We start from the raw sequence: 57,671 nt of genomic DNA, 5'->3' as shown, positions 1-57,671 counted from the left end.
CTGAAACATACCACACATTAAAGACAATGCTGAATGTCATAATAAAGTGCGAAAACCGGACAAACAATTCTGTTTTTACCATATTCAATAGGCTTATTTGTTTCTTCAAAAGTATAACGCAGCGGTCTTTTACACCTGTCCTATCTTGCTAAATTACAATCCTTTTTTTCATAAACATTTAACACCACATCCCGCTATTACAATAGCACTGAAATCTTTATCTTTGATATCCAATCTGATTCCCAAAACATGAACTCAAAAATAGCAGGCTTACTACTAACCGTAACAACTATTTGTTTCGGACAAAACAATCCTAACCAAACCGCTCATCAAATGATCGACTTTGTAAATCCAATGATCGGAACACACAAAATGGGACACACTTTTCCGGGTGCTACAACCCCATTCGGTATGGTACAGCTAAGTCCGGAAACCAACAATGTAAACATGTTTGCAGATGGCAAATACAATCCCGACACTTATAAATATTGTGCCGGCTACCAATATGACGACACCACAATCTTCGGATTCAGCCATACTCATTTCAGCGGAACCGGACATGCCGATCTGGGCGATTTCCTGATCATGCCCACAACCGGAAAACTACAGTTAAATCCCGGCAAAGCCAACGAACCCGGCAGCGGTTATTTTTCGACATTTTCCCACACTACCGAAGTAGCCAAACCGGCCTACTACAAAGTACAGCTGGACAGCTACAACATTAAAGCAGAATTAACCGCCAGCGACCGCGTAGGATATCACCAATACACCTTTCCAAAATCCGATTCGGCACACATCCTGCTGGACCTGATGTACAACATCTATAACTATGACGACAAAAACACCTGGGTCTTTGTTCGCGTAGAAAACGATTCCACCGTGACCGGCTACCGCCAGACCAATGGCTGGGGAAGAACACGCACAGTGTATTTTGCCATGCAGTTCTCCAAACCCTTTGCTTCCTACGGTCACAAGAAATATGACAAGACCCCGTATAAAGGTTTTTACGGACGCTTTAATGAAGAAGAAAATTTCCCTGAAATGGCCGGGAAAAATATCCGCGCTTACTTTAATTTCAAAACGGATGACAACGAAAAAATCGGTGTAAAATTCGCACTGTCCTCTGTGAGCACCGCCGGAGCTTTATTAAACCTGAAAACGGAAATTCCGGGCTGGAACTTTGAAAAAACAAAACAGGAAAGCCAGCAAAAATGGAATAAAGAGTTGGCCAAAGTTACCGTTGAAACCACTACTCCCGCAGAGAAAGAAACGTTCTACACTGCACTGTACCACACCATGCTGGGACCTATCCTATATGAAGACGCAGACGGAAACTACCGCGGACTGGATCAAAACATCCACCAATCGGAAGGATTTACCAATTACACCGTATTTTCCTTATGGGATACCTACAGGGCTTTACACCCGTTATTCAACATCATCCAGCCGAAACGCAACAACGACATGATCAAGTCCATGCTGGCTCATCACGACCAAAGCGTTCACAAAATGCTTCCGGTATGGAGCCATTATGCCAACGAAAACTGGTGCATGATCGGCTACCACTCCATTGCCGTTATTGCCGATGCCATTGCCAAAAACACTACCGACATCGACCTTAACCGCGCCCTGACCGCCGGAAAAAATACCGTGACCGTTCCGTATTTCGACGGCCTGGACAGCTATATGCAGCTTGGTTATGTTCCGGAAAACAAAAGCGGCAATTCCGTTTCCAAAACACTGGAATTCGCTTATGACGACTGGTGTATCGCGCAAATTGCCAAAAAAGCAAATGCAACCAAAGACTATGAAACATTTACCAAACGTTCCGAAAACTACAAGAATGTTTACGATCCTTTCATTGGCTATATGCGTCCGAAATTAAGTGACGGAAAATGGCGGGAAAATTTCGATCCGTTAGACACTCACGGACAGGGTTTCATTGAAGGCAACGCCTTGAATTACGGCTTGTATGTTCCGCATAAAATTGACGACATGATCGAAATGATGGGCGGGAAAAACAAATTCTCCAACCATCTGGACCAGATCTTTACAATCAAGCTTGCCGATAAGTATATCGAAAAAAATGAAGACATTACCCGCGACGGCATCATTGGCAGTTATGTACACGGAAACGAGCCCGGACACCACATTCCGTACCTGTACAACTGGACAAACAAACCGTGGAAAACCCAGGAACGCGTTCGTATGATTATGAATACCATGTATTCCAATTCTATTGACGGTTTGTGCGGCAACGACGATGCCGGCCAGATGAGTGCCTGGTATATTTTTAGCGCGCTCGGATTTTACCCGGTACTGCCCGGCTCCGACCAGTACGCGATAGGCAGTCCGATGGTTAAAGCAGCAACCTTACAGCTTGAAAACGGAAAAACCTTAAAAATAAAGACCGTTAACCAGGCTCCGGAAAATGTATATGTACAGAAAGTAACTTTAAACGGTAACGAAATTGACCGGAATTATTTACTGCACAGTGAAGTTTATAACAATAGTGAAATCACTTTTTACCTAAGCAGCAAACCAAAGCGATAAGTGACATCATAATTCCAAAAAACTAAAACATTACCCACTAAGCAGTTACGTTTTTTATTACATTTTTTCATAAAAAAGCATTGGAAAACAAAAAAACAATTCTATATTTGCACCCGCAATAAGGACGGTGCCTTAGCTCAGTTGGTAGAGCAATGGACTGAAAATCCATGTGTCCCTGGTTCGATTCCTGGAGGCACCACTTAAAAAAACGCTTTGACAAGTTGATTAAACAACACGTCAAAGCGTTTTGTCTTTTTAGCAATACCTGCACTCTTATATACTTCTCAAAAAACTACTGCTTTACATTAAAATCAAGATCAGCAATTCTGATTCCATTATATCCGGAGCTGTTTTTTTGCTTTATTTTTATTTATTTACTGCAACCCTTATTGATTTTTCACTCTTATAATAAATTTAAAGTATATTAACCTAATTTATTTTTATTATGAAAAAAATACTACTTGTTCTAATCCTGGCAACCGGTTTATTACAAACGTCCTGTAGTGAGGACCTGATTTTTAATTCGACAGCCACCAATGCTGCAGAGGTTTATGTTGCCGGTCAAAAAGACAGTCAGGCCTGTTATTGGAAAAACAACCAGCCTAATACATTAGATTCCGGAGGCTATTCGGGCACTATGGCAAACAAAGTGATCGTAGCAAACAGCAATGTTTATGTTTTGGGTATAGGCGTTGGAACAACGGTTCTCGAAACAGTTCCGATGTTTTGGAAAAACGGGGTTTTCACAAATCTGAAAACCAGCTTAAGCACAAATGAGGAACAGGTGGTGAGCATTACTGATATGGAAATAATCGGAAATGATGTTTATTTTGTTGGCTACACAAAAAAACCGATCATAACTTTTGATGACTATACGCTTGCCTATTGGAAAAACGGCGTTAAAACAAGCGTTCGCAATTATGGCAGCCACGTGCATAACCTGCCTAAAATAAAAGTGCTAAATAACAATGTTTATATAACAGCTTCAGGCAGCGGCAACGAAACAATTAATGGCTATTATGCAAACAGCGTTTTTAACGAGATTCCAAATGCCATAATAAACGGTCTGGCCGTAAGCAACAACGAAGCATTTGCCTACGGAGTATTGAATAATACCGGTTATTATAAAAACATAAACACCAGCTCCGAAACCTCGCTTCCGGCACCCATAAACGGAATTACAAAAATGTATTTTGCAAATGACATGTATCTTACAAACGGTTCTAACACCATTTACAAAAACAGCGTTGTATTCGACAACAGTCAGCCGGAGTTGGGAGGTATTGTCGATTTTAAAATGCAAAACAATGGTGCCTACAAGATAACACAGGCAGCATTAGGTGATGGTTATAGCAGCTATTTAATTGTAAACGGCGTGGAAACGATGCATATAAATGACTCCGATGGCACATTTATGTCGGTTTTTGTGGTTCAAAATTAGAATATGGCAACCTTCAACTGGAATGAAATTTACATCAGCACATCCCCAAAATTACTGGGGATTTGTCGCAGGTATATAAAAGATCTTGCCACTGCCGAAGATATTATCCAGGATTCTTTTATTGTGGCAATCCAAAAGGAAAACACGCTGAAAGACGCAAACGCTTTAAATGGCTGGTTAAGCAGAATTGTGATTAACATGGCTATCCATCATTTAAAAGAGACCAAAAAAATAAACTTCTCAACCGATCAGGACTATGAAATTGTTGATTCAACTACACTTATGAACACCTTAGAAACCGATATCAAAAGCATCCTTCTGACTTCTGATTTAGAAAAAAATGACATCTTAGAAGCAATCGATCAATTGCCGGAACATCATAAATCCGTTTTTAACCTATATGTCATCGACCAGTTTTCGCATAGTGAAATTGGCAAAATACTCCATATCTCAACCGGCACTTCAAAATCACATCTGTCCAGAGCCCGGAAAGCGATTCAGGCATTTTTACTCGAAAAAATACAGGGAAAACCGGTTGACAAGAAAAAGAAACGCCGCATTGCTTTTTTACTTTTCCTGGGATTCGGAAACCAGATGTTTGCCAATTATTGCCAAAAACAGTTCCGGGATTTTGAAATAAAACCACAGAAAAAATTAGAATTAAATCCGGAAAAATCACTCATTCCAAACGAGTTTATCGGTTTACCTAAAATAGCTTCCGCATCAAGGACCATAGCTGCAAGCATTGTTTTATCAGGGATAATCGGGGTTATTTTTTATGCTTATACCTACAACCATAAAACTATTTCACCAAAAAATGAACCGGAATCCAATATGAAACCGGTAAAAAACACCACTACAGATCAATTACTGGTAAACACAACAGATTCCGTACAAAACAAAACTACCAGCACTCCAAAACCAGATAGAACGAAAGCCGTTTCCACTCCGGAAAAAGCAACGGTTTTAAAAAATAATGCTCCGAATACTACGGCAAGCCCAATAGTTACAACACAAAAAGATTCGATAAAAGAAGAACCTCAAAAAGTAGTTGTCATTAAGAAACAAATTGTAAAAAAAGACACTATTTATGTTACGAGATAAAATCCTGATCTTTTTATTAGCCTTTACCGGTTTTGTTTTTTCTCAGGAAAAAAAAACAGACACTATTTTTGTTTATGAAGAGGTCGTTGTATACGACACTGTTTTTGTAGAAAAACCGTTTACCAAAATAGACAAAGCCGTTTTTACTTCGGAAACCAATAAAAAAGACAAACTGGAATTGGTTCAAAACGGAAAAAAATTCCAGGTCGCAATCGACACTCTTATTCTGGTCACCGATAAAAAACGAATGGATAAAGAGAAAAAACAAACCTGGTTTTTTGGAGGAAAATTGCATCTTGGTATCGCCCGCAACAGTCTGTTTAAAGAAATTAATGCTCCGAATACTACCGGTATTGGTTTGGGCATCTGGACACGAAAAACCCTTTTTAATTCCGGTTTTTCTGTTGGAATAGGAATTGACGCCTTTTATTGGATGGGTTCCTTCTCGTTCAATGCCTCACAAAATGACGGTATTCTTAACGGTTATTATTTTACAAACAATAATGCCCCTAAACTTTTCCAGGCTATTGACAACAAAAATTTCCAACTACAGCTTCCGGTTCAACTCTATTACAGAATAAACAAATTCACGCCTTCCATAGGGGCGTTTGCCAGCACAAGCACTTATAAAGCCCAGTTTATCGGTTCTTCCGGAAAGCTGCCTTTAATCTTTGACGAGACACAGCGTTTTAAAGCCGAAGCACTACAGATAGGCTACCTTGTTGAATTGCAGTATGCCATATCAAGCCACATTTCGGTTGCCCTGCATTTTAACTCCGGAAAATCCAATCATTTATTTTTCAGCAAGAGTGATGATAAAAATCAATTCTTTAAAACCAAAAATACATTTACCGAAAACAAATTCTTATTGCAGCTCATTTATAGCTTATAAAATACTCCCGGAGCACCATTCCTAAAACACCCGGAAATCTACCTCTTTTCCTGTAGTCCTGCTATAAATAGTTACCGGACAACTGTCTGCATTGCGGTCATTAAACCGCGTACTTTCTATTGCCAAACAGCATTTTCTTCGTAGCCGGAAAGTGTTAAAAACAGGTGTTTATACTGGCAAACGCTTTAAAATTTGCCCCTAATTTTATCTTCATATTGAAACGGATAGCTTCACGCTATTCCTCTTCAAAAGGCAATACAGACTGTATTCCTTTTGAAAGCGATAACACTAAACCACACAACAAATATCGTTATGAAAGAAAATACAAACAACCACTATGATGTGATTGTCATGGGCGGTGGTGCTATGGGCCTGGCTACAGCCTATCACCTGGGCAAACGAAAAGCCCGCACACTGGTTTTAGAGCAATTTACATTTGTGAACCAGCAAGGCAGTTCTGCCGGGGTTTCGCGTCAGTTCCGAATTCCGTATCCGGAAGAATATATGGTACAGATGGCTCTGGACTCGGAACCTTTCTGGGAAGAACTGCAAAGTCATACTTCCGTACCATTGCGTGACAAGGTTGGCACACTCTGGTTTGGCGATCCGGCTGTTCATTCTACCGAAGGCAATATTGCCGAAGCCGAAAAGGCTTTGGAAGCCCTGAACGTGCCTTACACAACGCTAACGTCAAAAGAAATAGAAGAAAAATACCATTTTAAAAATTTACCGGAAACCTATACCGGCCTGTTCCAGCCGGACGGCGCCAGTATCAATTTTAAAGCCACGATAGAAACATTATTGGAACTTTGTAAGAAAGACCCTCATACAACCTTAGAAGAGCAGTCTCCAGTGATTAAAATCAAACAGGCCGACCATTTGTTTGAAGTCACCACTCCTAACGGCGTGTATATTTCCAAAAAAATTGTAGTGGTACCGGGACCTTATGTAAACAGCATTATTAATTTACTGCATTTTACGATAGAGGCAACTTACTGGAATATGGCATCTGCCTATTTTAAAAAGACAGATCCTTCCATACAGTACCCAACCTGGTTTGTGTTCCAGAATCCGGAAGGAGAAAACGGCAACCAGTTTTACGGCTTCCCGGAAGTAGACTGGGATCACCCGGAATACATCAGGGTTGCACCCGATTTCGTTATCAACGATATTCCGGAACCGAACGACAGAAGCTTTATTCCTAACGAACAGGAGCTTGCCTATACTTCCCAATGGATTAAAGATCACATGACGGGATTAGATCCGGAACCGTACTATACATCCACCTGTCTGATTGCCCTGAGTAAAATCCCGAATAAAGAGTTATTGATCGATTTTGCCCCCTATTATGTCCCCAATCATAAAAACATTGTTGTCTACGCAACCGGATGGGCCGCGAAATTCACGCCTTTCCTGGGTAAAATTTTGTCCGATATGGCCCTGGACGGCACTACCGCATTCGACATTTCTCCTTTCCAGTTAGGAGATCGATTTTTTAAAGCATTTTAACTTAACCGCTAATATCCATGAATAAAAACACTCCTTTAAATTCGGGTAAGCATCCCGATTTAAAAATAGAAGTAGCCATTATAGGCGCCGGAACTTCCGGTTTATACACCGCTTACCGATTGGTACAGGATAAAAAATTCAAAGCCAATCAGGTACAGATCTTTGATATGAACAGCAAACTGGGCGGCCGACTGGAATCGGTAGTTCTGCCCGGAATGGATTTCTGGGGAGAGTTAGGCGGCATGCGTTACCTGACCTCACAAGACATTGTGACCACCCTGATTGAAGGTTATCCGGTTACCGAAGGCGGTGTAACCAAACGCATCCCGATATTATCCGGCACCATGACACCGGAACCGTTCCCAATGGGAGATCCATCCAAATTACTGATGTATCTGCGAAAAGAACGCTGCAAACAGGACGCTTGGAATGTGGCTCAGGATGCCGGTAAAAAACTGCAGACCCGTTATTATTTAAATGAAGACGATTTCGGTTTCAGTTCGGACCAGTTATTCAATAAAATCATTTATGATGTTTTAATGGCCGATCCCTGGTTTGTTAAGAATTATTCCGACAAGGTTGAAAAAACTTCCGAATACGACTATTCGTTTAAAATTACCAGCCGCGAATGGGATGATATCAAACCGGAATTAACCTACCTTTTTGACAATTCTCCGTATAATAAACGAAAAGTAAACGATATCGGTTTCTGGAATTTAATCAAGGATCAGGTTTCCCAGGAAGGCTATGAGTTTTTAGCCAATGCCGGCGGTTATTATTCCAATACAATCAACTGGAATTCGGCCGAAGCGTTTCCGTATATGGTTGGTGACTTTTCTTCAAACCCGGTTTACAAAACCATTAAAGAAGGTTACGACAGCATTGCCTATGCCCTTGCCAATACTTATATGGAAAATGACGGTGCCTGCATCTGGTCGGAAAACAAATTAATAACGTTTAGCAAAAACCACAAAATCGGCACTCACAAATATGAGCTTACGTTCCTGAATCTGAAAACAAACACCCAATGGAAAGTATATGCCAATACGCTGGTTCTGGCAATGCCGAGAAGATCCCTGGAACTTCTGGATCAGGAAAACTTCTTTTTTGACATTAATGAAAATGAGGTGCTCAACAAAAATATCCGTTCGGTAATTATGGAACCGTCCTTTAAAATATTAATGGGCTTCCCTTATCCGTGGTGGAAAGAGCTGGGAATAGATTCCGGCCACTCCATTACCGATTTACCAATGCGCCAGTGTTACTATTTCGGCACCGACCCTAATAACGATAACTCCATGCTATTGGGCAGTTATGGCGATATGGAAACGGAAACGTTCTGGAAAGCCCTTTCTGACGACAAAATACTGTTTGAGGTTAAACCGGCAAAATCGGCATCATTAAAAGAGCTGCTTCAGTTAAATGATGTGCAGGCAACCAAAATGATGGTGGGTGAAGTAATGAACCAGCTTCGCGAGCTACACGGCGACGATGTTACCATACCGGAACCGTATGTAACCTATTTTAAAGACTGGACAGACGATCCTTTCGGTGCCGGTTACCACGCTTGGAAAGCCGGTTATTCGGTAAAACACGTGATGCCGTATATGCGCAAACCAAAAGCCGACGAGCAGATCCATATTTGCGGAGAAGCTTATTCCGACCAGCAGGGATGGGTTGAAGGCGCATTTTGTGAAGCCGAAAAAATGCTTCAGGAATATTTCGGAATGGAACGTCCGTTTTGGCTTAGTCCGGAATATTATTTAGGATGGTAAATTTCTATTAAAAATAAACAGATAAATCAAATCCGAATCCTCAAAAGTTAGGATTCGGATTTTTAATCACTTCCTTAAAACTATTGTTTTAATTTTTCTTTTTTACCTTCGTCATTTCTTAGTGTTTTTTTTGTCAAGGCAAGAGTTTTTTGACACAATTCTTACCTATAGATTTCAAAGGGTTTATCATGAAAATCTGTTTCTGATACAGAAAATTTTGTGTCTTAATATAAAAACATCCCTGTTATTGAAATAACAATAAAACCCGGATGATTAAGCCCTATATAACTATAATCAGATGAGCATCTAATTTAACTTAATATCGTTATTACCAAAGTTGAAATAGTTATAATGTTTTCACCAAGCAATGGAGTATTAAAACTTCCACTCGTTAAAGTTAAGTTAGTCAAATATTGCCCTTCTAAAAAACAATTAGATAAAGCCCAAAATAAACAACTCTTTTTTATAACCTTTATTTAGAATTCATATTTCTCAATTCTAAATTTTCCTTTTTTAAAGAATCTATTTCTTTTCTCATCTCAATCAGATAGAGCGTTAACTCTTCAATTTTCTCCATTTGTCTAGCTTGCATTTCTGCAATATCCAGTCCATCCTTGATCAATTTCTCCGCTGATGGTATATTGGGCAAGTGTCGATTCTTTAAAATATATTTTTCAACTTCATATAGAGACACTAGATTATGATCTTTATCAAAAACAAAGTCAGACCAATTTGTTGAATTTTGGACAGCTACTTTCACTTTATCTGTCAATATACCATTTTGGACTATTAATTTATAATTACCATCCGGGATTTTCAAAGCAGTATTCGTAATGTCAGAAATTATAACCCTTCCTCCTGAAGGGCTTATGACCAAATTACCACCTACTGATTCTAATCCAGTTCCGCTACCTTTCGTTATCCATAATTTTGCAAAATTTGTAGAGCCCCCATCAAAAATATTTACGCCATTATTACCCGCTCCATAACCTTGTGAAAAATTCAGATATAAAGAAGACGTCCCTCCTCCGGAATTAACAATTAAATTCCCCGAAGTCGTTCGCTGTATAACTGCATCAGTATTAGTAGCAGGAGAGAACTTAAAATAATTACTATTTATTTTAACATTCCCATTAACTTCTAACAATTCACTCGGTGTTACAGTACCAATTCCTACATTCCCGTTCTCTCCGATTTGCATTCTAACCGAAGGTGTATCACCAGTAGCACTAGCCGAATTTGTTAAAAACTGTAAAGTTGTCTCCCATGAATTACCTCTAAAGGATCTCACTTTCGCACTTCCTCCATTACTAAACTCAAAAGAAATATCTCTTCTGCTAAGATTACCAACAGGTAAACCCGGACCTTGAATTATTAATTTTGACTCACTATTATTAGTTTTATCCCCAATTTTTAATGTTCCATTATTAAAAAAAGAAAACAATTTATTATTATAATCTTCCTTATATATCAAATTTAGATTTCCTTCTAAATTTTCAAAACAAATTTTTCTAGATGGAGTAGAATCATCCGGAGAACCATCTAAACAAAAAGTTCCTCCAGCTCCCAAATCATTAGATGCAGGAAAAGTAACCGGAATATTACATTGAGAAAATGAAATTGATGTTGTAAACCCAAATAAAATCAGAAACGTTATAAAGTTTAATTTCATATTTTTTAATTTTAATTACAGTTAAAATTTGATTGTTGCCCAGAGTTCATAATTATAGAATTCTGTGAATGATTCAAAAAACCTACAAATCCATAGTTATTATTATAATTAATATTCATCGCAGAATCATAATTCACATTTGAAAGCAATGAGTACCTGTTGTTATAATAATTATTGTAAATACTAACATTGTAGGATCTATATATAATAGCCAAAGCTGATGTAGATGTCGGACAATTGATAGCTCTCACAATATTATCTATACATTGTTTTGTTTCAGGAATTATAACACTCGGTTGTATATCTATGACGTTATCATGAATATCAATATTACTAGATGCCTGATCTAAATATATAGCCCCCAAATAGGATGTTTGATTCAATATATAATTATGACTTATTTCAGCTCTATTTGTACTGTTCCCTAAATTACTCAATGTATATATTCCCCCTCCATCACCCATAAACTGTGCATAACAGTCTACTTTATTATTAATTATTTTATTATTGATTCCATGATCGATATATCTGTTTGATCCCCAACCAAAAGAAATTCCAGTATATGGAAAGTTAGTTACTGTATTTTGGTTTACAATTGTTTGGCGGGCAAAAGAGACATTTATTCCACTACAACTATAATATTCATTAGCTACATTACTCACTAAATTATTTGTAATCTGATTATTTTCAAGTAAATCACTATTATGATTAACACCAATACAATTTGCAGCATAATATGCAGGATCCAGATCTGGATTTTTACATGGGTCTGGCCAGTTTAAATAATCTCCTAAATAAATTCCACTACCTGAAATATCTTCAACCCGATTATTACAAATCACATTATTACTAGATCCAACTAAAAAAGACAACCCCGTAGAACCAATATGACTAATGCTGTTTTTTATAATATATATATTCTTACTATAAATAAACGCTATTGCTCCAGGTATTTGTACAGGATAAGTATCGTCTGCTCCATAATTGGTTGAAAAACCATAATTAGTATTCGTTGAAGTATTTAATTCCGACGGTTTATTCCATGTAGTGTAGCAAAAATTAAGATCTATAAACTTTATATTCCTAACGTTGGCTTCATTTGTTCCTCTACAATCTATTAGTTTTTCTAATTTCGGAATTATAATATTTAATCCATTAATAGCATTTTGCGTTGTTATTGCATTAGAAGGTTTATAGTATACAACATGATTAGCTTTGTCTATAAACCATTCATTTTCTTTATCAATAAGGTTATATGAATTTTCTAACCATCTGACTGGTGCGCTTTTAAAAGGTTTCTCTAAATGTATAAATTCCCAAAAAGCAGAATTTATCACAAGTCTATTTTTACAAACAGATTCAACCGGAATTCTATGTGTCTTCCAATTTATACAAGAAACAATCTCTAAGTCTTTAACATTTTCCCATGTAGAAAAGTCATTACATGTAGAAAAATACCCGTTAGTCGTTTCAAATAAATTAAAATTATCTTCACTCCTCGCTCTAAATGCCTTTACCCCATTAACATATAACTGCCTGGAAAACAAACCACTATTAATTGTTGCTTTCCATATATTTTTCAATGGGTCATGAAGCAACCAACCTGTAATTTTCTGACCTCCAGTAATTGTAGGCTTATTGGAACTATCAAAAGCTTTATAGATAATATAATATCCATTATTTCCTCCATCATTTGAATCAAAAACCAAAGTTTCATTTAAAACATACTCACCAGGTAAAATATTTACAACAATATCATTTGTCATTGCTGTATTGCCAATTAACCCTCTTGCTATTTCCTTTCCTTTCTTAATGTTTTTTACAGCTGTTTCTACCGATAGTCCATTATTAGTATCTAATCCATTTGGAGATACATATATATTCACTTGCGAATAACTTAATATAAAACTGAATAATAGGAATAATATAAATTTAGTTCTATGCTTCATTTTGATAATTTACTCTTCTCTTTAACAATTATTTATTGGCTTCTCTAGAAATATTTAAAACTATAAAATATCTCCTTAAAGATAATTATAAACTATAGATAATAAATCTAATTATTTATATTTTCAGGTTTTCCAGTTCCATTGACAGGGCTTTTAAATCCTGTTTCATCAGGTTGATCTGCGATTCCAGCTGGTCATACATATTGGCACGATTGTCCAGTTCCTGTGCCGAATATTTACCGCCTTTTCCAAAATACAGTTCGATCAACTGTGTTTTCTTTTTGGAACGCTCGTATTCGATCTGTCCGAAATTCATCCATTTCTCAATAATTTCCCGGCGAAAAGAAACCTTGTCCGGTTCGTTCGGATTGTGATAATTCAGGTAATACCATACTGCCGGCGGAAAAATCACAGAGGTCGGTCCGCCTTCCCAGATATCTTTCAGGGCATTGCGGGAATGGTAAAACTCGATATTCCGTTTGTTCCGCAAGATCAGGAATCCGAAAGTTGCTTCGGTAATCCCGGTTCCGATACCGATATAATCCCCGACATTTCCTTCATTAATCAGCAAACCCGAAGCGATGGCTCCGGCTGCGCCCACTACTATAGCGCCCACCGTTAGCTTACTTTCCGTTTCATCCTCTTTTCCGCTCAGATAGTCGGCAATCTGGCTCGTACGTTCCTCTTCACAATCCATCTCCGAAGAAACTGCCGAAACTTCCAGTGACGCCATATTGATCCGCTGGTTTATTTTTTGAGACATTTCCAGGATGGAAAGCCTGTTTTCAATGCTTTTATTTTCGCTGTACTTTTTTTGTGCCGTCACATATTCCGCTACCAGGTCCAAAATTCCGATGGCATTTGCCGCATTCAGGCTTTTAAAGCTGAAGCGGGATTTCAGTACCGTATCCACCTCGATGGTGTGTATCGGTTTGGGCATCGCTGCAACGGTATAGTTATACACATTCTGCTGGTTGCAGTTGCTCGTGTACAGCTGTGATCTTAACCGGGTATTCTGAACTCCGGAGCAGGAGGTTAAAATCAAGGTTCCGACCCATACCATCCAGATGAAATGGCTGATCCTGTTTACCGGTTTTGGGGCTGATTTTTCCATTCAATATCAATTTATAGCATTTTAAAATCCTCTAAATAATCTGAAATCTGTTTTCTTTTGGGAATTTTGCTTTTTCTATTTCAAAAAAATCATTTTGTAATTCTAAGCTTATTAAAATTGTGGTTATGTAAACTTAATAAAAAGATCATTCTCACCCATTCATTATACATCAAAATTTGAGGCTACAAAAAAACCACTCATTCGAGTGGCTGCTGTTTAATTTTCTTTTTGGGTATCTTTTACGTCTTTCGCATCATTGCTGTTCGGTGCTTTCGGTTCGCCCGGCGTAACTGGTGTATTGGGCACATTGCCTTTATATTCCGTTTCCTGTACGTCTTCTCCGGTTTTGCTAAACACTTTCACTTTTGGATTGTCTTTATTACCGGTGATCACTACCGGAATACCGATTAATCCGAATGGCGGCAGTCCCAGACGCATTTTCAGATTCATCTGTCCGGCAAAGTTGGTTTCCCCTTTAAATTTCAATCGGAATAAGGCTACTTTGATTAATGTTTCATCAATCGTAATAACGTTATTTTTAATTTTTGAGTTGATTTCCACTTCGCTCAGATCCGGATTATCAATACCGTCAGAACCTGTTTTCTTACTGATAGCCGAAAACAGTTTCAGTCCGCTGATCTTCACTTTCCGGACAGACAGTGTTCCCTGTCCTTTTAACGAAGGCATTATCGGCTGCATGCTGTTATCCAGCACACCCCGTAACCGGTAATCCACTCCGATAATTCCTTCTGCTTTTTCGGCAGAGGTAGCCAGATCACGGAATAATTTCACTTCCTTATAAGCACGCTGTACATCGAAGTCTTTGGCGCAGTAATGCAAATTAAAATCGGCTTTATCGGCTGTTACCGCATTATAAACCCCGTCAATAGCCATCCGGCTGCCAATGATCCCAAAACCGGCATTACGCAATATCAGCTTTCCTTTCCGAACGATGGCTTTCCCGGTCATATTGTCCAGTAACAAGCCGTCATAATCCACTTTCTTAGCATTTGCAGTAACCGAAACATCCAGGTTGGACGGTACCATAACAACACCGGTAGCTTGTTTTGGCGGTGCCTGTTTTGCACTCACTTTCGAATTATTGCTTTTATTGCCTTCCGGATTATAAGCCATAAATTCATTAATATTTAACAAACCGGAGTTAACCGTAAAATTTCCTTTTAGTACACTCTTATCATTGAGTACAAAATTGATAACGTTCTGCAACTGTCCGTTAAGCGCAAAATCCGACTGTCCGTAACTTGCCAGGAATGTATTGAAAAACATCTTATCGCGGTCAAATTTGAACTGTCCTTCTTTGATCAGGAACGGTTTCGGGAAAAACTGTGATTTCGCATTGATATCCCGCAGCAATAACGTCCCTTTGTTGTTCATTTTACCGTATTGCCCGGAAGTTGCATAGCTCTGTTTCCCCTGTAAAAACAAATCGGCCTTGATATATCCTTTAACGTCCAGTCCTTCCTGTTTAAACACCTTGTACACTTTTGCCACATCAATTTCGCCTTTGGCTTTTACTTTATACGCCAGGTCTTCGAAATTGTATAAATCGGCAGCCACATATATCGGGTTTCCTTCAAAATGGAACGATGCCGGCGTTACTTTAACCATCAGGTCTTTATAGCTTCCGGTCGTATTTTTTATTCTTGCATTGATCCGGATCGAATCAATCGGATTCGGGTAATATGGTGTTTTCAGCCTTCCGCTTTGAACGGCTATAAAACCATCGGTAACCGGGAACAGCTTTTTAGCGGCATCATAATCGCCTTTGGCTTTTATGCTGGAAGTAAGCAATCCTTTTAATTCTACTTTTTCCAGACCCAACGCACGATTCAGTTTCTCCAAATCCAGTTTAGCCTTCATATCCGTATCCAAAGCGATGCTCTTAGTTCCTTTCGAATACAGTTTTCCTTTCATAAAATCTTTCCCGACATTAAAATGGATGGAATCCATGTCGATCTCCAACAGGTTCGGATCCAAAGACGGCAATCGGGTTTTTAGTTTTAAAAAGATGTTCGATGTTGGAAACGGCGTGTCTTTATAAGCGATAAAACCGTCACGGATATTCACATCCAGACCCAGATCCGGTTTTTTGTTTTGCGAAGCATTATAAATCCCTTTAAAGGTGAACAGCACATCGGTCTGCCCTTCTACTTTTGTTTTTTCCAGCCAGGTCACATAAGCCGGCGGCAAAGCGGTAAACAGGTCATTCAGCTTACTGTCTTTTGTTTCCACATGGATATCAATATCGTATCCGTCTTTTAAGAAATTCAGTTTCCCGATAAACTGGACGGGAAGTTTATTAATTTTCAGGTTGTTCTGCTGGAATACAAACGATAAGGAATTGGTGTTGATACGGGTTAACAGATCGGCGTTAACTACTTTGTTTTTCAGATAGGTTTCCCCGTCAAAAGCCAGATCCAGTGAGCCGATCCGTGCTTTGGTCGTCAGGTCGAATATGGATTTATCCAAATCGCCTTTTCCGATATAATTAAAGTCTTTTGCCTCAATGGCCAGTTTGGCAGAAAGGTCGGTATATTTTAAGTGTACATTCTTTATCTCGATTCTGTCCAGGCGGATGGAAGCAGAAGTTGTATCGGAAGTTGTTTTCGGTGCGTTGGAAATATAAACGTTGTAATTCGCCCGTCCTTTTTCGTCAACCATAATATTGGCAAGTCCATCGGACAGATAGATCTCATCAATACTAACCTGGTTGTCAAAAATAAGGCGTTTCAGGTTGATCCCGAAAGCCACCTCTTTGGCCGCAACCAATGTTTCATTTCTGTAGGGCGCCGAGCCTTTCAATGAAAATTCGTCCAGCGAAACCGTAAGCGACGGGAAATGCTTGTAGAAAGACAAATGCGTTTCTTTAAAGTCCAGTTCCCCATCCAGTTTTTCGTTGGCAGCCTTCTTTACCTGTTCGGCAATGGTCCCCGGAAATAATAACGGAATTAAAAATAAAAGCAGTAATATACTTACAATGGTTATCCCTGTAATCTTTACTGTCTTGAGGGCTATATTTTTAATGTTGCTTTTCATACTGCAAAAGTACTATCTAATTTTGAAATTTTAACAGAATATTCCTTATTGACTTCATAAAAATTCGTTAACAAAATGTTGGAGAATCTGCTCTTATGGCTTTTTCTGTTATTTTTACATGTCAAACTAATCAAAATAATCCTCATGATTACAAAAACTGTTCTGATTCTTACTACCGTAGGAATGTCCCTGCTTTCGGGGAATGACGATAGGTCTGAAAAAAACGGAGACCCGACCAATCCGCTTTTGGCAGCCTACAACACTCCCTATGAAGTTCCTCCGTTTCATTTAATAAAAAACGAACATTTCAAACCGGCATTGCTGGAAGGTATCAAAGTGCATCAAAAAGAGATCGATGCCATTGCAGACAATCCGGCCAAACCGACTTTCGACAATACCATACTGGCACTTGAAAATGCCGGACAGTTATTAAACAGGGTAGCGACCGTTTTCGGCAACATGAGTTCTGCCAATACAAACGACCAGTTACAGGCCATTGCCCAGGAAATGGCACCTATTTCTTCCAAACACAACGATAACATTTACCTGAACGAAAAATTATTCGCGCGTGTAAAAGCAGTTTGGGATGCACAAAAAACCTTAAAACTCACTCCGGAACAAACCCGTTTACTGGAGAAAAAATACAAAGCCTTCGTGAGAAGCGGCGCTAATTTATCGGAAACCGATAAAGAAAAACTGCGTAAGATCAACAGTGAACTGTCCCTATTGTCGTTAAAATTCGGAAACAACATCCTGAAAGAAAACAATGCTTACGAATTGGTTATCGACAAAAAAACAGACCTGGCCGGATTGCCGGATGAATTAATCATTGCTGCTGCTGCCAAGGCTAAAGCGACCGGAAAAGAAGGCAAATGGGTGTTCACTCTGAGCAATTCCAGCGTAATGCCATTTCTGCAATATGCCGACAATCGCGAACTGCGCAAGCAAATCTGGACCGCATACCAGAATCGCGGTAACAACAACAATGAGTTTGACAACAAACAGAACGTGATCCAGATGGCAAATCTTCGCGGTGAAAAAGCACGCATATTGGGCTATAAAAACCATGCAGCCTACGTACTGGAAGAAAGTATGGCCAAAACACCTGAAAAAGCGACAGAATTACTGAACAAGTTATGGAAACCGGCTTTGGAGAAGTCCAAACAGGAAACGGCAGATATTAAAAAAATGATGGCTGCCGACGGTGTTTCCGGTGAAGTACAGCCGTATGACTGGCGTTACTATACCGAAAAAATCCGCAAGGAGCGTTACAACCTGGATGAGCAGGAAGTAAAACCGTATTTCAGCATAGCCAATGTTCAGAAAGGGATTTTTAAAGTTACGGAAAACCTATACGGTTTAAAATTTGAAGAACTGAAAGATGTTCCAAAATACCATGACGATGTTACGGTATGGAAAGTTATGGAAAAAGACGGCACGGAAGTGGGTACCTTATATATGGATTTCTATTCCCGTTCTTCTAAAAACGGCGGTGCCTGGATGACTTCATACCGTCCGCAGCGCATGGAAAACGGCAAACGTATTCCTCCGGTAATCTCCATTGTCTGCAATTATTCCAAACCGGTCGGAGATGCACCTACCTTGTTAACTTTTGACGAAACAACTACTTTTTTCCATGAATTCGGACATGCCTTACACGGATTGCTTTCGAATGTGAACTACCAGAGTATGGCAGGAACTGCGGTACCGAGAGATTTTGTAGAATTACCATCGCAGGTAATGGAAAACTGGGCTGCCGAACCGGAAGTATTAAAAATGTATGCGAAGCATTACCAGACCGGAGCGGTAATCCCGGATGCTTTGATCGAAAAATTACAAAAGTCAGGAACTTTTGATCAGGGTTTTGCTACGGTAGAATATTTAGCAGCTTCTTTACTGGACATGGAATACCATACCCAAACCGGGAATATCAGCCAGGATGCCAATACTTTTGAAGCCAATGCAATGAAAAAAATCGGATTGACCGGTGCGATCATTCCGCGTTACAGAAGTACCTACTTCAGTCATATTTTCTCCGGCGGATATTCGGCAGGATATTACAGCTATATCTGGTCCGGTGTGTTGGACACGGATGCTTTTGAAGCGTTCAAAAGCACGACATTATTCAACCAGGAAAAAGCAAAAGCGTTCCGTAAATACGTCCTTGAAAAAGGAGGAACGGAAGATCCGATGATTTTGTATAAAAAATTCAGAGGTGAAGAACCTAATATTACTCCTTTATTAAACAAAAGAGGTCTTAATAATGGTGCGAAGTTATTAAAGAACTAAGAAAGCTGTCATAAAAAAAGCCCCGGATATCCGGGGCTTTTTTATGTTTTATCCGTGATACACACGGGAAGCGATTATTTTTCCGTTTTTAACGTCGAGCACTTCTGCAACCAACATATCTTCTTCTCCGTTTACCTGTCGGATGTATTCCATAAAAATCCTGTCGGTATTGGCCGTAAGCGATGTTACTTTATAGTGCAGACCAGGCAAACGGTCAAAAGCATCCTGCCACCAGGCACGCATTGCTTCTTTTCCTACCACCAGACCATTGGTCTCCGGCTGATGGATCTTTAATTTCGGGCTGAAATGTTTTGCGTCGTCGTCATATAAGGATAACAATTTGTCAAGCTGCTTGGTATTAAAAGCTTCAAACCAGCGAAAAGCAATCGATTGTAATGTTTCAGATGTCATAAAAGGTGTAAAAAAATCCCGAAGCGCGCTTCAGGATTTATCATTATATATTCTTTAAATTGATAATTTCTTGTTCTGTTAAGAAACGCCAGTTTCCTCTTGGCAGGTTCTTTTTCGTTAATCCGGCAAAAACAACACGGTCCACTTTTAAAACATCATATCCCAAATGTTCGAAGATAGAACGTACCACTTTTACGTTGGATGTTTTCATTTTTAACCCGATTTCACTCTTTGGCTGTTCTTCAATATAGGAGATCTCTTCTACAAAAGCACGGTGATTTTCTATTGTCAGTCCGCCTGCCACTTTTTCCAGGTCTTCGTATTTCAGGTTTTTATCTAACGATATCTGGTACACTTTTGAAGAACGCTGGTTCGGGATCGTAAATTTACGAACCATGTCGGTATCATTGGTAAACAATAACAAACCGGTGGTTGTTTTATCCATACGCCCTACCGCCTGCAATCTTGCTCTTGTAGCATTACGCACCAAATCCAGTACATTACTGGTGTTTACATCACCGTCGCCGGCTGTTGTAAATCCTTTTGGCTTATTCAACAGGATATATTCTTTTTTCTCAGGAGTGATTACCGTTCCGTCAAAATTCACCACATCATTCAGTTTCACTTTGTATCCCATTTCTGTGATCACTTCACCGTTAACTTTTACGTTTCCGGACTGGATATAAATATCCGCATCACGACGGGAGCAAACTCCGGAATTAGAGATGTATTTATTTAAACGTATTTCGTCCGGATTACCTGGTGTTTTTGGAGCTTTAGGTGCCTTTGGTTTTCTGTCAAAAGAAGGTTTTGGTTTTGAAAAACCACCTTTCTTATCATCTTTCTTAAAAGAAGAACCTCCCGATGGCTTAGCCTTTTTAGGCCCGAAACTTGGTTTTCCCGATGAAGTACCTCTTTTATTATTTCCTTTTCCGTTATTCATTTCGCTAAAAAATTTTTGCAAAGATAGTATTTATCTCGTTGTGTACTGAAAAAGTATGTTTTAAAGATGGAAATACGGTTTACAGACAGGAAAGCAGTTTCTTCCCATTGACCAAAACGGTAGGGTCAATCAGCACAATACAGAACACTCCTGCCACAATAAGTGATTTTAAAATATTGTGCAGCTGGATGTACTGGCGCTGTGTTTCCGATTTCCATAACAGCCGGATAAAGTACATCAGAATGATCAGGGCGACATAAAAATAGATGTCCATATAACCCACATCATATTTTTCAACCAGGATAAAAACCGGTAAAATTGTGGCTATCGTTAATACGGTAATGATCTGTTTGGATATTTTTTCTCCGAAACGAACCGGTATTGTCTGGTAGTTCGAAGCGACATCGCCTTTGATATTTTCAAGGTCTTTGATCATTTCCCGGATCAGCATCAGTAAAAACAAAAAGCCGGCATGGGCGAAGATCACATGGTAGAAGTTTTTAAAATACAGGAGTATTCCGAAAAACGGCAATACGGCCAGTAATGCTGCCGTAAGGTTCCCGATTATCGGATATTTTTTAAGCTTGTGGGAATAAAACCAGATCAGGAAAATATAGGTTGCAAAGAAAAATGCGGCACGCCAGGAAACAATATAAGCCAAAGCGGTTGCCAGGAAATTAAGTCCGAAATAAACCTTTAGTTTGGTTTTCTGGCTTACCAGACGGTCCAGCATGGATTTGTTGGGACGGTTGATTAAATCTTTCTGGGCATCATAAAAATTATTGATGATATAACCGGAAGCAATGCTTAACGTCGACACGAACACAATGATAAACAGCCGCCAGTCCAATATAATGTCCAGCGCCCGTTCTTCGGGTGCGAGTATAAAAATTGACGATAAATATTGTGCTAAAACTATTACAGGAATATTATAACCACGTACCACAGAAAACAAACTGAGGATTTTCATTAAAGTCAATTTGGATTTACGGGTAAGCATTATAGGCTAGCAGTTAAAGTTCTCGATATTCGGAACGTCTTCCAAATAACGCAAAAAAGTTACGAATTAGAATTGGTAAACCACTTCTAGTTTATAATCTTTTAAGGATTCTTTAGCTTTTTCCAGATTTTGTGTAAATCCTAAAATATAACCGCCACCGCCGGAACCGCACAGTTTAAGGTAGTAATCGTTGGTATCGATTCCTTTTTGCCATACCTGGTGGAATTGCTCCGGAATCATCGGTTTAAAGTTATTCAACACCACTTTGGAAAGTTTTTTGGTGTTCGAAAACAAGGATTTCATATCGCCATGCAGGAAGTTTTCCACACAGGCATCGGTATATTTTACAAATTGTGTTTTCAGCATTTTTCGGAATCCCTGATCTTTCAGGTTTTCCATAAAGATATTCACCATCGGGGCAGTTTCGCCTACAATTCCGGAATCAATCAGGAACACAGCGCCTTTGCCCTGCGTACTTTGCGACGGAATTCCCGTTGGTTCGATATTGTCTTTTGAGTTAATTAAAATCGGCAGGCTCAAATAACTGTTTAAAGGATCCAGACCGGAGCTTTTGCCATGGAAAAACGATTCCATCTGGGCAAAGATATTTTTTAACTGCAATAGTTTCTCACGGGTCAGGTTTTCCAGAACCGTTATCTTATTATGGGCATATTTATCGTAAATCGCCGCTACCAAAGCACCGCTGCTTCCTACTCCGTATCCCTGCGGGATACTGGAATCAAAGTACATACCGCGTTCCACATCGGCATTTAAAGCCGCTATATTAAAGGTCACCAATTCCGGATATTCTTCCTGAAGATCATCCAGATAAGATGCAAAACGTTTCAGACTTGCATTGGATTTTTCAGATTCTTCCGTTGGGTTTTCAGCAACTTTTAAAGCTCCGTTGTAAAAATTATAAGGAATAGATAAGCCTTTAGAGTCTTTAATGATTCCGTATTCTCCGAAGAGTAAAATTTTTGAGTAAAAAAGTGGTCCTTTCATAGTTCTGTTTCCTGCTTTTAGTAACGCTATACAATGAAATATTAGTATAAAGGTACTGAAAAAGTTTTATTAAAATGGTTTATTTTATCCTTTCGGATCCCGTTCCAATTTCGTCACAAATGTACTGACTGTTTTCACAATAGCCAATTAATTCTTTGGTAATAAATTCCAGCACCTTTTCCTTTACATTCTGAGGGTAAAGCACGTGTACATTTGCACCGGCGTCTAACGTAAAACAAACCGGAATACCGGTAGCATTCCTGAATTTCCAGATGCTGTTAATAATTTCCAGCGTATTGGGTTTCATCAGTATATAATACGGCATCGAAGTCATCATCATCGCATGCAGCGTCAATGCTTCGCTTTCCACAATTTTAATAAATTCTGCCACATCGCCGTTTTCCAGGATGGTTTTCATTAACGACAGATTGGTATGCGCCTGTTCAAAGCGTCTTTCGGCATACGGATGCCCGAACATTAGATCATGTCCTACCGTACTGGAAACCTGTTTCTCACCTTTGTCCACCAAAAGAATCGTATCCTGGTAATTTTTAAAATGGTCGTGAATTTCCGAAGGAAAAGTCACTCCGTATAAATCGGAGCTTTCGGAAATATCTTTTTGTTCTCCCCATACCACAACACTTCCCTTTACGCTTCTGCAGGCACTTCCGGAACCCAATCGCGCCAGGAAAGAGGCTTTCCGGTAAAAATAATCGTCGTTCATTTCCGGATTCAAGGCTTTTTCAAGGCTCATGATGTTCATCGCCAAAGCGGCCATACCCGATGCGGAAGAAGCAATACCGGAACTGTGCGGAAATGTATTTAAGGTATCTATTGTGAAATGGAAGTTTTTCAGATACGGACAATACGGTTCGATCCGCTCAAAAAATTTCTGAATTTTCGGTTTAAAAGCTTCTTTTACCGCTCCTTCAAACAGCAAGTCAAAAGAAAAAGCTGTTTTGTCTTCTTTTGCTGCAAAAGCCAGTTTGGTTATGGTCTTACAATTGTTAAGGGTCAGACTTATTGAAGGATTGGCCGGAATCTGGTTGTCCTTTTTCCCCCAATATTTCACTAAAGCAATATTACTGGGTGCACTCCACTCAAAACTTCCACTATCAATTGTTGTCAACGCAGCGTGATAAACAAAATCCTTTTCTAAAAACATAAATCAAAAATTTAGGCAAAGATACTTTTTTTGAGATATTCTTTAATTGGAAAAATTCGACAGAATTAGCTTATTTTTGAAGCTCAAAATCTGCATCATGAAAAAAATCACCCGCATCTTAATGGTTGTTGTTACCTGTCTGGTTATCGGTTATTTCTCCGGCATTGTTACCCGCGCCAGTATTGAAACATGGTATCCTACTTTGGTAAAACCGTCTTTCAATCCGCCCAACTGGTTATTTCCTCCGGTATGGTCAACCTTATATATCATGATGGGCATTGCAGCCGGTTTAGTATGGAACCGGATTGATTTTGAAAAAGAAGCCGTTAAAAAAGCTTTGATCTTTTTTGCGATCCAACTCGCGCTGAATGCTTTATGGTCGTACCTGTTTTTTGGGTTGCACAACATCCTTCTGGCTATGGTAGAGCTGATCTTATTATGGCTGATGATCTACGAAACCTATATACAATTTAAGAAAATCAATAAAATTGCCGGTTATTTATTATTGCCCTATTTAGCCTGGGTTACTTTTGCAGGCGTTTTAAATGCCAATATATGGCTGCTGAACAAATAAAAAATATTCAATCTCAAAGGATTAAAATAATTAAAAAATTATCTTTTTAACTTTTATTTAAAACATAATAGGTATTTTTTGTTAAATTTGATTTAAACATTCAAATTTAATCGATATGTCAAAAAAAGCCACCTATCTTCTCGGTATACTGGCAACCATAATTATCGGTTGTTTCTTATATCACAGACTTTGCTGTATGAATTGTGACCGGGCGTGTTGTAAAAAAGACGTTGCAACAGTTCAGGACAATCTGCCTCCTACATCTCCATTTTTATTAAAAGGCAACGGAATAGACTTTACCACCCAAAGCAATTTCAACTTTTTAAAGAATGATTTTAAAAAATTACTTCCGGTAAACGACTCGATCAACTTAGGGATCACGTCCCTCAAAACACTCTTTGACAAGGGTGGAAATACCCTTAAAATTACCGGTTTTGCCACAAAAGACGAAGTCAATAACTCCATGTTTCCCAATTTAGGTTTCGCCCGCGCAAATGATGTGAAGAATTATTTTGTTGCCCAGGGCATTTCATCGGCCAAAATTGAAATAAACGGTGAAGTAAAAGACGATTTAAGCATCACGAACGACACTTTATTCGGCCCGGTTGCTTTTACCGTTCTGGAACAGGCTGCAGCAACCGCCACTCCGGCAGCAGACTGGAAGGCTTTAAAAGAGAAAATCAACGCCAGCCCGTTAACGCTTTATTTCAATACCGGGCAAACCCAGATTGATTTAACGGCAGAAGACCGTCAGAAAGTAGCCGACATGCTCCACTATATTGATCATGTGGAAAATGCCAAACTCGATGTGGTGGGCTATACCGACAATATCGGCAACAGGGAAACCAATATCCATCTGGGACAAAAACGCGCCGATTTTGCCAAAAGCTATCTGGTGAATAACGGCATTGCTGCCGAAAAAATAAACAGCACCTCAAAAGGCCCGGATAATCCTTTAATGGATAATGCCACTAAAGAAGGACAGGCAAAAAACAGACGAACTGTTGTAAAAATTAACTAACCTAATATTTATAAACTATGAATACACCTTGTATAATCATCCCGATTTTAGTAGGCTTAATCTGCGCATTATTAGGCTATTTACTTGGAAAAGTGAGCGCTTCAAAAAACGATAACACTAAGCAATTACAGCATGAATTAGACAAATGCCGCACAAAATCCGTAAATCTTTCCGCCGAACTGGAAGCTTTAAAAGCAAAAGGAACCGGTTCGTCCATGGGCTTTGCCGCTGCTATAGTACCTTTTGACGGTACTGTGGCCGCTACTGTTTTCGGAAGAAAAATAGTGGAAAACGACTTAAAAATAATTGAAGGCATTGGTCCGAAAATAGAAGAATTATTCAACACTTCCGGCATATTCTCCTGGAAGGCACTTTCTGAAATATCGGTAGACCGGTGCAATGAGATCTTACACAAAGCCGGCGAACGTTTCGTTATTCACAATCCTGCTACCTGGCCGCGTCAGGCACGTATGGCCTATGAAGGAAAATGGCAGGAACTAAAAGACTGGCAGGAACAGCTGGATGGAGGAAAAGAATAAAAAAAGGCTGTCGTTTGACAGCCTTTTTCAATTATTGTTTTGATAGTGTAAAACAATTGGCATTTGCCAATACACTAACCGTCGGATCAAAACTGGCACCTGCTTTAGCATTATTAGCAGCATCCGGACGCAAATATTTATCCCAAACCGATAAAAGCGATACCGAAGCCAGGTAACCAACCGAACTGTAGAAAACCGATTTTCCTGTGGTTACATTACTCGGCGGATATACTCTCCATTTTTCCCATGGTCCTATAACCGTTCTGTTTACATTCACATCATCATCTACTGACTCTGCTACTAAATACATATTATTCTGCAAGGATCGGAACGCAACTTCATCCCCGGTTTTCACTTCGGCTGTAGAATTCACATTATTCGGGTTTACAATTTTGAATTTTGCCCAGGGCATCCAAACATCGTTCAGCCACGGTGCTGTGGTGTTCCATAGTTTATTGATTGTAGCATCCCCATTGGATTCCGCCGTAAGAAATTTACGGGTAAGATTGTAGTTTATTGTCACCACATCGCCATAACTCATGTAACGGCTTCCGGTTTTTTCCTGTGTCCCGGAAAGTTCATCATTTTGTACAGAAGTTACATCCTCTGTTTGGCAGGAAGCCATAAGTCCTACGGCTAAAACAAGCAATAATTTTGAAATTTTTTTCATAAAATGTTTTTAAGGTTAATGCTGCAAAACTATTTTCAAAAACACAAAAATCCTTTTAAAATCAATGCTTTGTGACGAATACCATATAAAATAGTGACGAAAAACGTTTTGTTTTTTCCTGTTAAAAAAATAATCGTGCACCAACTGCCCTAAAACTCTTTACTATGCTTGTTTCATAAAAAAAGCGGTTCGTATGAACCGCCTTTTTCACAGGATTATCTTTAATTCTTAACGATCTTTTCTACAAAAACACCCTCACTGGTTTCTATTTGTGCAAAATAAATACCCGGCTTCAGCGCAGTAACATCCAGCTGCTGCAAACCTGCTTTGCTATCCAATACTTTAGACACCTGAGCGATGCCGTTAAAATCGTAAACGCGGATGCTAACAAGCTTGCCATCTTCTACAGGAAGTACACTCAACGTAGTGGTAACCGGAATTGGGTACAGGCTGTATTTACCTTTTTTATTGGTTCTGTTCTGATCGTTAGGATCGGTAATTGCCATTTCGTTTGTAGCGGCCGTTTTCCCGAATGCCGGCTCAAATGGTCCCGGATCCGGCTGTAATACATTCATACAGTTTTTAAAGGTTTTGGTCCAGGTATAATTGGTCCATCCGTAACTGCCGCTTGGTATTACATATACGGTTGCTCCGCTCTTGTAGACCAATTGGATCGTATAGGCCGTATTGGCAGCACAATCATAGAAGCTCATTCCCGGTCCAACCGTAGCCGTTGCGGAACCGGATGTATTTAAATAGGTTAACGGATAATCTGCTGTCGGGCAGGCAGAAGCCGTATTCGTTACTCTTAAATATAACTTGGAAGCATTGGCATAATTCCCGGAAACATTAAATCCGATATAACCGCTGTATACCTGCGGATTCGAATGGGCTACATATTTACAATAAGGAGCAAACGATAGGTTTACAGCAGGTGTCGCCTCTTTTGTTACCGTTATATTAATGTTTAACGTTGCTTTTAGTATTGACGGCAGATCCGGTGCTCCATTGGCACAATACACACGCATCACATAGCTGTTTGTTCCAACCGGCATGTTTCCCGGCACGATGCTAACCGAATTACTGTTACTGGAATTGGCAACGAATGCTCCGGTACTTTTATTCAGGGTGATGTATTTAAAATACCCCTGTCCGCAAGTATAAGTGCTGGCATAAGTTAAACTGAATGTCCCGGTAAGATCGGTTGCATAAAAAGGAATTACAACATTGTAGTTATAGGCTCCTCCGGAAATAGTTGGTCCCGACACACTAACGGCATTAGTAGTCCCCAGACTAAGGGTTTGTGCATTCACTGCAAAGGCAGAAATTAAAAACAGACAGCAAAAAGCAACTCTTGTTTTTAGGTTAAAAATAATTTTTTTCATGTTATGTGTTTTTTAAGTTAACAACACAAAACTATTTTTATTCCCATCAGAACCATCAATAAAATCGCAGTTTGTGACGAAATAACTCAAAAAAGTGACAAATCAAAAAACTATTTTATCCAGTTCATCAAGATAGGTTTCCCCGACAGGAATTTCCTGCTGATTCACAAATACCGCTTTTTTATTTTTTTGTGCAACCTGGTCGATTCTGACAATATACGACCGGTGTACTCTTAAAAATTCCAAAGGATCCGGTACCTTGGTTATAAACTCTCCTATTTTACACCGTATCGTATAGGATCTTTCCCGGGTGATGACATCAATATAGTTTCCGGATGATTTGACATACAGTATCGTATCGGTCTTGATCCGGATTTCTTTACCCTGTTCCCGGAAAGTAAAATACTTTTCTTTCTTTTTTATTTTTCGCACCCACAGTCGTAACAATTCCCGGATTATATCCTGGTTATAGGTTAGTATCCTGATCTTAAAAAAAGCATAGATCAGCGCAGCGGTTAAGAATATAACAAGACAGATAAACCAGCTTCTTTTCCAAAACGGCTCGCTGATATGTATCGGTAAAATGATTTTTTCATCGGAAAACAGGCGATTATCCTCCAAAATCTGGACGATAAATTCATAATCTCCCGGCGGTAAGAATTCATACGAAACTTTCCTGTCCTTAGTGTAATTCCATTTGTCATGCAGTCCTTTTAATTTGTATCGGTACACCTGTTCTTTATTTTTAAAGGACACGGATTCAATCCAGAAATCGAGCTGGTTTTCATTATAGGATAAGTCCAGTAATTTTTGAGGTGTTACCTGCTTGACCGCATTTATGGCGATGGTCTTTAAGCGCAAAAAATAATTCCGCTTCGAAAAGATCTGTTCAAAATCTGCTTTGGACAAACTGCACAATCCGTTGGTGGTCGCGATATGAATCACTTCATCAATAATTTCCACATCCCGTATCTGGTTTTCAGGCAAACCGTCGGCTGCAGTTAAATACTGTATTGTATAACTGCCGTTTTCCTGAAACCGTATCCTGTTCAAACCGTAATTCGTACACGCCCAGATGGTATATTTGTCTTCTATATACACTTCTGTAACCAGATTATTGGATAGTCCGTCCGACTTATCAATCGTGATTACTTTTTCGGTTTTAGGATTATAAACCAGAACGCCGGCTCCCATACTGGCCAGGTAAAAAAGCTGTTTCCCGGGTTCATAATCCACATCGTCTATCCGGTAATCGGCTAATTTGCCTTTCTTATCCACAAGCCGGCCCTTATCGACAATTTTGAGTCCTTTTAAAGTGGCTATATAGTATTTTCCGTTGACTTCCGAAATGTCCTGAATCCTCACGTTAAGCGTATCGGCAAACAATTCTTTCTCATTTTCGAAAACATTATAAACCCCGAACCGGGAAGCAATGATCTTTTTGGTATCGTCCGAAACTTTTAGTACCCCGCAGTATTCCAGACGGTTTCCAAATGACGTAAAAAGAACATTATCCGTAGCATAATACACCTGGTTTTCGGCAGGATTAAACTGCACAATTGCCGGTTTGTTTACCAATCCGGTGTGTACTCTCGCCAGATCGCCTTTAGCTGAAATTTTATAAATGTCACCGTTAAAACAGCCGGTGTATAAATTTCCGTCGTTATCCTTTGTCAGGGAATTGACATAAATCCCTTTTAAAAGATTGCTGTTGATTTGTTCTTTTTTCAGAAAAAAGACTCCGGAATCTATAGTCGAAAACCATAATCCGCCAAAGCTGTCTTCATAAATTTTGGTTACGGAATGTTTTTCCAGATACTTCTTTTTTAGCGTTCCCTTATAGTCATACACATACATTCCTTTGCCGCGATACCCGATCCAGAAATGATGCTCGTCATAAATTCCGCCTTCTATCGGTTCAAAATTAGGGTAGGTAATCGTGGTGATTGCTCCCTGACGATTTTGTATAAAAACCGATCCGTCGGTCATTACAACCATATAATCATTTCCGGAACTTAAAATACGCCGGATCGCCCGCATTTCCCCAGTTCTGAGAAACGCTGTTGGCGTATTGGTAAAATAATTGATTTCCTGGTGCCTGTTGATCTTCTTTGACCGGAAGAATTTACCTAACCGCTCACTGGGTCTTTTTTTCGCATCAACATCAGCTTCGATAACCAGCCTGCCCTTCGCATCAATCGTGATATAATGCCCGTTTGTCATAAAAAGATGCAGCGTGTTATTGTGATCGACAGCCAGGTTTGCAATAAAAAAAGCCGTAAGCCTTCTTTCCTTAACAAACCGTTCGATGACGGCATTGTATTTATAGGGAATAAATTTTTCCGTCCCGTCCTGAATATAAAAAAGTTTATTATTGAGTGTAATGCACCAGATCTGGCCGTTATCCTGCTTAAAGAAATCAAATATGGTAATATCGGTCAGGCCGTCTTTAGGCTCAAACCGCTTGAATTCATTTCCGTTATAATGGGTCAGCCCTCTGTCTGTAGCAAACCACATAAAACCGTTTTTATCCTGAATAACGTCATAAACCTCATTACTGGACAAGCCGTCTTTTTGGGTAAAGTTTTTAAGCGTGTAATTTTGGGATGCAAGCTGCTGGCCAAACAGCACACAAAATAGCAATTGGCAGAAAAGAAATTTAAAGGGCATACATATTTTATTCTACTGCATTGTTAATGATGCACTAAAATAAAAATAAAATCCCATAATTTTTAACAAGATTTTCAAATAAATGTCATTACGCGAAGTTTTGCGCTACCAGATAGCTACCCGTCCATGCATTTTGAAAGTTAAACCCTCCGGTTATCGCATCAATATTCACGATTTCGCCTGCAAAATACAAATTGGGATGCACCTTGCTTTCCATGGTTTTGAAATTGATTTCCTTCAGATCGATTCCGCCGGCTGTAACGAATTCTTCTTTAAAGGTGCTTTTGCCGTTTACCTGGAAATGCCCGTCTGTTAATTGGTTTGCCAGATCATTCAGTTGTTTTTTAGACAAATCGGCCCATTTGGTTTCCGGTAAAATGCCGGAAGCAAAAGCCAGACTTTCCCATAAACGGTTTGGAAAATCAAACGGTGATTTTTTCACGACCAGCTTTTTAGCCTGTTCCAGTTTGAGCGTTTTCAGCAGTTCCAGTGTTGCTTCGGTATCCTGGTCATTAAGCCAGTTAACCTGTAAAACAAACTGGTAATTTTTAGCAAAAAGTTCTCTGGCGCCCCAGGCGGAAAGTCGTAAAATTCCCGGACCGCTCATTCCCCAATGGGTAATCAGCAACGGTCCCGCAGCACTCAGTCTGGTTCCTTTAACCTTAACCGCAGCAAAAGCCGAAACACCCATTAAGTCTTTAATACGGGTATCTTTGATATTAAAGGTAAAAAGAGACGGAACCGGTTCTACTATTGAGTGCCCCATGTTTTTGAGCACTTCCCATATTTTAGGATTGCTTCCGGTTGCCATGACTATTTTTGACGTTACAAACGTTTCCTGATTGGTTTCTACTTTCCAGAAATCGTTCGATTTAAAAAGCGACTGCACGCTTTGCCCGGTCAGCACCTGAATGCCCAGTTGTTTAACCGCTTTCTGGAAACAGTCGATGATGGTTTGCGAACTGTCGGTAACCGGAAACATTCTTCCGTCTTCCTCGATTTTCAGTTCCACGCCATGCCGTTCAAACCATTCAATCGTATCGCCGGAACAAAACTGATGAAACGGTCCTTTTAATTCCCGTTCGCCTCTGGGATAAAACTTAACCAGATCGTTCGGGATAAAACAGGCATGCGTTACATTACAGCGTCCGCCGCCGGAAACACGCACTTTCGAAAGTACTTCCTTTCCCCGCTCCAGGATCGCGATTTTTAATCGGGAATTGTTTTCCGCGATATTAATTGCCGTAAAAAAACCGGCAGCACCGCCACCTATTATAACTACATCAAAATTGGAATTCATAATCTATTGGGAAAATCGGAGATGATTCCGTCTACGCCATAAGCGATGACTCTGCGAATATCTTCCTCATTATTAACCGTCCAGGTCAAAACTTTATAGCCTTTTTCACGGGCTTCTTTACAATTATCTGCCGTTAGCAGTGAAAAATGTGGATGGATGGCTTTCGCCGATAACTGGTGTGCCCATTCCAAAGCCTGTTCCACACTGGCCTGCGTGAGTACACCCAGATTTATTTCAGGGTTTAACGCTTTTACTTTTTTCAGCTCGTCTTTCTGAAAGCTGGAAACGATAAAATCTTCATAAGTCCAGCCTTTTTCAGCAACATATTTTTCGATCAGTTTTACGACCGGTCCGGCCGTCTCGTGACCTTTTAATTCTACATTTATCAGACATTTCCGGTCAATCAGGTCAAACACCTCTTCCAGTAACGGAATGCGGTACAGCGTTTCCACTTTCAGTTTTTTCAGTTCCGCTACCGTCATTTTATGGACTTCACCAAAACCGTTTGTCGTCCGGTCTACCGTAAAATCGTGAATCACCACAATTGCGCCGTCAGCAGTAACATGAACATCCAGCTCGATAGCTGTAGCTCCCAGATCCAGTGCCTTCCGGAACGATTCCAGCGTGTTCTCTGCCAGCAATCCCTTTGCACCTCTATGTCCGATTTTTTGAATCATTGCTGATTTTGACTTTTATTTAACTACACAAAGATATAATAGAATTGGCTTGAAATTCGTTAATTTTATAGAACAGACTCAAGAAATACGATTATGAAAAAAATACTTTTGGTTTTCTTTATAGCGCTTTTTACGATGTGCGGCACTTCAAACGTGCAATACCGGGACGATTTCCGGGCGGCTTCCGATGCTCAGAAAAAGAAGTTCCTGAATGAGCTCAATGCAAACGGAGCCAATTATGCCGTGGTAGTACTCACAAAAGGGTTTAAAGGGGAATCCGTTACCGTTTTTAACGAAAAAGGTACCCTATATAAAGGTACGGTCATTACCAACCTTGGCAATGGCATTGCCCATACTTTACGGATAGACAACACGATAAACACGACGATTACCGATAAAATAAGCAGTAAAGAAGCCGTTATTGAAAGTAAAAAGGCAAAGCAATACAAATTCATCTATGTGATGAAGGACAATGCAGCAGCAAAAAATCCTTATAAAATCACCTACAGCAATACGCTTCGCCCTATGTAACGGAACGAAAACCGGCATTACTTAAAAACAAAACGTTCCTCAAATCGGGTACAACATGATTTGAGGAACGCCAGCGGTTAAGCTCCCTTAAAAAGCAAAGGCATCCAGCGTGTCCAGTGCTTTAGGGAAAGCACTGTCCTGAAGTTCCGGCATCGCAATTCCTTCTACACGAAAAGTGGTAACGTCTGTTATACCAAGGAATCCAAGTGCCGCTCTCAAAAACGGATCGGAAAAATCATAGCCTTTTCGCGGTCCTTCCGAATAAACACCTCCGGAAGCGATTGCCAGATACACTTTTTTATTCACGACAAGTCCTTTCGGGAAACCGTCTTCATAACTAAACGTCACCCCGGCTCTGGCGATATGATCCACCCAGGCCTTTAATGTGGACGGAACACCAAAATTATAAAGCGGAACACCTATCACCACTATATCGGCTTCCATTAACTCCTGTATTGCCTGATTGGAATACTGAATCGCTTTTTGCTGGGTTTCCGTCTGTAATTCGTTTGGCGTAAAAAAAGCGCCCAGATGCGTTTCGTCCAGATGCGGCAGCGGGTTCACCGTTAAATCACGGGTATAAACACTGCTTCCCGGATAGGCAGCTGTCAGTTTTTCAAGAATCGCATTCGATAACCGGATGCTGAAAGAGTCTTTTCCCTTTACACTTGAAGTAATCAGCAATATTTTTTTCATTGTTTCAGATATCTTTTTGTTTTACAATACAAACTTATCTACATTCGCTATCTAAAATATATTACTATCCGTTTGGATAGCGCTATCCAAACGGATAGTAATGAAAACAGTATGGAAACAACAGAAAAAATTCACACGCCACAGGAATGTACCGGCGCACTGCTTCCGGTTAGGGATGCCCTGGAAGTTTTAAACGGGAAATGGAAATTGCCGATATTGATCTCGCTATCATCCGGGCCGAAACGCTTTAAACAAATTTCAAGGGAGATAAACGGTATTACCGACAAAATGCTGTCGAAAGAATTAAAAGAGCTGGAAATGCACCAACTGGTTACCCGGACGGTTTATGATACTTTCCCGCCAACAGTAGAATATGCTTCAACCGAACACAGCAAGACACTGACCAAAGTAATCGAAGCGCTAAGAGAATGGGGATTGCTGCACCGTAAAAAAATTATCGGGAACTAATTTACAATGTAGGCCGGCGAAGCACTGCTCAGGTTTTGAAACAGAACCGCCGTTTCCGCAGAAAGGCAAACAGCAAGAATGTCATCATCGGTTACCGGATCGGGCACGTCATTTTCCTTTTCCATTAAAAACTTCGCCTGATTGTAGTATATCGGGATGCCCGATTTTTCATAAAATGTGCGGACGTCTTTAGCACAAAAACCAACACATTCCAGATTTCTGCTGTTCAGGTTGGCAACAACTTCGTTTAATAGTTGCTTTGCATAACCTTTTCTTTCCTGTAAGGATACCAAACCCACCAATTCCGGAATCGTATAGGTAGTATTGGCAAACTGAACGGTAAAATTGCGGTTTATCCGGGCCAGACAAACCATTTTTTGGGCACCATCGCGCAGTAAATGAAATTCGGAGTGCCTGAATTGTTTCCTGAAATTGTCCGCATCCAGCTGCAGCCATTCCGAAACCGACCAGGCTTCCAGTATGCATTTTATCTCGGAAACCGTTAATTCGTCCGGTTTTTTAATCAGGTAATGTGCCATATTGTTACCAATGCTTCTCTTTCAAAGATACTTTATCTGAACGAAAACTACCGGATTTCTTTAAAAATCAAACAAATAGCAGTTCTAAAAATAAGGCAATAAAAAAAGCCTATCTACTTTTGAAGTAAATAGGCTTTTAAAGTGCGGGTGATAGGACTCGAACCTACACACCGTGAGGCACCAGATCCTAAGTCTGGCGTGTCTACCAATTTCACCACACCCGCGGCACAAATTGAAAGTGTTTCTTTCAGTATTACGGGTGCAAATATACGCATTAGTTCTTATCATCCAAGAAAAATCGAAAAAATTTTTTGTTTCTTTTTTTTGTACTTTTGGCTTTCATCATATTTAAATTATAATGGATAGTATAAAGCAATACGTTCAGGAAAATAAAGAACGTTTTATAAATGAATTAATTGATTTATTAAAGATTCCTTCTGTAAGTGCTGATAGTGCTTACTCTCAAGATGTTATAGACACTGCTAATGCGGTTAAGGTAAGTCTGGAAAAAGCCGGATGTGATTTTGTAGAGCTTTGCGAGACTCCCGGTTACCCGATTGTGTACGGAGAAAAAATGATTGATCCGAAATTACCTACTGTTTTAGTATACGGACATTATGACGTACAACCGGCAGATCCGATCGAGTTGTGGACCTCTCCTCCATTTGAACCGGTAATCAAAACTACCGATATTCATCCGGAAGGAGCTATTTTTGCCCGTGGTGCCTGTGACGATAAAGGACAGATGTTTATGCATGTGAAAGCTTTGGAATATATGGTACAGACCAATACGCTTCCATGTAATGTTAAATTCATGATTGAAGGAGAAGAAGAAGTTGGTTCGGCAAGTTTGGGCTGGTTCGTGGAACGCAACCAGGAAAAACTGGCTAACGATGTTATTCTTATTTCCGATACGGGAATGATTTCCAACACCCAGCCATCCATTACCACCGGATTGAGAGGTCTGAGCTATGTGGAAGTGGAAGTTACCGGACCTAACCGTGACCTGCATTCCGGATTATATGGCGGAGCTGTTGCGAACCCGATTAACATCCTGGCCAAAATGATTGCTTCGCTTCATGATGAAAACAATCATATTACCATTCCGGGATTTTATGATAAGGTAGAAGAGCTTTCTGCTGCAGAAAGAGCCGAAATGGCCAAAGCACCTTTCTCTTTGGAAAATTATAAAAAAGCGCTGAACATTGATGATGTTTACGGCGAAGCCGGATATGTTACAAACGAAAGAAATTCCATTCGTCCAACACTGGATGTAAACGGAATCTGGGGCGGTTATACCGGCGAAGGTGCCAAAACCGTTATTGCCAGCAAAGCATTTGCAAAAATATCCATGCGTCTGGTTCCTAACCAGGACTGGAAAGAGATCACCGAATTATTCCAGAAACATTTCGAAAATATCGCTCCTAAATCTGTTAAAGTGGTTGTAAAACCGCATCATGGCGGACAGGGATACGTAACCCCGATTGACAGCATTGGCTATCAGGCTGCTGCCAAAGCATATCACGAAACTTTCGGCGTACAGCCCATTCCGGTTCGTTCCGGAGGTAGTATCCCGATCGTAGCCTTGTTTGAAAAAGAATTAAAAAGCAAGACTATTTTAATGGGATTCGGATTAGACAGTGATGCTATTCACTCGCCTAATGAGCATTTCGGAGTATTTAATTACCTTAAAGGAATCCAGACCATTCCTTTGTTTTACAAATACTTTACGGAACTGAATAAGTAATATTTTACAAAATTTGATTTGGATACAAAATTCATCTCAGAAGTCATAAAATCAGGAGGAACTATTGGTGCTTTGTCACCAAGTTCCTCTTTTTTGGCTAAAAAAATGCTGAAGCCCATTGACTTCAAATCGGCACAATGCATTGTTGAATTCGGTCCGGGAACCGGTGTTTTTACCGTAAAACTACTGGAAAAACTCAGCCCGAACGGAAAACTTATGGTTTTTGAAATCAATAAAGAGTTTTGTGAAGAGCTGAAAAAAATAAACGACAGCCGACTGATCATTATCAATGACGGTGCAGAAAAATTAGAAAAATACCTTATTGAATATAAGCTGGAAAAAGCCGATTATATCGTTTCTTCCTTACCGCTGGCCGTCCTGCCGGATGAACTGGTCAATGCCATACTGACCACTTCGAAGTGCTGCCTGGCTTTAAAAGGAAAGTATATTCAATTTCAATACTCGCTGAATGCTCTTAATAAATTAAAAGAAATCTTTTCGAGTGTAACCATTGAGTTCACTTTTTTAAATATTCCGCCCGCTTTTATCTTCACCTGCAAAAAATAAATTCACTTTTTTTAATTTTTTATCCCCTTTTTAATTTTTTATTCTACATTTGTAGAGTTAGCTCTAAAAACATAGAATATGAAATTTTCATCGGCTATAGTCCTGCTGCTGATAGGTTTGCTAATCGTGAGTTGTAAAACCAACCGGGTTGTCAAAAACGAACGGGTCGGTAAATGGATTTTTAAAGACACTTTTGGCGGAAAACATTACACCACAAAAGGGTACTACCGAAAAGGTCTGGAAACCGGGACATGGAAACAATTTTCCGGTAACAAACTAGTCAAAAAACAGCTGTACAACAAGCAAACCTGTTTTACGACGTTTTATAATGAGAACGGTACCGTAATGGCAAGAGGAAAATCCCGGATGGTCATAACCGACAAACTGGTACACTGGTTTTACTATGACGACTGGAAATATTATGACGGAGAAGGAAATCTGGAAAGCATCCGCACTTACGAGAACGGAGAAGAAGTGAACGAATTAATCATTAAATAAAAAGAAATGCAATTATCAAAAACCGAAGAACAACTTATGGAATATCTGTGGAAAAAGGAAAAGGCTTTTATGAAAGACCTGCTGGAAGCCTATCCTGAGCCGAAACCGGCAACGACCACGATTGCAACACTTTTAAAACGAATGTCCGACAAAGGCTTTGTGGCTTACAAAGAATACGGAAAATCAAGGGAATATTATCCGTTAGTAAAAAAAACGGATTATTTCTCCAAACATGTCAACAACATCATTAAGGATTTCTTCAACAATTCGGCCGCTCAGTTTGCTTCTTTTTTCACAAAAGAAACCAATATGACGGAAAAAGAATTGGAAGAACTAAAGAAAATCGTAGATCAGGAACTTCAAAAAAAGAAAAAATGACATCGCATTTCATCAAATCCGGCCTGTGCCTGTGCTGTTTATTAGTTGTTTATCATTTTCTGTTAAGCAAAGAAAAGATGTATCGCTTTAACCGTTTCTACCTGTTAACAGCTATTGTATTCAGTCTTTTAATCCCTTTCAACACCCTGACGGAAACCGTTTCGGCTGCTGCCAAAACACCGCTAGTCACAGCGGCATTATATGCCAGAGCGATAGCCGATGATTCTTTCCTGAATTTAGAAAACGGGCTTATAGCGGTTTACCTGTTTGTATCGGGATTACTGTTCTTTCGCTTTACGATGAACCTCAACTCCTTATTCCGAAAAATACGATCCGGCGAACAGATCAAGCAGGATTCCCAGACACTGGTCCTGATTCCGGATAAAGTGCTGCCATTCACTTTTTTGCATTATATTTTTATCAATAAAAAGCAAATCCGTAAAAACAAGATTGAACCGGAATTACTGCTTCATGAAACAGCACATGCCAGACAAATGCACAGCCTGGATATTCTTTTTATCGAGCTGCTTCAGATCTTTTTATGGTTCCAGCCATTATTGTATTTCTATAAAAAAGCCATCCGCTTAAATCATGAGTTCCTGGCAGATGAAGCGGTAACGCAAAAGCATACCGAAGTAACCGATTATCAGAATTTAATTCTTTCCAAGGTTGCTACCGAAAAGCCTATGGCACTCACCAGTAATTTAGCCTATTTAGTAACCAAAAAACGTTTCATTATGATGACCAAAACATCGCCCCCGCTCCGGCTGACCCTTATCAAGTTATGCATGATTCCGTTAATGTCCGGAATGGTATTCCTTTTCAGCACTAAAGTTGTGGCTCAGGAGAAACCAGCTGCCAAGACCACAAAAAACAATGGCAGCAAACCTTTACCACCATCTACGCCACCTACACCGCCGCCAGCCCCGCAGTTGCCGCCACCGCCGCCACCTGTTGAAGCAAGACCAAAAAAAGCAGCATCGAAAAACGGTAAAGCAGAACTGCCACCACCGCCACCGCCACGGGAAAGTTCTAAAAAGACGACCTCAAACAACGGCAAAGACAAACTATTACCGCCACCGCCACCAGCAGAACCAAGGCCTAAAAAGACGGCATTAAATGAGTTCCCGTCACCACCGGCTCCCGGAACAACAATTCCGGAGTTTGCAGGCGGCATGAATGCCTGGAATGTATATGTGCAAAAGAATCTTAAAATACCGGAAAACTTTCCGAAAAGTGATACTCCACAACGTATCGCTGTTCGGTTTGTGGTCGAAAAAGATGGCAGTACTTCCAATGTTGCGATTGTTAAAGACCCGACCAATATAATGAAAGAATCGATTACCGCCCTTATTGAAAACAGTCCGAAATGGGTGCCCGGAAAATCAGAAGGGAAAGCGATAAGAAGTGAATTCTATCTGCCGTTAATGGTGCTGCATAAATAAGAGAACAGGCCGGTTTGTCGTAACACAGGTTGCGATAAACAGTATGATCCGCTTCGATTGAAGCGGATTTTCTTTTTTGTAACCTAAAATAAATCAGCTTTTTACAACAATCTATACTTTTTGGCGTTAAATTTGCACAATCATCATCAATCAAAATCATCAATCATGTTAAAACGTTTTTTTATCCTGTGCTCCGGTGCAGACAAAAATCTTATTGCTACCTGTAGCGATGGCGAACAAAACAAGTATGCAGGAATAGGCGCTACGGTATTCTTCACCGCAGTAATGGCCGTTATTGCCAGCAGTTATGCCCTTTACACTGTTTTCGACAACATTTACACCGCCACTTTCTTTGGATTGGTCTGGGGATTGCTGATTTTTAACCTGGACCGTTTTATTGTGTCGACCATCAGGAAAAGAGATCGTTTCTGGAGCGAATTTTTGCAGGCAACACCCCGAATTATCCTAGCAATGATTATTGCTATCGTTATTTCAAAACCATTGGAGATCAAGATATTTGAGAAGGAGATCAATACGGTTTTGCTTAAGGAAAAGAATGCAATGGCATTGGCCAATAAAAAAGAGGTTGCTAATTATTATCAGACAGATGTAACCAAAAACCAGGCGGGAATTGACAGTTTAAAGTCGGAAATACTTAAAAAAGAAAAAGAGGTAAATGCGCTTTATGCGACCTATATCACGGAAGCCGAAGGTACAAAAGGCACTATGAAATTGGGCAAAGGTCCTGTTTATAAAGAAAAAAGGGAGAAACACGATGCCGCTTTAAAGGCATTGGACGATTTGCGCAAAGGTAATCTGGCCAAGATTGCCGAAAAGGAAGCAAAAGCCAAAACGCTGCAGGCGGATCTGGATAAAAAAGTAACCGAAACACAGCCTATAATTGACGGCTTTGACGGTTTAATGGCTCGTATCAATGCGTTGAACAAACTGCCAAGCCTTCCTTCTTTATTTATCATGCTGCTGTTTTTAGCCATCGAAACCTCTCCTATTATCGCCAAACTATTATCCCCTAAAGGTGAATATGATTTTAAACTGGAAGACGACGAAACGGCTTTAAAAACACATATCGAGCAGAACAACTACCAACGCAGTCTGCAAAAACAGACGGATGCTTCCATTTATGACAAGGTTTATGCCGATATTAAAGATGAGAAAGGCATCTACGATTATAAAAAGAAACGGGCTTTGGAACTTTTAGAGTTACAGGCCGACACCTATGTTGAAAAACAGAAAAAAGTAATGTAAATAAAAAAGCTCCTTTAATAAGGAGCTTTTTTATTATTATATCATCAGATCAGGCCGATTCGATCCGTATGGACATCCAGGATGCTTCCAGTATCAGGTTATCCCCTACATAAGCTTTTCCGGATTGTTTGATGATCTTTTCACTCATTCGTTGTATCGCAATGGTATATTTTACCTGCTCGCCATACTGCACACCTTTGTAAAACTGCGCACTCTCGATCTGTGCTAATGCAAAAACACCTTTTGAAACACCTAATAATCGTACACCTGCTCCGCCACATTGTGCCATTGACTCAATAAGAATCGTTGCCGGAATATAGGGCATTGCCGGAAAACTTCCTTTGAGAAAAGCATTCATCTCTTCTTTAAAGGTATACACTCCGGTAATTTCCTTTTCGTTTGCCGAAAGGATCTCGTCTACAAATAAAAACGGAGCCCGGTGCGGTATCAGCTCTTCGACGTTCTTAGGTTTTTCCATAACATACAGTTTACAGATAGTTTAAAATTTCTTTTTTAAAAGCATCATATTCTCCCTGAAGGATCAATCCGTTATCCAATAGTTTCTTATAGTTTTGCAGCTTTTCGAAAAGCTCTTCTTTGGACAATTCACTCAGTTTTTTGTCACCCGATGTCGCCGGCGCAGGTATCGGTTCTGCTACAGGTTCCTGGAACGTAACCGGAGCTACCGGCATTATTTCGGCAAAGCTGGTTACTTCTTCTGCTTCCATTTCTTCCACTTCTTCTTCCTGTACCGGTTCAATGATAACCGCATCTTCCACTATTGGTGCCGTTGGGGCAACCGATTGGGCATTTACAGTATTCGTTTTTAAAGCATCCAATTGCTCTTTGGCAAAAGTGTACAGTTTGCGTGCCTGATTTTTCGGAATATAATCAATCGAAATGGTCAGTTCGCTTTTGGTTGCAAACGAGAATTCCGACCCCAGGATATTTTCTTTTACAAATGTTCCGGTTATATCGTCCCAGTCATAATCTACAAAATCCATGGATAATCCTAAATTTTTAGGACGGCACATAATAATCCGTTTATTCGTTACCACGATACTATCCGGAAATACCGTTATGGCCGGTTTTTTCTGTACTCCTATATATCCTACTTCTTCATTTTTCATCAACAAATCCTGTAATTTGGAGGTGATTTTCTCTATCGCTTTAGGATCCTGATCTTCGTTTAAAAATTTTTTAATTTGATCTTTCATATAATCGTTACTTTTTAATCTTGTGCTGTCTGCCCTTTCAGGCAATTTGTTCTGAATTCATTTTCAGGCTGTAAAGTTGCAAAGTCCTTTTGAAATTATCTAATTTTCAGCCTGATTAATTTCACTTTGAATTTTCTTTGTCAGACTGTTAAATACCAAATCATAGGAATGTGCAATTAATTCCCTTACAAACTTATCGGTTAGTTCCTTATTGACGGCAACCGTATTCCAATGCACTTTACTCATGTGAAAACCCGGTTTGATGTCGTCATATTGTCCCCGCAATTCTTGTGCCCTTTCCGGATCACATTTTAAATTTATGGACGGATTTCCGTTTTCCCACTCTTTTAACGAGGCAAGCGCAAACATTTTGCCGCCTACTTTAAATACCAAAGTGTCTTCATCAAAAGGAAAATGTTCGGTTACTCCTTTTTTTGACAGACAATACTCATAATACGCCTGAATATCCATTTTATTGTGTTTTATCCTTTCCTATTATTCCTAAATGTGTTTTTGAGAATCCTTCGTTATATTTTAAACCATATCCTAAAGCCCTGTCCAGGCAGGAATGACTGAATAGTATGATTCCGGCTAATTTCAGTTCTTCATTCAGCGTGTACATGCCGCAGAGATACACTAAAACCGCTACGCCTTTATGATGAAACAGGTTGTAAGCATAAGCACCCGCTTTGTTCCCGAAGGCATATCCCAGCATTGAAAAATCGGGCGTAAAAAGCAGTAACGGAAACCACCACCAGGCATAATCCGTTTGCAGGAACAGCAACAAGCCTGCCAGAAATTGTATTACTTCTTCCAGTTTGAGTATTGTTTTCATTGTATGCTGTATAAAACCGGTTTACTCGGAGAGGCATCGTTTTCAAAAGAGGCGATCTGAATGTTCAGGAAATAACTTCCGTCAATTACCGTATCCGGTACAAAGATCATTTCGGTTATGGTGGCATTCATCCGCGCATCTGCATTTAGCTGGTTCACATCTTTAACGTTCCAGAATGCTTTGTGTGCGCGTAATTTTCCTTCGTCGTGTTCTTTGTCCACACTTGGCAAATCGATTAACAGGTGGTCGATACCCGTTTCCCGGATCCATACTGCTGCCGCTTCATCTAAATACGGCGGATTGGTATTCGAGTAGTTTGTGGATTGTTTTACCGTATCGTTGGGCAATGTCCGGATAACAACCGCTTCCGGTTTTTTCCCATGCAGTGCTTTTTCCAGCTGTTCTTTGGTAATCACCAGGTCTTCATCCTGCTGGTGTGGTTTTATACTAACCAGTTCTGCAGTGAAAAAGAACTGTTTTAACGCCTGGTTGATGCTGTAAAACTCCCGGGTAATATGCCCCAGACATTCGGTATGCGTACCATGTCCATGCGGGTTAAAGAAAATATTATTAAAGTTTGTCGACGATTTTCCTTCGCTTACTTTACCAATCCAGTCGCCAAACCGTACCGGCTCAATAACCGGTTTTTCGATATACCAGGCTATCGGGTTACTGTCGGTATTGGTTAACGGGATGGAGATATCAATAGGTTTTGATAAATCGATTTCGAAATTTTGCTGTTTGTGACTGATGCTTGTTTTCATTCGTACTGAAATTTCCGGCATCTCCTACTATTGAAATGCTTTTATACATCCAAATATAAATCTTTTAATTCAGGATATGGCAGTTTTCTTAAATTCTACGACTGTAATTTAAGCTGTTTTTTGAAGATTTCCGGATTAGTTCAGGATAAACAAATCACTGGCAATACCATCGCTGAAAAACTTTCCTTTCCGGGTAGTCCGCAACACATGCTCCGATACTTCCAGTTTACCATTATCCAGGTATTGCTGTGCCTGCTGTAGCAGTGCTTTCTGGTAATCTTCGCCAAATTCATTCCGGATCCTGTCCAGCGATACACCCCAGACGGTTCGCAGTCCGGTCATGATGTATTCGTTATAACGGTCGGTTTTGGAAAGGGTTTCCTCCTCACTTGGAAGGCTATCGTTTTCCAGTGATTTAAGATAAAGGCTGTTGTTCGCAATATTCCAGCTCCGGTGTACTCCGTCATAGCTGTGTGCCGATGGTCCGATACCGATATATTTTTTCCCCAGCCAATAGGCCGAGTTATTCCGGGAGAAATAGTTTTCTTTTCCAAAGTTGGAAAGCTCGTAGTGAATAAATCCGCTGGCTTCCAGCGCATCCACCAGCATTAAGAATTGCTCGTGTGCCACCTCATCGTCCGGTTGCGTGATAACGCCCTGCGTGATAAATTTCTGCAAAGCCGTTTTCGGCTCGACCGTTAAAGCATAACTGGAAATATGTGGTATGTTCAGTTCCAAAGCGGTCCGGATATTTTCGAGCCACCGGTTATTGTCCATGCCCGGAGTTCCGTAAATCAGATCAATGGAAATATTATCAAAATACTGCCTTGCTATTTGCAGGCACTTTTTGGCTTCTGCCGCGTTATGTGCGCGGTTCATCAGTTTCAGGTCTTCTTCAAAAAACGACTGGATCCCGATACTCAAACGGTTGATATTATGCTGATGCAGTTCCACAATCCGCTTTTCGGATAAATCGTCCGGATTGGCTTCAACGGTAATTTCCGGATTATCGGCAACCTTGTAGTTTTGGTAAACCGTATCGATTAACAGGCGAATGTCTTCAACCGCTAAGATGCTGGGTGTTCCGCCTCCAAAGTAGATCGTTTCAACGGTTTCCTGCTCAAATTCATGTTTGCGCAGCCGGATTTCTTTGGCTAAGGCCAAAACCATCCCGTCTTTTTTCTTCAGTGACGTCGAAAAATGAAAATCGCAGTAATGACAAGCCTGCTTGCAAAATGGGATATGAATATAAATTCCTGCCAACGTGTGTGGTTTATTTTTTTACTCGGTCTTCGTTTTGTTTTACAAAGGCATCCCAGCCGGTATAGCTTTTACCGATGGTTATTTTACCGGAATTAAAGTAATGGCAAACTGCCGCGGCAAGTCCGTCTGTACTATCCAGGTTTTTAGGCAGTTCTTTCAGTCCTAACAATTGCTGCAGCATTTTGGCAACCTGCTCTTTGCTCGCATTACCATTTCCGGTAATGGCCATTTTTATTTTTTTGGGCTCATATTCTGTAATGGGGATCTGGCGCGACAAACCGGCCGCCATGGCGACACCCTGTGCTCTTCCCAATTTCAGCATAGACTGGACATTTTTTCCAAAGAAAGGTGCCTCAATCGCAATTTCATCGGGATGATGTGTTTCGATTAATTCAATGGTGCGCTCAAAAATGATTCTCAGTTTGGTATAATGGTCATCATATTTGGATAGCTGCAATTCGTTTAACTGCAAAAATTCCATTTTTTTATTGATGACTTTTATCAATCCGAAACCCATGATCGTCGTTCCCGGGTCAATTCCTAATATGATGCGTTCGTTTGCCAATTTTAATTTGTTATTTTGCAGCGATGATTTCTGTACCCCACAAAGCTAAACAATTCCTCGTTCTTGTAATCAAACTTTTGATTGTGGGAGGCGCTTTTTATTTTATTTACAACCAACTGATGCATAATGACCAGCTGGATTGGGAAAAATTCATAGCATTGGTAAAAAGCAAACAGTCTTTTGGCGCTTTTGCCTTTATTTTATTCCTGTCTTTCCTGAACCGGTTTTTAGAGATCCTGAAATGGCAGAATTTAGTGAGCGTTATTGCTAAAATTACGGTAGGAACCGCTTCAAAACAGGTTTTGGGAGCATTAACCGCAGCCATATTTACTCCAAATGGAATTGGCGAATATGCCGGGAAAGCTTTGTTTTTTGAAAAATCGCAAACGAAAAAAATTGTCTTCCTGAACCTGATCTGCAATGGCATTCAAATGGTGCTGACCGTTGTATTCGGAATTTTCGGGCTGCTTTATTTTAATACGGTCTATAATGTGATAACCTCCCAAACGGTGCTGATACTATTTGGACTGCTGTTATTGCTTTTCGGCATACTGTTCTCTGTTAAGAAAATTACGATTAAAGGTTATTCGATTGAAAAGCTGATTCATAAAATTAACGAAATCCCGAAAAAAGTACACCGAAAAAACATACTGCTGGCGGTAGCGCGTTACCTGGTTTTTTCACATCAGTATTATTTTTTATTCCTTCTTTTTGATGTTGATTTATCCTATTTCCTGTTAATGGCAACCATAACAAGCGTTTATTTTCTGGCGTCTTCCCTGCCTACTTTCCAGTTCCTGGATTTTGCGGTAAAAGGCAGTGTAGCCGTCTATTTTTTCGGATTATTGGGTGTAAACGAATGGATTGTCGTTTTTATTAGTACTTTAATGTGGTTTTTAAATGTGGTGCTCCCTGTGATCATCGGCAGCTATTTTGTTTTAAATTTTAAATCGCAATGGAAATCCTGATCTTATTTTTCTGTCTGGTTTTTATAGACTATACTCTTTTTATCGGTTTGCTTGTTTATGGTTTTTCGAAAGTACAATCGTTTCAAAAAAAGGAGCTGCCTGTCCGGACTACGTTTTCAATAGTGGTTCCTTTCCGGAATGAGGCCGGAAATTTACCGGATTTATTACATTCGCTAACGGCTTTAAATTATCCGGAAGCGCTGTTCGAAATTATTTTTGTCGATGATGCTTCCGAAGATGAATCGGTGCGCATTATCAACAACTGGCGTATGGAACATACGGCTTTTCACGTTACGATCCTGGATAACGTACGTACCACCAATGCGCCTAAAAAGGATGCGATCACCCGTGCTGTTTCCGTTACTAAAAAAGACTGGATCATTACTACCGATGCAGACTGCATACTTCCCGCGGAATGGCTCAGTACTTTTGACAATTGCATTCAGCAAAATAATGCCGAACTGATAGCCGGTGCCGTTACTTTTCAGAAAAAATCCGGATTGCTGTCCCATTTCCAGCAAATGGATATGCTCAGCCTTCAGGGTGCTACTATTGGGAGTTTCGGATTGGACGAAGCGTTTATGTGCAACGGGGCTAATCTTGCCTATTCCAAAAAACTGTTTTACGATCTAAAAGGATTTGAAGGCAATACTGCCCTGGCAAGCGGCGATGATGTTTTTTTATTGCAAAAAGCTATCCGTGCCGTTCCTGAAAAAGTGTGTTATTTAAAATCGGAAGCAGCCATTGTTACAACTAAACCTTTACGAAGCTGGTGGGCATTATTTTTTCAGCGGGTACGCTGGGCTTCCAAGTCGGCTGCCTATCAGACCGATTTTCCAAAAGGACTTGCCTTAGTTGTTTTCCTGACCAATCTGTGCTTAGTACTTTCCTTATGGCTTGTTATCTGCCATTGGATGGACTGGCGCTATTTACTTGCTTTTTACCTGTTAAAGTTCACCGTCGATTTTATCCTGATGTTCCAGGCCAACCGGTTTCTTAAGATGGCTATGATTTCCGTGATTATCAGCAGTATTCTTTATCCCTTCTTTTGTGTAAAAGTAGCACTCTATTCGCTAATAGGGAGGTATTCGTGGAAAGGGAGAACGTTTAAAGCGTAACGATTCTTTTTATTCCACATTAATGATTACCGGCAGTACAAATTGTGTTTTTACCGGGATGCCTCTTTTGATGGCAGGATTAATTTTAGGAAAGTCAACCAGACGGCTGTGCAGGATGCTGTCAATTTTTACTTTGTCGTAAGCAACACTGTCTTTGGGGAACTGCGGTTCAAATTTAATGCTGGCATCGGGAAACACGGTTACCTTTACTTCGATGGTATCGATTTCCGGATATAAAATGGAAAGTGTGTCTACATTCAGTTTTTCCTGAATTGTCTGGGTAAGGTATTCAAAAAAGCATTGCTTGCGTTGGGTTTCATCTGTAATTACTTCACAGGCATCAACCGTAGGAAAGGCATCTACTTTTTTCCAGTCGATCTTTTTAAGTTCTTTTTGCAGTAACTCTTCTTCCGACTGTACTTTCTTATCAAACAGCTGACAAGAGGTCACCGCAACAAGTAAAAAGAGTGATAGCAAATATTTTTTCATTATTTATTGTTCTTATGTCCGGAACTTTAACATCCTGTTGTTCCTTTCGTTGATTACATAAATGATAAATCGTAACTTTAAGTCGTCAAAAGTACTAAAAAAATTATGGAATACTTTTTATTGATAATCGGTTTTATTTGTATGCTTGTGGGCATATTGGGCAGTTTCCTTCCCATTTTGCCCGGTCCGCCCATTAGCTGGGTCGGATTACTGCTGTTATACCTTACCAAAGGAATTCCTTTTAGCTACTGGATATTGGGCATTACGTTACTCATTGCCTTAGCGGTCGCTATTCTGGATTATATCATTCCAGCAAAAGGTACAAAAAAATTTGGCGGCAGTCAATATGGTATCTGGGGTACCAATATCGGTTTGATAGTGGGGCTGATCGCTCCTGTTCCATTCGGTTTTATCATTGGTCCTTTTGTAGGTGCCCTGGTCGGCGAGCTTATTTATGACAGCAAAGATCACCACCGGGCTGTAAAAGCGGCTACCGGTTCTTTTATCGGCTTCCTGGCTTCTACCTTTATCAAATTCCTGGTTTGTATAATCTACTTAGGCCTTTTTATCGTCACGGTATGGCAGTACCGTGCTATCTGGTTTTAGGTTCCCTGCTTTTTGTAGAAGGTAATCCCGATCCCGATCAGGATGATAAGACCACCAACAACCATTTGAACCGTAATTTTTTCATCCAAAAGCAGCCACGCTAAAAAAGAGGTAAAGATCACCTGACTCAACAGGCTCAAGGAAACCCTGTTTGCTTCCATTTTTTGGGTGGCAAAACTAATGAGCGACCAGGCGATTAGCTGGCATAAAATTCCCTGAACAAACAATACCCCCCAAACGGTATTGGAAAAACCCTGAAACGGTTGGTCCAGCAACAGGCATATAATCCCCAGGAAAACACTGGAAACCGCCATACTGTACACCATAAAACTAATCGGCGCCATCTGGTTCAGTGCATATTTGCTCATCAGTATATAGGCGGCATAAAACAATCCAGAAAGCATCGCAAATCCAAATCCAATATCGAACGACAGGTTGTAAAACGTATCAAAACCTACCAGGATAACCATGCCGAGTATCGCAAAAAAGGCTCCTATCCAGAAATTGCGGGTGGGTTTATCCGGCATAAAAAGATACATCGCCAACCCAACCCACACCGGAGCTAAATTTGCCAGTAAGGTTGCCTGTGTTGCGGTTGATTTCTGGATGGAAATATTCCATACCGCAATATCGGAACCGAAACAGATCCCGCACAATAAAATTACCCAAAGTGTTTTCGTATCCGGTTTTTCCAGTTTTTTACGGAGCAATACATACGGCAATGCCAATGCCGTAGCGATTGCCATTCTATAAAAAGCCGATGACAACCCTGAAACCGGAGTCCATTTTACTAAAATCGGAAAAATAGAGATACAGATTATACCTGTCAATAAGGCAATACGGGGATTTTTCATGACTCTCAGATTAAGGGCAAATATATCATTAATACCCCTATTTTAAAACGCTTTTGCTTTTATTGAGAATCCTCCGTTAAATACCCGGATACCCTTTTGATCGCATCCTGTTTGGCCGCTAATCTTTTACAATTCCTTAGTTTTTTATGATCTTTCGAATCAGTATCCCTTTATAGGTATAAATCCTGACAATATAAACAGACGCCGGCAATGCCGTTATGTCTATCAGCGATGCCGGCTGAGGCGTCCACACCTTTTTACCGGTCGTATCGTACACTTCTATTTTATTTACCGCAATATGCTCTGGCAATGCAATCCTGATTTTGCCGCCGGACGGATTCGGGTATAGTTTTACGGCTACTAATTCCCGTTCGGCAGCGCTCAAAGTATTTGTCTGATTGATATATAATTTTGTAAGCGTCCCCAAGGGGCTGTTTTGCCCGGTTATCAGCACATCCATATCGGCATCATTATCCACATCGGCAAATTCAAAAGCACTATTGGACATGCCTATAAAAGGCATATCTGCCGCCGGTGTAAACCCCAGACTGCCATTATTCATATACAAATCTGCCCGCATATTCGGATTCCGATACCCGGTAATCAGTACATCTTTAAAACCGTCATTATTCACATCGGCTAATTTCACACTGCCGTATTGCGCTCCGATAAAAGGGGTATCGGCTACCGGTGTAAAAGTACCGGTTCCGTCGTTTGTATAGAGTTTGGCGACTTTGGCATATACCGGATCGGCTCCCACCATCAGCAAATCAATATCGCCGTCATTATCGATATCGCCAAAAACTGCTCCTCCGGTAAAGATCGGTTCAATTCCGGGGTTGTTTACTTTGGTAAACGTTCCGGAACCTCCGTTTTTATACAATCCCATTTTTATCTGATAATCCGTATGGTCAATTCCGGACAGTAACAGGTCCTTATCGCCATCGTTGTCAATATCGGCCAGTGCAATTGCCGGATGGGCTATGTTTATCAGTCCGTTTATATTGGCATTTGCCAAAGCAAAACTTCCGGTTCCGTTATTCAGATACAGATTTGTGGCGCTGTTCCCGCCTTTGAATCCTGCTATAATCAAATCTTTATCGCCGTCGTTATCCACATCTTCAAACACCATGGCGCTATTGCTGAAAGCTTCTATTCCGTGATCCTGTATTTCGGTAAAAATCCCGGTTCCGTCATTGCTGTACAGTTTCGTTCTATTACCATACGATCCGCTGGGCGAGGTTACTTCCGTAATTCCGGTGATCAGCAAATCCTGGTCGCCATCATTATCAATATCGGCAAAAGCCGCAGCACCTTCCCGGATTACCAGCAGGTTCGGATTATTGGAAAGCGTAAAATTTCCGTGACCGTCATTAAAATACAAATTGGACCGGAGGTTATAACCACCATCCGCTCCGGCTACCAGGACATCGGCAAATCCATCGCCGTTGACATCTGCAAAGGCAACGGAACTGTACTGAACATTGATAACGGAAGGGGTTTCCTTAATAATGAATTCCTGAGCCTGCAGGGTATTGATTATAAAAGGGAGTAACAGTAAATAGTGTTTTTTTGCCATACGTCTGGTTTTCGGTCTTTGCGATTATCGTATAAAAATAATCATTTTAAAATACTAAAAAACAAAGCCTTAACTATTTCACAGAACAGCTTTTTATTCCGGAAAAAAGTAACGTATTGTTACTATTACAAACAACGGCTGTTGCTGCTACCCTTCATCGAAAGAAATGTTTATCTTTTTCCGGATCCTGTATATCCTGGCTTCTACAGAACGAACGGTAACATTTGTAATCAATGCTATTTCCTTTATCTGGAATCCGAGCCTCAAAAAGGCGCATACTTTCTGGTCTTCCAGATTTAAAGCCGGTATGGATGCCGTAATTTTTTCATAGAAATCGAAATGCAGGACCGAAAACTGAAATAAAAAGCTGTCGTCATTATTCTGGGCAAGCCTGATAACGTTTTCCAGGCAAACCGGCTCTATCTTTTTGGCTTTTTCAAGCAGTTCTTCTTTGCTTTTCAAGCGGTCTTTCTGTTTGTTTATTTCCTGTCTTTCTTCTTCTGCTCTTCTGTAAAACCGGACAACCCTTGCCAGCAGCAACACCGCCAGAACAATAAAAGAAATGGTGCTGATAAGTGCTCCCTGGCTATACTGCTGGAATTTCTGCGTGGTATTCCGCACCAGTTCTTTCGTTGGTTTTTCCAGGCCTTTCTTTTGGGATTGTTTTACAATGCTGTTTTCAGAGATCAGTTTTTGAAAATGATAATCTGCTTTTTCCTTATCTCCCAGTTTGTCATAAATCTTAGACAGGTTGGAATGCATCGTCGACATTAACGCATTCCTCTGGAACTTATTGGCTATAGCCAGCGCATAATTGTACTGTACTATCGCTTCCTGCATATTGTCCCTTGCCAGTTCAAGATTACCCATATTAAATGACGCCAGCAGCTGTGCTTTATCGCATTGTGTTATTTCGGCAAGCCGCACCGCATTTTCAATATAAATGGCTGCCGAATCATATTGCTTTCCGGCGATGAAACAGGCTCCGATATTGGCATTAACCAGCGAAAGGTTTCTTCTTTTGATGCGGTCATCCTCCATTTTGCTAAAAGCATAGGCACTTCGCCTGTAGTAGGCTTTTACCGAATCGGTGTTCTTTTTATTCTGGCTGAGACAATCAGCCATATCACTAAAAATATAGCCTTCCTGCCGGAAACGATCATTGCTCGCTTCCATTTTGCCGGCCGCTTTCAGGGCTTTTCCAAATTCTTCAAACGCTATATCAAAAAAACTGAGGGTTTCATAACATTGTCCTTTTAACCGGAAGGCTTCCGACAGTAATTCATTGTTCTTTATGCCCACAGCGTTCTTTTCGGCTTTATTTGCAAATTCCAGCGCAATATCATATTGCCCCATCGTCAGGTAACTCTCCCCTATCACCAATGCGCTTTTGATCATTCCTTCTTTATAGTCTATTTTTTCAGCATAGGTATAGCAGGTCTTGCCTTTCATCAGTACTTTGCCCGGTATACTGTCATGCATGTTCACCAAAGTGGTGAGCATACTGTCAATTTTCGCTTTCGAGTATTGTTGTGCCGTACATGTTATGGTTAATGACAATGCAAAAAAGCGGGCAAAGAAGATCTTCTTCATCATATTATAATCTTGAAATCCATTCATATAGCTCCTTATCTTGTGGTATGTTTAGTTTCTTTCGTATTCTGTATTTTTTCGATTCGACTGCCCGCAGCGTACTTTTGGTATATTCGGCAATCTCCGATGTTGTCAGATTCAGCTTTAGCATCGCGCAGAATTTTAGTTCATTGCCAATAATACCCGGGGATATTTCAATGATCCGCGGACAGAAATCGGGATATGTTTCTTTAAATTCAGAAAGAAACGCCGGATTTCCGGTAGCGACGAGCTGCAATAGTTTTTGGGTTCGGTCTCTGGAATGGCTGCTTCCTTTTTTCAGTTGCCGGAGCAGTTCGCTTTGCCGTTGCAGGTAACGATTTATCGCTTCTTTCTCCTTTTGGGCTTTATGCCATTTCCTTCGGTACACTTTTGTATAGCGATACACCAGCACGGTCAGCAAAAAGCTGATGCCAATAATTAAAAGTTGTTTTTCCAGTTTTAGCAGTGATTCACTGCATTCCTCTTCTACAAAAAGATTGAGCGATGTATTTATAGCTTTTTTGTAAAGGCCGTTCAGGCTGTCGTTTAGTACGATATATTGCGCTCTGTAATAGCGGGAACTGTCTGGAAGGCGCTGTGCTTCGTATGTTTTAAAAAGGCTGTAATACAAATCCTTTTTATAGAAAATCCTTCCGTTCGCATTACTCAGCAATAAGGCTTTTAAAAACTGCTTTTTTGCGGCTTCAAAGTTTCCTTTGCAATAGGATAAGGTTCCCTGGGAATAGTCCTGCTCAATCGTTAAATAGTTCAGGTGAAGCCGCTGTGATGCCGCAATTGACTCGTCCAGATAAAAACGGGCTTTATCCAGCCGGTTTCCCCGAATATGAAAAGCAGCCCAGTTCAGATAGGCAAAGGCCATACATCGTTTTTTATGAACATCAGTCACATCCATACTGCTAAAACTGGCATCGCTTTTCTGCAAATAATCAGCGACCAGATCTTTCGATCCGCCATTATCGTCATGGTTGATCGCGATGTTGGCATAAATAAAGCCGAGGCTTCTGTATTTATTATTCTTGTCTTTGATTTTATTGGCAAAATAGAGCGCTTTATTTAAAAGGTTTTCCGCCTCTTTATAAAACCCCAGCCGTGCCAGGCTGATCCCTTTTAAGCGAAGTGCTTTGGACTTATAGTAACTATCGGAAGCCCGACAGTTTTTATCTGCCTTTACTGCATAAAAAAGTGCCTCACCATCATCTTTACTCCTTCTATAGCTTTCACTAATAAAAAGACTGCCAACAACAATTCCTTTTTTATACCCTAATCCGGCAGACAGTGTAATTCCTTTTAACGCTTCACGGATAGCCAGTTCCGGTGTTTCTTCCCCAATACTTACCGCATGCCGCAACAAGCTGTCAATTTTATTTCTCTTGTCCTGAGAAATCCCACTTGTAAATACGAACAGCAGGATGAAAAGCTGCGTTCTTTTCATAGCAATTAATATTTAATAGGTTTTTTTAGTAGTCACAATATGACTGTTCAGGATTGCAGGCAATCCAGTAATCATACCGGCATTTAGGGAAGATGTCGATATATCATTTTTATTATACCTCTCGTTTGAAAACGGAAGCTATAAATGACAAAAAAAGGGAAGGGTAAAAAATATAGTTATTCTTCAGGATGTTCTCCATCCGGAATGAATAGTTCAAATCTGTTTAACAACCATTAAAATGCACATTTGTTAAAAAGACCGCTATATTATTCTCAACTGTTCAAAAATAAATTATTTTATCTGTTTTCAAAATTTTATTCTTTAAAATTTTAAGAAATAAAATACTGTTATCACAAAAAAAATACGATAGCCGATTTGAAAAACCGTTTTTTACCAAAAAATCACGCTTATTCCATACTATAGCTGCCTGGATAACTGGCAGATAGAGATTTATGTTGTTAAAAAATGCCAAGGGTGTCATGCAGCATTATCCAACTGTTGTGATTTTTTCATTCAGGCAGATTATCAATTTTGTTTCGCCGGAATTCAGGTTCCCTGTTCATCAAGCAGTTTCTTGATGGCCTTGTTGAGACCGTTATACTCTTTTCGCAATAAATCTGCGGTTATACTGTTGCGGTCACCCCGCAAACATTGCCGAATATAATAGCCTGTAAACCCATATTTTTCAACGAGTTTATTAATTACAAGCGTGTTATACTTGTTTTGCTTATTTTTTTCCATATTTTTGTTTGTTGCTCCGTTTGTTTCGGAACACAAAACAAATATATAAACTTTATTCTAAAATTAAAACAATATTCTAAATATTCATGAACATTGTTTATAATTTTAACACCTTTTTCAGTTATGAAGCCAATAGAACGTGTCAAGGAAATAATCAAGTTTTACAACTTATCCATCAGTGCTTTTGAAAAAAGAACACAGATGTCAAACAACTCCATTCAGACTGCCATCAAAAGAGTCGCCAATTTGAAAGACGACACTTTAAACAACATTCTAAAAGCTTTCCCGGATATTTCTGCCGAATGGCTATTAACCGGAAAAGGGAACATGTTCCGAAAAGAAACACCTTATCAAAATACCAATCCGGATGATGTTGCCAGTGACAATCCAACCGGAAACAGCGAGAGCAAAAAACAGTATTATGACGGAATGTTTATCCGAAATGCCGAATTGATTCCGCTGGTTCCGGAAGAGGCTTTCGCAAGAATAAAATACCGCGGCATCATTTCCATGGATCATGAAATTGAGAAATACCACGTGCCTTTATTCAAGGGAGCGGAATTTCTGATCAGCATCAAAGGAAACGCCATGATTCCCAAATATAGCAATGGTGATTTGGTAGCCTGTAAAAGAGTGCCTCTTGATTCTTTCCTGCAATGGAATAATGTATATGTGCTGAGCACCACGCAAGGTTCCCTGATTAGAAGAGTCCGCGAAGGCAAAGACGACAACCACATTCTTATTGTTTCTGAGAATCCGGAATTTGAACCGTTCCAACTAAACAAAAGTGAACTAAACGCCATTGCCATAATTGTGGGTGTCATTCACAACGAATAATAAAAAGTCCAGATACCGGAAAGTATTTCCTAAAGTGTTATCCTGCAGATACTCACTTTACCGCTGTGCTATTCCCTTATTTTAGCAGTATTATACGAATTCCTGTCTGACATTAAAGCGCACTAATATGGAACCATCACACAAAATACGCGTCTGTGTAGCCGGCGCAACCGGCTGGGCCGCTTCCGAATTATCAAAAGGCATTGCCGCCACAACCGATCTTGAGCTGGTTGCTGCCGTGGCCCGGAAAACCGCCGGAAAAAACCTGAATACGGTTCTGGGTTTTACATCCGAAAAAAATATCCCGATTTTCAGTACGCTGGAAGAAGCCCTGCAAATCCCGTGTGACGTCCTGATCGATTATACCGCTCCGGAAATCGCCAGGCACCACATCCTCACCGCGCTTCACAAAGGAGTAGCTGTAGTGGTAGGCACTTCGGGTTTATCCGATGCCGATTATGACGAAATAGGCAGGCTCGCAACCGAAAAGCGCCGACCGGTACTTGCCGTGGGCAATTTCGCAATCAGCGTTGTACTGCTAAACAAATTTGCAGAAATGGCCTCCCAATATATGCCGCACTGGGAAATTATCGATTATGCGAGCGATACCAAGGTTGATGCTCCAAGCGGAAGCGCCCTGGAACTTGCCAATCGTTTATCGAAACAACAAGCGGTCATTACAATTCCTACCGAAGCCGTACAGGGTGAAAAAGCAACCCGCGGAGCCAATATAGGCGGAACACAGGTACACGCTGTCAGGCTGCCGGGTTATGTTATTTCCCTGGAAACCATTTTCGGAATGGAGAGTGAAAAGCTGATCCTGAAGCACGAAGCCGGCGACAGCGCCAAACCTTACGTAAAAGGCGCCTTGTTAGCCATCCGGAAAGTAAACTCCTTTACCGGGTTAAAAAGAGGTCTTGACCAGGTTATGGATTTTTAAATTTTAAACAGTCCCCAAAAATAATGTCATTCAAACAAAAGTTTTCGCTGCCGCCCATACCGGCAGTCTTATTATCCATGCTGAGCATACAGATGGGCGCTTCGCTTGCGAAACAGTTATTCCCTTCTTTGGGAATTGGCGGTACCGCAACCTTACGCGTGGGTATCTCGGCTATATTGCTCTATTTGTTTTTTAAACCCGATTTCCGGAAGTTCAGCCGCCGGCAATGGCTAACCGGTCTTGCCTATGGCGCCTGTCTGGGCGCTATGAATCTGGTGTTTTATTTTGCCATCAAGCGAATCCCGTTAGGTTTAGGCGTTACACTCGAATTTATCGGTCCGCTGGTACTTGCCCTGTTAGGTTCCCGAAAGATCAGCGATCTTTTATGGGTGGCATTAGCCGGTTTAGGGATCTTCCTGATCGCCCCGCTTCATGGCAACCATATCGATTTATTCGGTATGTTTTTAGCGGTTCTGGCCGGAGCTTTCTGGGCGGGATACATTGTATTGGGCGGAAAAGTTTCAAAAATAATGGAAAAAGGAGAGGCGGTTACGATCGGTATGGTCTTCGCTACCCTGTTCATCATGCCGTTTGGCTTTTTTAGCGGCGATTTGCTGGCTCTAAACGGACACCTGCTCCTTCTGGGCACCGCCGTGTCTTTATTAACCAGTGCAATCCCCTTTACACTCGACATGGGTGCTTTAAAACATTTGCCAGCCAAGACATTCAGTATCCTGATGAGCCTGCATCCGGCTTTTGCCGCTCTTTCCGGGTTGTTATTCCTAAAAGAGCAGTTAAGCCTGCTGCAATGCCTTTCCATTGGCTGTGTGATCACAGCAAGTATAGGTGCCACTCTTTTTTCAAAAAAGTAACGATATTACGAATCACCATAACCTTTTATACAGTTATTTCAATAGTCCGGAAATAAAAAAAGCTCTTCTTTCGAAGAGCTTTTTTTTACTGGCGGTCTGGACGGGA

Annotated in this window: 54 protein-coding genes and 2 tRNA genes (1 of these 56 running past the window's edge); 25 read left to right on the top strand and 31 right to left on the bottom strand. The window is 40.3% G+C overall.

The annotated features are described in order from the left end of the window. Window positions 1–82, bottom strand: the 5' portion of a protein-coding gene (locus B3394_RS05020; protein WP_286913728.1) for a hypothetical protein. It extends 113 nt beyond the left edge of the window; 82 of the gene's 195 nt are visible here — the first part of the coding sequence; its start codon is at window positions 80–82; its stop codon lies beyond the left edge, outside the window. A gap of 167 nt (window positions 83–249) precedes the next feature. On the opposite strand from B3394_RS05020, the gene B3394_RS05015 reads away from it, so the two are divergent. The 7 genes from B3394_RS05015 (at window position 250) to B3394_RS04985 (ending at window position 9,274) form a co-directional block, all read left to right on the top strand. Next, a complete protein-coding gene (locus B3394_RS05015) occupies window positions 250–2,553 on the top strand; it encodes a GH92 family glycosyl hydrolase (protein WP_286913723.1) in 2,304 nt (767 codons plus the stop codon). 126 nt (window positions 2,554–2,679) lie between these two features. Then, a tRNA-Phe gene (locus B3394_RS05010) sits at window positions 2,680–2,752 on the top strand. Window positions 2,753–2,998: 246 nt separating this feature from the next. Next, window positions 2,999–3,994, top strand: a complete 996-nt coding sequence (locus B3394_RS05005; RefSeq protein ID WP_286913721.1) for a hypothetical protein — start codon at window positions 2,999–3,001, stop codon at window positions 3,992–3,994. Between the two features lie 3 nt (window positions 3,995–3,997). Beyond that, window positions 3,998–5,098 (top strand): RNA polymerase sigma factor, encoded by a 1,101-nt coding sequence (locus B3394_RS05000; protein ID WP_286913717.1) that lies wholly within the window; start codon window positions 3,998–4,000, stop codon window positions 5,096–5,098. Next, the gene (locus B3394_RS04995) at window positions 5,085–5,990 is read left to right on the top strand and encodes a hypothetical protein (RefSeq protein WP_286913713.1); all 906 of its coding nucleotides are present in this window, start codon (window positions 5,085–5,087) and stop codon (window positions 5,988–5,990) included. Before B3394_RS05000 ends, B3394_RS04995 begins: the two co-directional genes overlap by 14 nt. 312 nt (window positions 5,991–6,302) lie before the next feature. Continuing rightward, window positions 6,303–7,499 carry an FAD-dependent oxidoreductase gene (locus tag B3394_RS04990; protein ID WP_177730109.1) on the top strand — a complete coding sequence of 399 codons (1,197 nt, stop codon included), beginning with the start codon at window positions 6,303–6,305 and terminating at the stop codon, window positions 7,497–7,499. A 17-nt stretch (window positions 7,500–7,516) separates the two neighbouring features. Further along, window positions 7,517–9,274, top strand: coding sequence for a flavin monoamine oxidase family protein (locus B3394_RS04985; RefSeq protein WP_286913706.1), 1,758 nt, complete (start codon window positions 7,517–7,519; stop codon window positions 9,272–9,274). Between the two features lie 472 nt (window positions 9,275–9,746). Here B3394_RS04985 and B3394_RS04980 read toward each other — a convergent pair whose 3' ends face one another. The 4 genes from B3394_RS04980 to B3394_RS04965 form a co-directional block, all read right to left on the bottom strand. Continuing rightward, window positions 9,747–10,946 (bottom strand): hypothetical protein, encoded by a 1,200-nt coding sequence (locus tag B3394_RS04980; RefSeq protein WP_286913696.1) that lies wholly within the window; start codon window positions 10,944–10,946, stop codon window positions 9,747–9,749. Between the two features lie 11 nt (window positions 10,947–10,957). Further along, window positions 10,958–12,895, bottom strand: a complete 1,938-nt coding sequence (locus tag B3394_RS04975) for a hypothetical protein (protein WP_286913692.1) — start codon at window positions 12,893–12,895, stop codon at window positions 10,958–10,960. 115 nt (window positions 12,896–13,010) lie between these two features. Further along, window positions 13,011–14,009: a hypothetical protein gene (locus B3394_RS04970; RefSeq protein ID WP_177730111.1), complete on the bottom strand. Its 999-nt coding sequence runs from the start codon at window positions 14,007–14,009 to the stop codon at window positions 13,011–13,013. Window positions 14,010–14,225: 216 nt separating this feature from the next. Next, complete coding sequence (locus B3394_RS04965) at window positions 14,226–17,066, bottom strand: AsmA family protein (RefSeq protein WP_286913688.1); 2,841 nt, start codon at window positions 17,064–17,066, stop codon at window positions 14,226–14,228. Window positions 17,067–17,210: 144 nt separating this feature from the next. Between B3394_RS04965 and B3394_RS04960 the strand changes: the two genes are divergently transcribed. Further along, window positions 17,211–19,355, top strand: a complete 2,145-nt coding sequence (locus B3394_RS04960; RefSeq protein ID WP_286913682.1) for a M3 family metallopeptidase — start codon at window positions 17,211–17,213, stop codon at window positions 19,353–19,355. Between the two features lie 48 nt (window positions 19,356–19,403). Here the strand turns inward: B3394_RS04960 and B3394_RS04955 are convergent, their stop codons facing one another. The 5 genes from B3394_RS04955 to mvaD form a co-directional block, all read right to left on the bottom strand. Next, window positions 19,404–19,766 (bottom strand): nuclear transport factor 2 family protein, encoded by a 363-nt coding sequence (locus B3394_RS04955; protein ID WP_177730113.1) that lies wholly within the window; start codon window positions 19,764–19,766, stop codon window positions 19,404–19,406. Window positions 19,767–19,809: 43 nt separating this feature from the next. Then, window positions 19,810–20,709: a pseudouridine synthase gene (locus B3394_RS04950; protein WP_286913677.1), complete on the bottom strand. Its 900-nt coding sequence runs from the start codon at window positions 20,707–20,709 to the stop codon at window positions 19,810–19,812. A gap of 79 nt (window positions 20,710–20,788) precedes the next feature. Continuing rightward, a complete protein-coding gene (locus B3394_RS04945; protein WP_177730115.1) occupies window positions 20,789–21,709 on the bottom strand; it encodes a geranylgeranylglycerol-phosphate geranylgeranyltransferase in 921 nt (306 codons plus the stop codon). A gap of 66 nt (window positions 21,710–21,775) precedes the next feature. Further along, window positions 21,776–22,714 carry a mevalonate kinase family protein gene (locus B3394_RS04940; RefSeq protein ID WP_177730116.1) on the bottom strand — a complete coding sequence of 313 codons (939 nt, stop codon included), beginning with the start codon at window positions 22,712–22,714 and terminating at the stop codon, window positions 21,776–21,778. A 79-nt stretch (window positions 22,715–22,793) separates the two neighbouring features. Continuing rightward, on the bottom strand, window positions 22,794–23,879 hold the full coding sequence (gene mvaD / locus B3394_RS04935) for a diphosphomevalonate decarboxylase (protein ID WP_286913675.1): 1,086 nt from the start codon (window positions 23,877–23,879) through the stop codon (window positions 22,794–22,796). 97 nt (window positions 23,880–23,976) lie between these two features. Between mvaD and B3394_RS04930 the strand changes: the two genes are divergently transcribed. The 3 genes from B3394_RS04930 (at window position 23,977) to B3394_RS04920 (ending at window position 26,013) form a co-directional block, all read left to right on the top strand. Then, window positions 23,977–24,453, top strand: coding sequence for a TspO/MBR family protein (locus B3394_RS04930; protein ID WP_177730118.1), 477 nt, complete (start codon window positions 23,977–23,979; stop codon window positions 24,451–24,453). A gap of 115 nt (window positions 24,454–24,568) precedes the next feature. Beyond that, window positions 24,569–25,474, top strand: coding sequence for an OmpA family protein (locus tag B3394_RS04925; RefSeq protein WP_286913673.1), 906 nt, complete (start codon window positions 24,569–24,571; stop codon window positions 25,472–25,474). Between the two features lie 17 nt (window positions 25,475–25,491). After that, window positions 25,492–26,013, top strand: coding sequence for a hypothetical protein (locus B3394_RS04920; protein WP_273244970.1), 522 nt, complete (start codon window positions 25,492–25,494; stop codon window positions 26,011–26,013). A gap of 31 nt (window positions 26,014–26,044) precedes the next feature. Here B3394_RS04920 and B3394_RS04915 read toward each other — a convergent pair whose 3' ends face one another. The 5 genes from B3394_RS04915 to B3394_RS04895 form a co-directional block, all read right to left on the bottom strand. Continuing rightward, window positions 26,045–26,683, bottom strand: coding sequence for a fascin domain-containing protein (locus B3394_RS04915; RefSeq protein ID WP_286913668.1), 639 nt, complete (start codon window positions 26,681–26,683; stop codon window positions 26,045–26,047). Between the two features lie 221 nt (window positions 26,684–26,904). Next, window positions 26,905–28,068, bottom strand: a complete 1,164-nt coding sequence (locus tag B3394_RS04910; RefSeq protein WP_177730122.1) for a T9SS type A sorting domain-containing protein — start codon at window positions 28,066–28,068, stop codon at window positions 26,905–26,907. A gap of 102 nt (window positions 28,069–28,170) precedes the next feature. Then, window positions 28,171–30,738: a ligand-binding sensor domain-containing protein gene (locus B3394_RS04905; protein ID WP_286913665.1), complete on the bottom strand. Its 2,568-nt coding sequence runs from the start codon at window positions 30,736–30,738 to the stop codon at window positions 28,171–28,173. 88 nt (window positions 30,739–30,826) lie between these two features. After that, a complete protein-coding gene (locus B3394_RS04900) occupies window positions 30,827–32,038 on the bottom strand; it encodes an NAD(P)/FAD-dependent oxidoreductase (protein ID WP_286913661.1) in 1,212 nt (403 codons plus the stop codon). Next, complete coding sequence (locus B3394_RS04895) at window positions 32,035–32,715, bottom strand: glycerophosphodiester phosphodiesterase (RefSeq protein ID WP_177730125.1); 681 nt, start codon at window positions 32,713–32,715, stop codon at window positions 32,035–32,037. The genes B3394_RS04900 and B3394_RS04895 overlap by 4 nt, the downstream gene beginning before the upstream one ends. A 93-nt stretch (window positions 32,716–32,808) precedes the next feature. Here B3394_RS04895 and B3394_RS04890 point away from each other — a divergent pair, with 93 nt between their 5' ends. Next, window positions 32,809–33,246, top strand: coding sequence for a hypothetical protein (locus tag B3394_RS04890; protein ID WP_273244583.1), 438 nt, complete (start codon window positions 32,809–32,811; stop codon window positions 33,244–33,246). A gap of 87 nt (window positions 33,247–33,333) precedes the next feature. Here the strand turns inward: B3394_RS04890 and B3394_RS04885 are convergent, their stop codons facing one another. Next, window positions 33,334–33,942, bottom strand: coding sequence for an FMN-dependent NADH-azoreductase (locus tag B3394_RS04885; protein ID WP_273244581.1), 609 nt, complete (start codon window positions 33,940–33,942; stop codon window positions 33,334–33,336). 111 nt (window positions 33,943–34,053) lie between these two features. On the opposite strand from B3394_RS04885, the gene B3394_RS04880 reads away from it, so the two are divergent. Continuing rightward, on the top strand, window positions 34,054–34,410 hold the full coding sequence (locus B3394_RS04880; RefSeq protein WP_177736125.1) for a winged helix-turn-helix transcriptional regulator: 357 nt from the start codon (window positions 34,054–34,056) through the stop codon (window positions 34,408–34,410). Here the strand turns inward: B3394_RS04880 and B3394_RS04875 are convergent. Continuing rightward, window positions 34,407–34,949, bottom strand: coding sequence for a hypothetical protein (locus B3394_RS04875; RefSeq protein ID WP_286913656.1), 543 nt, complete (start codon window positions 34,947–34,949; stop codon window positions 34,407–34,409). The two genes, B3394_RS04880 and B3394_RS04875, sit on opposite strands and share 4 nt — an antisense overlap. Window positions 34,950–35,091: 142 nt before the next feature. Continuing rightward, window positions 35,092–35,173, bottom strand: a tRNA-Leu gene (locus B3394_RS04870). 134 nt (window positions 35,174–35,307) lie between these two features. Here B3394_RS04870 and B3394_RS04865 point away from each other — a divergent pair. The 6 genes from B3394_RS04865 to B3394_RS04840 all read left to right on the top strand — a co-directional run bounded on the left by B3394_RS04865 (window position 35,308) and on the right by B3394_RS04840 (window position 40,850). Beyond that, window positions 35,308–36,696: a dipeptidase gene (locus B3394_RS04865; protein ID WP_286913652.1), complete on the top strand. Its 1,389-nt coding sequence runs from the start codon at window positions 35,308–35,310 to the stop codon at window positions 36,694–36,696. 18 nt (window positions 36,697–36,714) lie between these two features. Continuing rightward, window positions 36,715–37,263: a class I SAM-dependent methyltransferase gene (locus B3394_RS04860; protein WP_218618736.1), complete on the top strand. Its 549-nt coding sequence runs from the start codon at window positions 36,715–36,717 to the stop codon at window positions 37,261–37,263. 78 nt (window positions 37,264–37,341) lie between these two features. Then, a complete protein-coding gene (locus tag B3394_RS04855) occupies window positions 37,342–37,761 on the top strand; it encodes a hypothetical protein (protein ID WP_286913647.1) in 420 nt (139 codons plus the stop codon). 6 nt (window positions 37,762–37,767) lie between these two features. Beyond that, complete coding sequence (locus B3394_RS04850) at window positions 37,768–38,139, top strand: BlaI/MecI/CopY family transcriptional regulator (RefSeq protein WP_177730131.1); 372 nt, start codon at window positions 37,768–37,770, stop codon at window positions 38,137–38,139. Continuing rightward, entirely contained in the window at window positions 38,136–39,584 is a 1,449-nt protein-coding gene (locus tag B3394_RS04845) for a M56 family metallopeptidase (protein ID WP_286913642.1), read from the top strand. Before B3394_RS04850 ends, B3394_RS04845 begins: the two co-directional genes overlap by 4 nt. A gap of 165 nt (window positions 39,585–39,749) precedes the next feature. After that, the gene (locus B3394_RS04840) at window positions 39,750–40,850 is read left to right on the top strand and encodes a DUF4407 domain-containing protein (protein ID WP_286913637.1); all 1,101 of its coding nucleotides are present in this window, start codon (window positions 39,750–39,752) and stop codon (window positions 40,848–40,850) included. A 49-nt stretch (window positions 40,851–40,899) separates the two neighbouring features. Here the strand turns inward: B3394_RS04840 and B3394_RS04835 are convergent, their stop codons facing one another. The 7 genes from B3394_RS04835 to ruvC form a co-directional block, all read right to left on the bottom strand. After that, window positions 40,900–41,328, bottom strand: a complete 429-nt coding sequence (locus tag B3394_RS04835) for a 3-hydroxyacyl-ACP dehydratase FabZ family protein (RefSeq protein ID WP_273244567.1) — start codon at window positions 41,326–41,328, stop codon at window positions 40,900–40,902. A 10-nt stretch (window positions 41,329–41,338) separates the two neighbouring features. Then, a complete protein-coding gene (locus B3394_RS04830; RefSeq protein ID WP_286913634.1) occupies window positions 41,339–42,067 on the bottom strand; it encodes a PH domain-containing protein in 729 nt (242 codons plus the stop codon). Between the two features lie 99 nt (window positions 42,068–42,166). Next, entirely contained in the window at window positions 42,167–42,538 is a 372-nt protein-coding gene (locus tag B3394_RS04825) for an MmcQ/YjbR family DNA-binding protein (protein WP_177730136.1), read from the bottom strand. A gap of 1 nt (window position 42,539) precedes the next feature. After that, complete coding sequence (locus B3394_RS04820) at window positions 42,540–42,902, bottom strand: DUF4260 domain-containing protein (protein ID WP_177730137.1); 363 nt, start codon at window positions 42,900–42,902, stop codon at window positions 42,540–42,542. After that, window positions 42,899–43,666: a cyclase family protein gene (locus tag B3394_RS04815; RefSeq protein WP_273244562.1), complete on the bottom strand. Its 768-nt coding sequence runs from the start codon at window positions 43,664–43,666 to the stop codon at window positions 42,899–42,901. Before B3394_RS04815 ends, B3394_RS04820 begins: the two co-directional genes overlap by 4 nt. Window positions 43,667–43,801: 135 nt before the next feature. Next, a complete protein-coding gene (gene hemW, locus B3394_RS04810) occupies window positions 43,802–44,929 on the bottom strand; it encodes a radical SAM family heme chaperone HemW (RefSeq protein WP_286913629.1) in 1,128 nt (375 codons plus the stop codon). A 10-nt stretch (window positions 44,930–44,939) separates the two neighbouring features. Further along, window positions 44,940–45,494: a crossover junction endodeoxyribonuclease RuvC gene (gene ruvC / locus B3394_RS04805; RefSeq protein ID WP_177730140.1), complete on the bottom strand. Its 555-nt coding sequence runs from the start codon at window positions 45,492–45,494 to the stop codon at window positions 44,940–44,942. Between the two features lie 23 nt (window positions 45,495–45,517). Here ruvC and B3394_RS04800 point away from each other — a divergent pair, with 23 nt between their 5' ends. Both B3394_RS04800 and B3394_RS04795 read left to right on the top strand, forming a co-directional pair. Beyond that, window positions 45,518–46,462, top strand: coding sequence for a hypothetical protein (locus B3394_RS04800; protein ID WP_286913624.1), 945 nt, complete (start codon window positions 45,518–45,520; stop codon window positions 46,460–46,462). Then, a complete protein-coding gene (locus B3394_RS04795) occupies window positions 46,450–47,580 on the top strand; it encodes a glycosyltransferase family 2 protein (RefSeq protein ID WP_286913622.1) in 1,131 nt (376 codons plus the stop codon). Before B3394_RS04800 ends, B3394_RS04795 begins: the two co-directional genes overlap by 13 nt. Before the next feature lie 9 nt (window positions 47,581–47,589). Here the strand turns inward: B3394_RS04795 and B3394_RS04790 are convergent, their stop codons facing one another. Continuing rightward, complete coding sequence (locus B3394_RS04790; protein WP_177730143.1) at window positions 47,590–48,069, bottom strand: hypothetical protein; 480 nt, start codon at window positions 48,067–48,069, stop codon at window positions 47,590–47,592. A gap of 105 nt (window positions 48,070–48,174) precedes the next feature. Here B3394_RS04790 and B3394_RS04785 point away from each other — a divergent pair, with 105 nt between their 5' ends. Beyond that, the gene (locus B3394_RS04785) at window positions 48,175–48,675 is read left to right on the top strand and encodes a DUF456 domain-containing protein (protein WP_273244554.1); all 501 of its coding nucleotides are present in this window, start codon (window positions 48,175–48,177) and stop codon (window positions 48,673–48,675) included. Here the strand turns inward: B3394_RS04785 and B3394_RS04780 are convergent. From B3394_RS04780 to B3394_RS04760, 5 genes are all read right to left on the bottom strand, one after another. Continuing rightward, the gene (locus B3394_RS04780; RefSeq protein WP_286913620.1) at window positions 48,672–49,529 is read right to left on the bottom strand and encodes a DMT family transporter; all 858 of its coding nucleotides are present in this window, start codon (window positions 49,527–49,529) and stop codon (window positions 48,672–48,674) included. The genes B3394_RS04785 and B3394_RS04780 overlap by 4 nt on opposite strands. Window positions 49,530–49,665: 136 nt before the next feature. After that, a complete protein-coding gene (locus tag B3394_RS04775) occupies window positions 49,666–51,108 on the bottom strand; it encodes a T9SS type A sorting domain-containing protein (RefSeq protein WP_286913617.1) in 1,443 nt (480 codons plus the stop codon). 147 nt (window positions 51,109–51,255) lie between these two features. Next, window positions 51,256–52,728, bottom strand: a complete 1,473-nt coding sequence (locus B3394_RS04770) for a sigma-70 region 4 domain-containing protein (protein ID WP_286913613.1) — start codon at window positions 52,726–52,728, stop codon at window positions 51,256–51,258. Beyond that, window positions 52,706–54,175 (bottom strand): helix-turn-helix transcriptional regulator, encoded by a 1,470-nt coding sequence (locus B3394_RS04765; protein ID WP_286913611.1) that lies wholly within the window; start codon window positions 54,173–54,175, stop codon window positions 52,706–52,708. Before B3394_RS04765 ends, B3394_RS04770 begins: the two co-directional genes overlap by 23 nt. Before the next feature lie 546 nt (window positions 54,176–54,721). Next, entirely contained in the window at window positions 54,722–54,916 is a 195-nt protein-coding gene (locus B3394_RS04760) for a hypothetical protein (protein ID WP_177730150.1), read from the bottom strand. Between the two features lie 123 nt (window positions 54,917–55,039). Here B3394_RS04760 and B3394_RS04755 point away from each other — a divergent pair, with 123 nt between their 5' ends. The 3 genes from B3394_RS04755 to B3394_RS04745 all read left to right on the top strand — a co-directional run bounded on the left by B3394_RS04755 (window position 55,040) and on the right by B3394_RS04745 (window position 57,565). Continuing rightward, window positions 55,040–55,753, top strand: coding sequence for a S24 family peptidase (locus B3394_RS04755; RefSeq protein WP_286913609.1), 714 nt, complete (start codon window positions 55,040–55,042; stop codon window positions 55,751–55,753). A gap of 127 nt (window positions 55,754–55,880) precedes the next feature. Then, the gene (gene dapB, locus B3394_RS04750) at window positions 55,881–56,693 is read left to right on the top strand and encodes a 4-hydroxy-tetrahydrodipicolinate reductase (protein WP_286913606.1); all 813 of its coding nucleotides are present in this window, start codon (window positions 55,881–55,883) and stop codon (window positions 56,691–56,693) included. A gap of 23 nt (window positions 56,694–56,716) precedes the next feature. After that, on the top strand, window positions 56,717–57,565 hold the full coding sequence (locus tag B3394_RS04745; protein ID WP_286913597.1) for an EamA family transporter: 849 nt from the start codon (window positions 56,717–56,719) through the stop codon (window positions 57,563–57,565). Window positions 57,566–57,671 lie beyond the last annotated feature (106 nt).

Source organism: Flavobacterium sp. UBA4197, from assembly GCF_002379575.1.
Classification (GTDB): domain Bacteria; phylum Bacteroidota; class Bacteroidia; order Flavobacteriales; family Flavobacteriaceae; genus Flavobacterium; species Flavobacterium inviolabile.
The sequence above is the reverse complement of the archived record's forward strand: the minus strand, read 5'-3'. Positions and strand labels throughout refer to the sequence as shown.

Bases quoted from the DNA above. Each gene is read 5' to 3' on its own strand.
- B3394_RS05015 (WP_286913723.1), top strand. From the start codon at position 250: ATGAACTCAAAAATAGCAGGCTTACTACTAACCGTAACAACTATTTGT.
- B3394_RS05005 (WP_286913721.1), top strand. From the start codon at position 2,999: ATGAAAAAAATACTACTTGTTCTAATCCTGGCAACCGGTTTATTACAA.
- B3394_RS05000 (WP_286913717.1), top strand. From the start codon at position 3,998: ATGGCAACCTTCAACTGGAATGAAATTTACATCAGCACATCCCCAAAA.
- B3394_RS04995 (WP_286913713.1), top strand. From the start codon at position 5,085: ATGTTACGAGATAAAATCCTGATCTTTTTATTAGCCTTTACCGGTTTT.
- B3394_RS04990 (WP_177730109.1), top strand. From the start codon at position 6,303: ATGAAAGAAAATACAAACAACCACTATGATGTGATTGTCATGGGCGGT.
- B3394_RS04985 (WP_286913706.1), top strand. From the start codon at position 7,517: ATGAATAAAAACACTCCTTTAAATTCGGGTAAGCATCCCGATTTAAAA.
- B3394_RS04980 (WP_286913696.1), bottom strand. From the start codon at position 10,946: ATGAAATTAAACTTTATAACGTTTCTGATTTTATTTGGGTTTACAACA.
- B3394_RS04975 (WP_286913692.1), bottom strand. From the start codon at position 12,895: ATGAAGCATAGAACTAAATTTATATTATTCCTATTATTCAGTTTTATA.
- B3394_RS04970 (WP_177730111.1), bottom strand. From the start codon at position 14,009: ATGGAAAAATCAGCCCCAAAACCGGTAAACAGGATCAGCCATTTCATC.
- B3394_RS04965 (WP_286913688.1), bottom strand. From the start codon at position 17,066: ATGAAAAGCAACATTAAAAATATAGCCCTCAAGACAGTAAAGATTACA.
- B3394_RS04960 (WP_286913682.1), top strand. From the start codon at position 17,211: ATGATTACAAAAACTGTTCTGATTCTTACTACCGTAGGAATGTCCCTG.
- B3394_RS04955 (WP_177730113.1), bottom strand. From the start codon at position 19,766: ATGACATCTGAAACATTACAATCGATTGCTTTTCGCTGGTTTGAAGCT.
- B3394_RS04950 (WP_286913677.1), bottom strand. From the start codon at position 20,709: ATGAATAACGGAAAAGGAAATAATAAAAGAGGTACTTCATCGGGAAAA.
- B3394_RS04945 (WP_177730115.1), bottom strand. From the start codon at position 21,709: ATGCTTACCCGTAAATCCAAATTGACTTTAATGAAAATCCTCAGTTTG.
- B3394_RS04940 (WP_177730116.1), bottom strand. From the start codon at position 22,714: ATGAAAGGACCACTTTTTTACTCAAAAATTTTACTCTTCGGAGAATAC.
- mvaD (WP_286913675.1), bottom strand. From the start codon at position 23,879: ATGTTTTTAGAAAAGGATTTTGTTTATCACGCTGCGTTGACAACAATT.
- B3394_RS04930 (WP_177730118.1), top strand. From the start codon at position 23,977: ATGAAAAAAATCACCCGCATCTTAATGGTTGTTGTTACCTGTCTGGTT.
- B3394_RS04925 (WP_286913673.1), top strand. From the start codon at position 24,569: ATGTCAAAAAAAGCCACCTATCTTCTCGGTATACTGGCAACCATAATT.
- B3394_RS04920 (WP_273244970.1), top strand. From the start codon at position 25,492: ATGAATACACCTTGTATAATCATCCCGATTTTAGTAGGCTTAATCTGC.
- B3394_RS04915 (WP_286913668.1), bottom strand. From the start codon at position 26,683: ATGAAAAAAATTTCAAAATTATTGCTTGTTTTAGCCGTAGGACTTATG.
- B3394_RS04910 (WP_177730122.1), bottom strand. From the start codon at position 28,068: ATGAAAAAAATTATTTTTAACCTAAAAACAAGAGTTGCTTTTTGCTGT.
- B3394_RS04905 (WP_286913665.1), bottom strand. From the start codon at position 30,738: ATGCCCTTTAAATTTCTTTTCTGCCAATTGCTATTTTGTGTGCTGTTT.
- B3394_RS04900 (WP_286913661.1), bottom strand. From the start codon at position 32,038: ATGAATTCCAATTTTGATGTAGTTATAATAGGTGGCGGTGCTGCCGGT.
- B3394_RS04895 (WP_177730125.1), bottom strand. From the start codon at position 32,715: ATGATTCAAAAAATCGGACATAGAGGTGCAAAGGGATTGCTGGCAGAG.
- B3394_RS04890 (WP_273244583.1), top strand. From the start codon at position 32,809: ATGAAAAAAATACTTTTGGTTTTCTTTATAGCGCTTTTTACGATGTGC.
- B3394_RS04885 (WP_273244581.1), bottom strand. From the start codon at position 33,942: ATGAAAAAAATATTGCTGATTACTTCAAGTGTAAAGGGAAAAGACTCT.
- B3394_RS04880 (WP_177736125.1), top strand. From the start codon at position 34,054: ATGGAAACAACAGAAAAAATTCACACGCCACAGGAATGTACCGGCGCA.
- B3394_RS04875 (WP_286913656.1), bottom strand. From the start codon at position 34,949: ATGGCACATTACCTGATTAAAAAACCGGACGAATTAACGGTTTCCGAG.
- B3394_RS04865 (WP_286913652.1), top strand. From the start codon at position 35,308: ATGGATAGTATAAAGCAATACGTTCAGGAAAATAAAGAACGTTTTATA.
- B3394_RS04855 (WP_286913647.1), top strand. From the start codon at position 37,342: ATGAAATTTTCATCGGCTATAGTCCTGCTGCTGATAGGTTTGCTAATC.
- B3394_RS04850 (WP_177730131.1), top strand. From the start codon at position 37,768: ATGCAATTATCAAAAACCGAAGAACAACTTATGGAATATCTGTGGAAA.
- B3394_RS04845 (WP_286913642.1), top strand. From the start codon at position 38,136: ATGACATCGCATTTCATCAAATCCGGCCTGTGCCTGTGCTGTTTATTA.
- B3394_RS04840 (WP_286913637.1), top strand. From the start codon at position 39,750: ATGTTAAAACGTTTTTTTATCCTGTGCTCCGGTGCAGACAAAAATCTT.
- B3394_RS04835 (WP_273244567.1), bottom strand. From the start codon at position 41,328: ATGGAAAAACCTAAGAACGTCGAAGAGCTGATACCGCACCGGGCTCCG.
- B3394_RS04830 (WP_286913634.1), bottom strand. From the start codon at position 42,067: ATGAAAGATCAAATTAAAAAATTTTTAAACGAAGATCAGGATCCTAAA.
- B3394_RS04825 (WP_177730136.1), bottom strand. From the start codon at position 42,538: ATGGATATTCAGGCGTATTATGAGTATTGTCTGTCAAAAAAAGGAGTA.
- B3394_RS04820 (WP_177730137.1), bottom strand. From the start codon at position 42,902: ATGAAAACAATACTCAAACTGGAAGAAGTAATACAATTTCTGGCAGGC.
- B3394_RS04815 (WP_273244562.1), bottom strand. From the start codon at position 43,666: ATGAAAACAAGCATCAGTCACAAACAGCAAAATTTCGAAATCGATTTA.
- B3394_RS04800 (WP_286913624.1), top strand. From the start codon at position 45,518: ATGATTTCTGTACCCCACAAAGCTAAACAATTCCTCGTTCTTGTAATC.
- B3394_RS04795 (WP_286913622.1), top strand. From the start codon at position 46,450: ATGGAAATCCTGATCTTATTTTTCTGTCTGGTTTTTATAGACTATACT.
- B3394_RS04790 (WP_177730143.1), bottom strand. From the start codon at position 48,069: ATGAAAAAATATTTGCTATCACTCTTTTTACTTGTTGCGGTGACCTCT.
- B3394_RS04785 (WP_273244554.1), top strand. From the start codon at position 48,175: ATGGAATACTTTTTATTGATAATCGGTTTTATTTGTATGCTTGTGGGC.
- B3394_RS04780 (WP_286913620.1), bottom strand. From the start codon at position 49,529: ATGAAAAATCCCCGTATTGCCTTATTGACAGGTATAATCTGTATCTCT.
- B3394_RS04775 (WP_286913617.1), bottom strand. From the start codon at position 51,108: ATGGCAAAAAAACACTATTTACTGTTACTCCCTTTTATAATCAATACC.
- B3394_RS04770 (WP_286913613.1), bottom strand. From the start codon at position 52,728: ATGAATGGATTTCAAGATTATAATATGATGAAGAAGATCTTCTTTGCC.
- B3394_RS04765 (WP_286913611.1), bottom strand. From the start codon at position 54,175: ATGAAAAGAACGCAGCTTTTCATCCTGCTGTTCGTATTTACAAGTGGG.
- B3394_RS04760 (WP_177730150.1), bottom strand. From the start codon at position 54,916: ATGGAAAAAAATAAGCAAAACAAGTATAACACGCTTGTAATTAATAAA.
- B3394_RS04755 (WP_286913609.1), top strand. From the start codon at position 55,040: ATGAAGCCAATAGAACGTGTCAAGGAAATAATCAAGTTTTACAACTTA.
- dapB (WP_286913606.1), top strand. From the start codon at position 55,881: ATGGAACCATCACACAAAATACGCGTCTGTGTAGCCGGCGCAACCGGC.
- B3394_RS04745 (WP_286913597.1), top strand. From the start codon at position 56,717: ATGTCATTCAAACAAAAGTTTTCGCTGCCGCCCATACCGGCAGTCTTA.